Annotated in this window: 34 protein-coding genes (1 of these 34 running past the window's edge); 18 read left to right on the forward strand and 16 right to left on the reverse strand. The window is 74.1% G+C overall.

Annotation, left to right across the window (positions count from 1 at the left end; translation table 11 throughout):
• Nucleotides 1-284: 284 nt before the first annotated feature.
• The 6 genes from gcl to AB0J86_RS33715 form a co-directional block, all read right to left on the reverse strand.
• Nucleotides 285-1,997 (reverse strand): glyoxylate carboligase, encoded by a 1,713-nt coding sequence (gene gcl / locus AB0J86_RS33690; protein WP_363861729.1) that lies wholly within the window; start codon nt 1,995-1,997, stop codon nt 285-287.
• A gap of 42 nt (nt 1,998-2,039) precedes the next feature.
• Entirely contained in the window at nt 2,040-2,924 is an 885-nt protein-coding gene (locus tag AB0J86_RS33695; protein ID WP_363861730.1) for a 2-hydroxy-3-oxopropionate reductase, read from the reverse strand.
• A gap of 20 nt (nt 2,925-2,944) precedes the next feature.
• Complete coding sequence (locus AB0J86_RS33700) at nt 2,945-3,781, reverse strand: TIM barrel protein (protein WP_363861731.1); 837 nt, start codon at nt 3,779-3,781, stop codon at nt 2,945-2,947.
• A 161-nt stretch (nt 3,782-3,942) separates the two neighbouring features.
• A complete protein-coding gene (locus tag AB0J86_RS33705) occupies nt 3,943-5,484 on the reverse strand; it encodes an aldehyde dehydrogenase family protein (RefSeq protein ID WP_363861732.1) in 1,542 nt (513 codons plus the stop codon).
• Nucleotides 5,485-5,733: 249 nt separating this feature from the next.
• A complete protein-coding gene (locus tag AB0J86_RS33710) occupies nt 5,734-6,759 on the reverse strand; it encodes a 2-dehydropantoate 2-reductase (protein WP_363861733.1) in 1,026 nt (341 codons plus the stop codon).
• 490 nt (nt 6,760-7,249) lie between these two features.
• Entirely contained in the window at nt 7,250-7,774 is a 525-nt protein-coding gene (locus tag AB0J86_RS33715; RefSeq protein WP_363861734.1) for a hypothetical protein, read from the reverse strand.
• Nucleotides 7,775-8,066: 292 nt separating this feature from the next.
• Between AB0J86_RS33715 and AB0J86_RS33720 the strand changes: the two genes are divergently transcribed.
• Together AB0J86_RS33720 and AB0J86_RS33725 are read left to right on the forward strand one after the other, a co-directional pair.
• Nucleotides 8,067-9,152: an exo-alpha-sialidase gene (locus tag AB0J86_RS33720; RefSeq protein ID WP_363861735.1), complete on the forward strand. Its 1,086-nt coding sequence runs from the start codon at nt 8,067-8,069 to the stop codon at nt 9,150-9,152.
• 3 nt (nt 9,153-9,155) lie between these two features.
• The gene (locus AB0J86_RS33725; protein ID WP_363861736.1) at nt 9,156-9,431 is read left to right on the forward strand and encodes a MoaD/ThiS family protein; all 276 of its coding nucleotides are present in this window, start codon (nt 9,156-9,158) and stop codon (nt 9,429-9,431) included.
• Between the two features lie 200 nt (nt 9,432-9,631).
• On the opposite strand, the gene AB0J86_RS33730 is transcribed toward AB0J86_RS33725, so the two are convergent.
• The 5 genes from AB0J86_RS33730 to AB0J86_RS33750 form a co-directional block, all read right to left on the reverse strand.
• Nucleotides 9,632-11,812 (reverse strand): AMP-binding protein, encoded by a 2,181-nt coding sequence (locus AB0J86_RS33730; RefSeq protein WP_363861737.1) that lies wholly within the window; start codon nt 11,810-11,812, stop codon nt 9,632-9,634.
• On the reverse strand, nt 11,806-13,053 hold the full coding sequence (locus AB0J86_RS33735; protein ID WP_363861738.1) for a beta-ketoacyl synthase N-terminal-like domain-containing protein: 1,248 nt from the start codon (nt 13,051-13,053) through the stop codon (nt 11,806-11,808). Before AB0J86_RS33735 ends, AB0J86_RS33730 begins: the two co-directional genes overlap by 7 nt.
• Nucleotides 13,043-14,335 carry a beta-ketoacyl synthase N-terminal-like domain-containing protein gene (locus tag AB0J86_RS33740; protein WP_363861739.1) on the reverse strand — a complete coding sequence of 431 codons (1,293 nt, stop codon included), beginning with the start codon at nt 14,333-14,335 and terminating at the stop codon, nt 13,043-13,045. Before AB0J86_RS33740 ends, AB0J86_RS33735 begins: the two co-directional genes overlap by 11 nt.
• Nucleotides 14,325-14,585, reverse strand: coding sequence for an acyl carrier protein (locus AB0J86_RS33745; RefSeq protein ID WP_363861740.1), 261 nt, complete (start codon nt 14,583-14,585; stop codon nt 14,325-14,327). The genes AB0J86_RS33740 and AB0J86_RS33745 overlap by 11 nt, the downstream gene beginning before the upstream one ends.
• 194 nt (nt 14,586-14,779) lie before the next feature.
• Entirely contained in the window at nt 14,780-15,613 is an 834-nt protein-coding gene (locus tag AB0J86_RS33750) for an alpha/beta fold hydrolase (protein ID WP_363861741.1), read from the reverse strand.
• 298 nt (nt 15,614-15,911) lie between these two features.
• Between AB0J86_RS33750 and AB0J86_RS33755 the strand changes: the two genes are divergently transcribed.
• Both AB0J86_RS33755 and AB0J86_RS33760 read left to right on the forward strand, forming a co-directional pair.
• Nucleotides 15,912-16,898, forward strand: a complete 987-nt coding sequence (locus tag AB0J86_RS33755) for a penicillin-insensitive murein endopeptidase (RefSeq protein ID WP_363861742.1) — start codon at nt 15,912-15,914, stop codon at nt 16,896-16,898.
• 63 nt (nt 16,899-16,961) lie between these two features.
• Complete coding sequence (locus tag AB0J86_RS33760) at nt 16,962-20,234, forward strand: hypothetical protein (RefSeq protein WP_363861743.1); 3,273 nt, start codon at nt 16,962-16,964, stop codon at nt 20,232-20,234.
• Between the two features lie 116 nt (nt 20,235-20,350).
• Here AB0J86_RS33760 and AB0J86_RS33765 read toward each other — a convergent pair whose 3' ends face one another.
• Both AB0J86_RS33765 and AB0J86_RS33770 read right to left on the reverse strand, forming a co-directional pair.
• Nucleotides 20,351-21,520: a hypothetical protein gene (locus AB0J86_RS33765; protein ID WP_363861744.1), complete on the reverse strand. Its 1,170-nt coding sequence runs from the start codon at nt 21,518-21,520 to the stop codon at nt 20,351-20,353.
• A 14-nt stretch (nt 21,521-21,534) separates the two neighbouring features.
• Nucleotides 21,535-22,353 carry a hypothetical protein gene (locus AB0J86_RS33770; RefSeq protein ID WP_363861745.1) on the reverse strand — a complete coding sequence of 273 codons (819 nt, stop codon included), beginning with the start codon at nt 22,351-22,353 and terminating at the stop codon, nt 21,535-21,537.
• A 246-nt stretch (nt 22,354-22,599) separates the two neighbouring features.
• Here AB0J86_RS33770 and AB0J86_RS33775 point away from each other — a divergent pair, with 246 nt between their 5' ends.
• From AB0J86_RS33775 to AB0J86_RS33835, 13 genes are all read left to right on the forward strand, one after another.
• Entirely contained in the window at nt 22,600-25,713 is a 3,114-nt protein-coding gene (locus AB0J86_RS33775) for a BTAD domain-containing putative transcriptional regulator (RefSeq protein ID WP_363861746.1), read from the forward strand.
• 99 nt (nt 25,714-25,812) lie between these two features.
• Nucleotides 25,813-27,102: a helix-turn-helix domain-containing protein gene (locus AB0J86_RS33780; protein WP_363861747.1), complete on the forward strand. Its 1,290-nt coding sequence runs from the start codon at nt 25,813-25,815 to the stop codon at nt 27,100-27,102.
• Nucleotides 27,103-27,320: 218 nt separating this feature from the next.
• Nucleotides 27,321-28,700 carry a cytochrome P450 gene (locus tag AB0J86_RS33785; RefSeq protein ID WP_363861748.1) on the forward strand — a complete coding sequence of 460 codons (1,380 nt, stop codon included), beginning with the start codon at nt 27,321-27,323 and terminating at the stop codon, nt 28,698-28,700.
• Nucleotides 28,701-28,712: 12 nt separating this feature from the next.
• Entirely contained in the window at nt 28,713-29,606 is an 894-nt protein-coding gene (locus tag AB0J86_RS33790; RefSeq protein WP_363861749.1) for a terpene synthase family protein, read from the forward strand.
• Nucleotides 29,603-31,234: a prenyltransferase/squalene oxidase repeat-containing protein gene (locus AB0J86_RS33795; protein ID WP_363861750.1), complete on the forward strand. Its 1,632-nt coding sequence runs from the start codon at nt 29,603-29,605 to the stop codon at nt 31,232-31,234. The genes AB0J86_RS33790 and AB0J86_RS33795 overlap by 4 nt, the downstream gene beginning before the upstream one ends.
• A gap of 177 nt (nt 31,235-31,411) precedes the next feature.
• The gene (locus AB0J86_RS33800; protein ID WP_363861751.1) at nt 31,412-33,874 is read left to right on the forward strand and encodes a nitrate- and nitrite sensing domain-containing protein; all 2,463 of its coding nucleotides are present in this window, start codon (nt 31,412-31,414) and stop codon (nt 33,872-33,874) included.
• A gap of 49 nt (nt 33,875-33,923) precedes the next feature.
• Nucleotides 33,924-34,349 (forward strand): roadblock/LC7 domain-containing protein, encoded by a 426-nt coding sequence (locus AB0J86_RS33805; RefSeq protein WP_363861752.1) that lies wholly within the window; start codon nt 33,924-33,926, stop codon nt 34,347-34,349.
• An 8-nt stretch (nt 34,350-34,357) separates the two neighbouring features.
• The gene (locus AB0J86_RS33810) at nt 34,358-34,750 is read left to right on the forward strand and encodes a DUF742 domain-containing protein (RefSeq protein ID WP_363861753.1); all 393 of its coding nucleotides are present in this window, start codon (nt 34,358-34,360) and stop codon (nt 34,748-34,750) included.
• Complete coding sequence (locus AB0J86_RS33815) at nt 34,731-35,345, forward strand: ATP/GTP-binding protein (RefSeq protein WP_363861754.1); 615 nt, start codon at nt 34,731-34,733, stop codon at nt 35,343-35,345. Before AB0J86_RS33810 ends, AB0J86_RS33815 begins: the two co-directional genes overlap by 20 nt.
• A gap of 348 nt (nt 35,346-35,693) precedes the next feature.
• The gene (locus AB0J86_RS33820) at nt 35,694-36,494 is read left to right on the forward strand and encodes an alpha/beta hydrolase (protein ID WP_363861755.1); all 801 of its coding nucleotides are present in this window, start codon (nt 35,694-35,696) and stop codon (nt 36,492-36,494) included.
• 97 nt (nt 36,495-36,591) lie between these two features.
• The gene (locus tag AB0J86_RS33825; protein ID WP_363861756.1) at nt 36,592-43,248 is read left to right on the forward strand and encodes a LamG domain-containing protein; all 6,657 of its coding nucleotides are present in this window, start codon (nt 36,592-36,594) and stop codon (nt 43,246-43,248) included.
• 73 nt (nt 43,249-43,321) lie between these two features.
• Nucleotides 43,322-48,952, forward strand: coding sequence for an RHS repeat-associated core domain-containing protein (locus AB0J86_RS33830; RefSeq protein ID WP_363861771.1), 5,631 nt, complete (start codon nt 43,322-43,324; stop codon nt 48,950-48,952).
• Between the two features lie 197 nt (nt 48,953-49,149).
• Complete coding sequence (locus AB0J86_RS33835; RefSeq protein WP_363861757.1) at nt 49,150-52,266, forward strand: BTAD domain-containing putative transcriptional regulator; 3,117 nt, start codon at nt 49,150-49,152, stop codon at nt 52,264-52,266.
• A 109-nt stretch (nt 52,267-52,375) separates the two neighbouring features.
• Here AB0J86_RS33835 and AB0J86_RS33840 read toward each other — a convergent pair whose 3' ends face one another.
• The 3 genes from AB0J86_RS33840 to AB0J86_RS33850 all read right to left on the reverse strand — a co-directional run bounded on the left by AB0J86_RS33840 (nt 52,376) and on the right by AB0J86_RS33850 (nt 56,791).
• Nucleotides 52,376-53,617, reverse strand: coding sequence for a serine hydrolase domain-containing protein (locus AB0J86_RS33840; RefSeq protein WP_363861758.1), 1,242 nt, complete (start codon nt 53,615-53,617; stop codon nt 52,376-52,378).
• 139 nt (nt 53,618-53,756) lie between these two features.
• Nucleotides 53,757-54,239, reverse strand: a complete 483-nt coding sequence (locus tag AB0J86_RS33845) for a hypothetical protein (protein ID WP_363861759.1) — start codon at nt 54,237-54,239, stop codon at nt 53,757-53,759.
• Nucleotides 54,240-54,508: 269 nt separating this feature from the next.
• Complete coding sequence (locus tag AB0J86_RS33850) at nt 54,509-56,791, reverse strand: tetratricopeptide repeat protein (protein ID WP_363861760.1); 2,283 nt, start codon at nt 56,789-56,791, stop codon at nt 54,509-54,511.
• A gap of 317 nt (nt 56,792-57,108) precedes the next feature.
• On the opposite strand from AB0J86_RS33850, the gene AB0J86_RS33855 reads away from it, so the two are divergent.
• Nucleotides 57,109-57,671: the 5' end (the start) of a family 16 glycoside hydrolase gene (locus tag AB0J86_RS33855; RefSeq protein WP_363861761.1), read on the forward strand. Its footprint extends 2,443 nt past the window's final position; only the first 563 of its 3,006 coding nucleotides appear in the window; it begins with the start codon at nt 57,109-57,111; its stop codon lies off the right edge, out of view.

A 57,671-nucleotide genomic window follows, 5' to 3' on the forward strand; every position in this document is an offset into this window, starting at 1 on the left:
GTGGGGCCCGCCGTGCCCGGCGAAGACATCAAGCGTGACGGGATTCGCCGGGTACGGCGGGCCCCACCTCCACCGCCACCCTCCACGAGCGCCGCGCGAAACCCCCACCGCCACTCTCCACGAGCGCCGCGCGAAACCCCCACCGCCACTCTCCACGAGCGCCGCGCGAAACCCCCACGGCCCCGCGACGCGCGAGCCCCGCACGGAACCCCACCAGCCGGCGCGACCGCGGGCCCGACGAACCGCGGCCCGACGAACCGCGGCCCGACGAGCGCGGCCCGAGGTCAGGACCCCGCGGTCAGCTCCGGTACCGGCTCGAACTCCTTGACCGCGTTGATCGAGACGCCGTGCGCGGTGTTCGCCTCACGCTCGATCATCACCTCGACCAGGACCGGGCGGCTCGTCCGCCGGGCCTCCTTGCTGGCCCAGGCGAGCGCGTCGGCGATCTCGCCCGGCTCGGTGACCCGGCGGCCGGAGCAGCCGTACGCCTCCATGATCTTCACGTTGTCGGTGCCGTACTCGTCGTAGTGGATGTCGACCTCGTAGTTCATGCCGTAGCCGAGCTCGGCCTGGCGGATCAGACCGAGGTACTCGTTGTTCAGCATGACGAGCACGAACGGCACGTCGTACTGGGCGGCCACGGCGAGCTCCTCGACCAGGAACTGGAAGGAGTAGTCGCCGACCACGCCGACCACCTCGGCCTCCGGCCTGGCGCACTTGACGCCGATCGCCGCCGGGATCTCCCAGCCGAGCGGGCCGGCCTGCCCGCAGACCTGGTAGTGCCGGGGCTTGAAGACGTTCTGGAACTGCCCGGACCAGATCTGGTAGAGCCCGATCGCGGTGACGAAGTACGTCTCCGGGCCGAAGTACTCGTTGATCTCCTTGAAGACCCGCGGCGGCTTGATCGGTACGGCGTCGAAGTCGTCGCGGCGGCGCAGGGTCTCGCGCAGCTTGCGTACCCGGGAGACCCACTCGCTGCGGTCCGGGCGGGCCTGGCGGCGGGCGGCGGCGTCGCGCAGCGCCGCCAGGAAGAGCTTCGTGTCCGACACGATGCCCAGGTCCGGGCCGAAGACCTTGCCGATCTGGGTGGGTTCGATGTCGACGTGGATGAACTTGCGCTCGCCCCGGTAGGTGGCCAGGTCACCGGTGTGCCGGTCGCCGAACCGGGCGCCGAGCGCGAGCACCAGGTCCGACTCCAGGAACGAGGCGTTGCCCCACCGCTGGGTGGTCTGGATGCCGGTCATACCGGCGAAGAGATCGTGGTCCTCCGGCAGCGCCCCCTTGCCCATCAGGGTCACCTGCACCGGTACGTTCAGCTCCTCGGCGACCTCGCGCAGCAGCTCCGCGGCCTCCCCCAGGATCACGCCGCCGCCGGCCAGGATCAGCGGGCGCTCGGCCTCGAAGAGCAGGTCGAGGGCGCGCTCCACCCGGGGCAGGTGCGGCTCGACGGCGGCCACCGGCAGCGGCGCGTCGATCGAGGCGTCCCACTCGATCTCCTGCTGCTGCACGTCGAGCGGCAGGTCGATCAGTACCGGCCCGGGACGGCCGGAGCGCGCGACGCGGAACGCCTCCCGGAAGATCCAGGGTGCCTGCGCGGCCTCCTTCACCTGCACCGCCCACTTGGTCACCGGCTTGGCGATCTCGACGATGTCGACGGCCTGGAACGCCTCCTGGTGCAGCTTGGCCCGGGGCGCCTGGCCGGTGATGCAGATCATCGGGATCGAGTCCGCGTGCGCGGTGTAGAGCCCGGTGACCATGTTCGTACCGGCCGGGCCGGAGGTGCCGATGGCCACCCCCACCCGGCCGTTGGTGCGCGCCCAGCCGTCCGCCATGTGCGTGGCGCCCTCCTCGTGCCGGACGATGAGGTGCTTGATGTCGCTGCGGCGCAGCGCGGCGTAGAGCGGCAGGATGGCCGCGCCGGGACAGCCGAACGCGACGTCCACGCCCTCGGAGGCGAGCACGGCGACCACCGCGTCCATACAGGGGATCCTGGCCATGTTCTGTACCTTCCAGCAGAGGGTTCGACGGGGTGTGGGCGCTCAGCGGGACGCGCGTCCGGAGAGCTGTTCGACGAGCTTGAGCAGGGCCGTGTGGTCCAGCCCGCCGTCGCCCTGGGCCTTGAGCGCGGCCATCAGCTGGGAGACCACCGCGCCGAGCGGGATGACGACGCCAACCTCCCGCGCCGCGGCCTGGAGGTTGCCGAGGTCCTTGTGGTGCAGCTCGACCCGGAATCCGGGCTGGAACTCGCGGGCGAGCATGCCGGCGGCCTTGCGGTCCAGGATCCGGTTGCCGGCGAGGCCGCCGGCGAGGACCTTGACCGCCGCGGCGGTGTCCACGCCGTACGCCTCGAGGAAGACGATCGCCTCGGCGACGAGTTCGATGGTGCCGGCCACGATGAGCTGGTTGGCGACCTTCACGGTCTGGCCCGCGCCGTGCGGCCCGACGTGCACCACGGTCGAGCCGACCACCTCGAGGATCTCCCGCGCCGCGGCGAAGTCCGCCTCCTCGCCGCCGACCATGATGGAGAGGTTGCCGTCGATGGCGCCCTGCTCTCCCCCGCTGACCGGCGCGTCGAGCACCCGTACGCCGTACTCCCGGGCGGCGGTGGCCACGTTCTGGGCGGTCTTCGGGGAGATGCTGCTGGTGTCGATGTAGAGCTGTCCCGACTTGGCGTTGGCCAGGATGCCGTCCGGGCCGAACGCCACGTCCTCCACATCGGGCGAGTCCGGCACCATCGTGATGACGACGTCGACGACGCGGACGAGTTCCGGCACCCCGGTGCTGGTCCGGCCGCCCTGCTGGCGCAGCTGCTCCAGCCGCGGCTGGCTGCGGTCGTAGCCGATCACCTCGTACCCGGCCTTGATGAGGTTGGCCGCCATGGGCGCGCCCATGATGCCGAGCCCGATGAAGCCGATGCTGGTCATGTCGCTTCTCCTTGCCGATCTCAGTTGCGGGTGGACGCGCGGCGCTGGCGGGGAAGCCAGCCGAACGAGTCGGCGCTCGGGCCGAGGGGCTTGTACTCGCAGCCGACGTAGCCGGCGTAGCCGGCCCGTTCGAGCTGGGCGAGGAGGCCGTCGACGTCGAGCGAGCCGGTGCCGGGCTGGTTGCGGCCCGGTACGTCGGCGACCTGGACGTGGCCGACCCGCCCGGCGTGCGCGGCGATGACCCCGGCCAGGTCCTCGCCGTTGCGGGCGAGGTGGTAGAGGTCGAGCAGCAGGCGCAGGTTGTCCTGGTCGCCCTGCGCCCGCGCCCGGTCGATCACCTCGAACACGTCGGCGGCGGTACGGAGCGGATAGGCGGGGTTCTCCGCCGAGTTCAGCGGCTCCACGAGCACCACCGCCCCGATCCCGCCCGCGGCCTTGGCGGCGAGGGCGAGGTTCTCGGCGGCCAGCTCGTCCTGGGCCCGCGGGTCGACCCCGTCCAGCCGGTTGCCGTAGAGCGCGTTGAGCGCCCGGCAGCCAGTGGACTCCGCGATCCCGACCGCGACGTCGATGTTGTCCCGGAACCGGGCGGAGTGCGGCGGCTGGGAGAGCAGGCCCCGGTCGCCCGCTGGCATGTCGCCGGCGTCGAAGTTGAGCCCCACCAGCCGTACGCCGGCGTCGTCGAGCGCGCGCAGGAACGCGGTGACCTCCCCGTCGGGCGGGGTCGGCGTGGCGAACGGCCACCAGAACTCGACCGCGTCGAAGCCGGCCTCGGCCGCCGCGGCCGGGCGCCGCAGCAGCGGCAGCTCGGTGAAGAGGATGGAGAGGTTCACGTCGTAGCGCAGGCCGTGTTCCGTCATGTCCGGGGTTTCCTTCCACGCCTGGTGGGGAGCGTCATCGACTGTTCGTGTCCGGGTGCGGTCGACCCGCCGCCCGACGCGTCGATCTAGGGCAAATCCTCGTGGCTGGATCTCCAATCACCACGATTTGCCCTAGATCGACGGGGGCCTGTGGGGACGGGTCAGGCCGCGGCCGGGTAGAGCGCCCGGGAGGGGAAGTTGCCGTAGAGCGGGTCGTCGGCCGGCCCCTGGGTGACCGCCTGCACCAGCAGCGCGCCGCCGACGAACGCGCCGCGCCAGGAGGCGCCCTTGCCGCCGAAGACCTCCTGCCGGTCCCCTCGGGAGCGGGGCTTGTTGATCCCGACCTTGAACGCCTGCAGCTCCGCGCCGAGTCGCCGCGCGGCCACCTCGTCGTCGCAGGCGATCGAGGCGACCAGGGCCCCGTTGCTGGCGTTCATCGCGGCCAGCAGCTCCGCCTCGGTGTCGACCAGCACGATCGTGTCGACCGGGCCGAACGGCTCGGCGTGGAACAGCGGCGAGGAGGGCGGCGGCCCGAGGATCGCCACGGGCGGCAGGTACGCCGAGGTGTCCTGGCCCGGCAGGAAGAGCCCGTCGTCGAGCGAGCCCCGGTAGAGCGGTACGCCCCCGCGGGCGATGGCGTCGTCGACCACGTCGTTCAGCTCGGTCGCCTTCGCGTCCTTGATCAGCGGCCCGAAGTCGAGCTCCGGGAAGTCCTCCTGCCCCGACGCGACCGCGAGCGGGTGACCGAAGCGGACGCCTCCCACCGCCGGCAGGTACGCGGCGAGGAAGTCGTTGAAGAGCGACCGCTGGACGACGTAGCGCGGGTACGCGGTGCAGCGCTGCTTGCCGTACTCGAAGGACTTGCGTACGTGCTTGCCGAGCAGGTCCCAGTCGCTGAAGTTCCAGACGCCCCAGCAGTTGAGCCCCTCCTGTTCGAGGATGTGCCGCTTGCCGGTGTCGACCAGGCCGGCGACCCGGCCGCCGACGTCGCGCCCGCCGACGAAGGAGACGCACCCGATCTCGGGCGCCCCGACCAGCACCGGGGAGAGCTTCGCCCCGCTGCCGCTGATCAGCGTCACCGGCAACCCGTGCCGGGCGACGAGCGCGCTGGCCAGCGTCAGGCAGGCCACCCCGCCGTCGGTCGGCGTCTTCGCGATCACGGCGTTGCCGGCCAGCAGCTGCACCAGCATCGCGTGCATGATCACGCTCATCGGGTAGTTCCAGCTGGCGATGTTGCTCACCGGCCCGGGCAGCGGACGCCGGTCGACCAGCATCTCGTCGATCTCGTCGAGGTACCAGCGAACCCCGTCGATGCAGCGGTCCACGTCGGCGGTCGCCAGCCGCCACGGTTTGCCGATCTCCCACACCAGCAGCAGGGCGAGCAGGTCGCGGTGCTCGCGCAGCGACGCCAGCGCGTCGCGGACGCACGCCTTGCGGGTGGCCAGGGGGATCCGGGACCACCGCCGGTGGTCGTCCGCGGCGGCCCGCACGGCCGACGCCGCGGTCGCCGCGTCGACGAGCGGGGGCCCGGCGATGGGGGTGCCGTCCACGGCCGAGGTGGCCGCGGCCGGTACGCCGTCGCGGCGCCACTGCCGGCCCCAGTAGTTCAGAACGCGGTCGTCGTGGAACGCCTCGGGCGCGACCCGCAGGCATCGGGCGTACACGTCGGCCCAGGCGGTGCCGGGCTTGAGGATCAGGGGCACGGGAGCCTCCAGCGGCTTCGGGTGTCCTGGGGTGCACCGGCGGGGCCGGGCGGGTGACGAGAATGGGTCCGGGTCTGGACCGGGCAGCAGGCGGGTGGCCTGGCCGAGGAACGGATCGCGGCGCCGGATCGGGCCGTTCGATAGTTTGCATACAGTATGCGAAAGCACCGGCCGGGGCAAGGGTGTCGCGGTGCCGGGTTCGACCGCGGCCCGGGCGCCGGCGGTGCCGGTGGCTCGGTCCCGGCCCGGTCAGGGCGGGGCCGAGGTGGAGGTCAGCGCGGCCTGGCGTACGCCCCGGGCCAGCAGCGAGGTCATCGCGTAGACGCAGCGCAACGTGGGGGCGGGCGCGCCGGTGATGTCGGCGATCTCCACCACCGCCCCGATGATCGCGTCGAGTTCGAGTTCCTTGCCGGCCTCGAGGTCCTGCAACATCGACGTCTTGTGGTCGCCGACCCGGCGGGCCCCGTCGATCCGTTTGGCGATGGAGATCTCCGGCCGGCTGCCGACCCGACCGGCGATGTCGAGCGTCTCCTCCATCATCCGCGCCACCACCCGGGCGGTACCGGCGTCGCCGCAGATCTCGCCCATCGTCGCCCGGGTCAGGGCGCTGATCGGGTTGAGCGAGACGTTGCCCATCAGTTTGATCCAGATGTCGTCGCGCAGCCTCGGCTCGACGGGGCACTTCAGGCCCCCCGCGATCATCGCCTCGCTGTACCGCGCGCAGCGCTCCGAGACGGAACCGTCCGGCTCGCCGATGCTGAACCGGGTCCCCTCGATGTGGCGGATCACGCCCGGCGACTCGATGACGGTCGCGGGATAGACCACGCAGCCGATCGCGCGCTCCGGTGGCATCACGGCCGAGGTGGCGCCGTTCGGGTCGACCGCCTCGATGCGGTAGTTCTCGTAGGGCCCGGCGAGCTTGTGGAAGTACCACCACGGGATGCCGTTCTGCCCGGCGATCAGCGCGGTGTGCGGCGCGAGCAGCGGCTCCAGCAGCGGCCCGGCCGAGGCGTAGGAGTGGGCCTTGAGCCCGAGGAAGACGTAGTCCACCGGTCCGATCTCGCGCGGATCGTCCGTGGCGTGTGGATGGGCCGAGAAGTCGCCGCGCGGGCTGAGCACCCGTACGCCGTTGGCGCGGAGGGCGGCGAGATGCGCGCCCCGGGCTACCAGATGGACCTCGACTCCGGCCCGACACAACGAAGCACCGACATAGGCCCCGATCGCCCCCGCTCCGAGAACAGCAACTCGCACAGGCTTCTCCCTTCCCGCCGCCACGTCAGGGATCTTGACTACTGTATGCGTTATGCGGAGGACAGTATGCGATACGGTTTTCGAAACTGACAAGGCTTAGGGACGTTCGCACTGGTCAACGACGTGGAACCGGTACGCCTCGGAGTGGATCGATCCACTCGGACGCGGCCAGGAAAGCGCGTACCCGATCCGAAGGCCACGACGTGGGCGGACAGCCACGGCCAACCGCGGCGGCCACCGTCGGCGCCGGGGCCACCACCGTCGGTCGGGGCGGCCAGGGCGGGCCAGGGCGGGTCGGGGCGACTGTCGGCGCGCGGGGGCCGCCCGCCGCCACCTCACCGGGCGTCAGCGGACGGGGTACGACAACAACACCCGGTCGACGCCGGGCGGGTGTGGCGTCGACGCGCCGGCGGGCGGCGCGACCGGAGTGCTCCCCCGTTCGCGCCGCCCGCTCCGGCTCAGCGGCCGCGCCGACCCGCCCGGGGCGGGTCGGTGCGGCCGGCGGTCGGAGCGGTCAGACCTCGGCCGGCGACGGGAAACCGTAGCGCAGCGCGTGGTCGGGGTCGCTCGGGTCGATCTGCCGCAGCCCCTCGTCGGCGAGCCGCTTGTTGACCTCGTCCAGGTTCTCCCGGACCAGCCGCGCCTCCTCCTCCGTGATCTTGCCCCGGTGCGGCTTGCCGGCGTGTTCGAGCGTGCCGTAGTCGAGCCGGTCCGCCGCACCCCGCCGGGTGCTCTTCGCCGGACGTACCCGCTCGGCCGTCTTCAGCAACTGCGCCATCGGTACGTCGGTCGCGAGGGAGTCGAACTCACTGGCGGTGAGCACCACCCGGCGCGGCTCGCCGTCGCCGTCGTGGACCTCCACGATCGCCACGTCGAGCGCCGCGTCGTCGATGCTCTCGGCCTCGAGCGCCGTGGCCTCGAGCTGCACAGGTCCCGCCACCAGGTCCGGGTGCTCCAGGACGACCACGCGCACCACCTCGTCGTCCGAGTCGAGGACCTTGCCACTGAAATCGGAGACATGAACCGTCTTCTTGCCCATTGCGGGAGCTACTCCTGTCGCTGTCCTGTGCCAAACAGGAGACGAAGCTACCCGACAAGTGTGCGAACGGCCGGGCAGGGCGGGACGACGGCGATCGTGTCGCGCGATCGGCGCGTACGACCCGCTCCGGAGACGCCGCGTGACGCGCCGGGCCGCCACGGTACGTACCCGCTGCGGCGCGTTTCGTGACCGGAACGGTTTCCACCAGCCACGACGATGTCGTTTTGTCAGTGGTGCAGCTCATACTGTCCCGCGGGCACGCTACCGAGCGTGCCGGGACGGAGAAGCGAACATGGCAACGCTACTCGCGATCGGCACCGGCAAGGGTCTCTTCCTCGCGACCAGTCACGACGACCGGGGCAGCTGGGAGCTCAGCGGCCCGCACTTCGCCATGACCGGCATCTACGCGGTCGCGATCGACACGCGGCGCGCCACGCCGCGGCTGCACGCGTCCACGAGCAGCTCCCACTTCGGCCCCAGCCTGGCCGTCAGCGACGACCTCGGCGCGACCTGGCAGGAGCCGGACCAGCCACCCCTGAGCTTCCCGGCCGACACCGGCGCGAGCCTCGGCCGGGTCTGGCAGATCACCCCGGGCCCGGCGAGCGAGCCGGACCTCGTCTACGCCGGCACCGAACCCGCCGCGCTGTTCCGCTCGGTCGACGGGGGCCGCAGCTACGAGCTGATCCGGCCGCTCTGGGAGCATCCGCACCGGCCCGAGTGGGGCGCCGGCTTCGGCGGGCAGGCGATCCACACCGTACTGCCGCACCCCGACGATCCCGAGCGGGTGCTGGTGGCGCTCTCCTCGGGCGGCGTCTACCGTACCGACGACGGCGGGGCGAGCTGGACGGCCGGCAACACCGGCATCAAGGCGTACTTCCTGCCCGACCCGTGGCCCGAGTTCGGGCAGTGCGTACACAAGGTCGCCCGGGACCCGGTCGACCCCGAGCGGCTCTACGCGCAAAACCACCACGGCGTCTACCGCTCCGACGACGGCGGCGCCACCTGGCAGTCCATCGCCGCGGGACTGCCCAGCGACTTCGGCTTCCCGATGGTGGCCCACCCCCGGCGCGGCGGCGTGATCTACAACTTTCCGCTGGTCGCCGACGGGGAACGCTTCCCGGTCGACCGCCGGTGCCAGGTGTACCGCTCGGCCGACGCGGGCACCACCTGGGAACCGCTCGCCAAGGGCCTGCCGACCGCGCCGTTCTACCCGGCGGTGCTGCGCGACGCCATGTGCGCCGACGACGCCGACCCGGCCGGCGTCTACTTCGGCACCCGCTCCGGAGAGGTCTACGCCAGCCGGGACGAGGGCGAATCGTGGTCCCTGGTCGCCGCCCACCTGCCCGACGTGCTCTCCGTACGGGCCGCGGAGGTCTGAGCCATGGTGACGGTGTTCGTGCCCGGGGTGCTGCGTGGCGAGTCGGCCGGCGCGGACCGGCTCGACGTGACGGCGGACGGCAACCTCGGCGCCGTACTGGACGAGATCGCCGAGCGCTGGCCCCGCCTGGCCCGACGCATCCGGGACGAGCAGGGGCAGCTGCGCCGCTACGTCAACGTCTACGTCGACGGGGAGGAGTGCCGCCGCTGCGGCGGGCTCGACGCCCCGGTCCGGCGCGGCTCCGAGGTGCAGCTGCTGCCGTCGATCGCCGGCGGCTGACGCGCCGGACGGCGACCCGTCGGACGGTCGCGCGCCGCGCGGCTGCCGAACGGCTGACGCGCCGGAGGCAGATCCGGCGCCCGGCGGGGCGGCTTGCCGCGCCGCCCCGCCGGGCGCCGGGCCGCCGCGCGCCCCGTCCGGACGCCAGGTCGCTCGGCTCCGGCGCGGCGCCTCGCCGGCCGCACGCGGCGTTGCGCCGCCTAGTGGAAGAGCTCCATCAGCACCTCGGCGGTACCGGCGGCGTTCGTGGCGACGAAGTAGTGGTCGCCGGGGACCGAGTGGATGCTGGCGATGAGGTTGCCGGGCAGCCGGGCGGTGAGCGCGTCCCGGGTGCAGAGCCCGTCGTCGGTACCGACCAGGACGTGCACCGGCGCGGCCGGGGTTATCTCGAAGCCGTTCGGCGCGAGCGCGATGTCCCGGCGGAACCGGGGCAGCAGCAGCCGGCTGATCTCCTCCGGGCTCAGCGAGGTGCCGGGCAGCAGCCCCGCCCGGCGCAGCCCGTCGAGCAGCGTCTCGTCGTCCGCGCCCGGCACGGGTCCGGCCGGACCGCCGGGTGACGGTACCGGCGGCGCCGAGAGGACCACCTGCGCCCCGCCCAGTTCGGCACCGGCCGCGTTCGCCACCGCCGCCGCCAGCACCGCCCCGAGGGAGTGCCCGAACAGCACGGAGTCGTCCGAGAGGTACGGGGCGACCGCCCGCCACCAGGCGGTGGCGGCCTCGCCGATGGTGACGCCGTCGGGGTAGCTCGCCTCGCCCGCCACCACCCGCCAGGAGCGGGGCAGGTGGCGGGCCAGCCGGGTGAAGGCGCCCGAGGAGCCGCCGGCGTACGGGATGCAGACGAGCGTACGGCCGGGCCCGTCCCGCAGCACGCGCATCCGCACCTGGGCGCCCGGCGCCGCCGTACCGGCCCGCAGGCGGAACCGGGCCAGCTTCCCGGTCGACGTGACCGGCAACTGCTCGACGATCTCCACCGAGGACGGGCGCTTGAAGGCGGGCAGCCGCTCCCGGAACGCCCGCACGACCACGCGCCGCAGGGCCTCGCCGTCGGTACCCGGCGCCGGCACCACGTACGCGACCGCCTGCTCCAGGCCCGCGCCGTCGCGCGTACCGGCGACCGCGCACTGCGCCACCCCGGCCAGGTCCCGTACCGCGGCCTCGATGTCGAACGGCGAGACCTTGTGCCCGCCCAGGTTCAGCAGGTCGTCGTGCCGGCAGACGTACCGGATCTCGCCGTCCGGCTCGCGGCGCACCACGTCGCCGGTGTACGCCCCGCCGTCGGCGAAGGTGCGCGACGTGGCCTCCGGCCGGTCGAGGTAGCCGGCGGCCACGCAGTCCCCCGCCACGTGCAGCCGGCCCTCGGTGCCGTCCGGCACGACGGAACCCCACTCGTCCCGGACGCTGATCCGGACGCCCGGCACCGCCCGTCCGGTCGAGCCCGGGCTGGCGCCCCGGGTCGCGACGACGATGTGCAGCACCTCGGTCGCGCCCAGCCCGTTGACCAGCGGCGTGCCGAAGGTACGGACGAACCCCGCGCAGATCGGCGCGGGCAGGTGCTCCCCCGCCGACACGGCGAGGCGTACCGCGCCGAGGCTGGGCTCGGCGTCGCCGCCGGCCTGTTGCAGCAGCGCCGCGTAGACGCGCGGTACGGCGCAGAGCACGGTGGGCCGGTGCCGGGCCACGGCCGCCCGCAGCCGGTAGACGTCCGGCGGTCCCGAGCTGAGCACCGCCCGAGCCCCGGCCGCCAGCGGGAAGAGCAGGGAGTTGCCGAAGCCGTACCCGAAGGAGAGCTTGGCCGTGGAGAGGACGGTGTCCTCCGGCCGCAGGTCGAGGATCCGGCCGAAGCCGTCGAGGACGGCGTCGATGCCGGCCCGGGTGTGCAGCACTCCCTTCGGGGTGCCGGTGCTGCCCGACGTGTACTGCACGAGCACCACGTCGGAGCCCTGCTGCACGGCGGGCGGCGGGGCGGGCTCGGAGCCCGGCACCGCCCACTCGTCGGTGCCGCGCGGCACGCCCGGCCCGCCGTCGGGGGCCACGAGCTGGTCGGAACGGGCGTCGACGTGCAGGAAACCGGCCCCGCAGTCGCCCGCGATGAACTCGATCTCGGCCCGGGTCAGCATGGTGCTGACCGGCACCGCCACCGCGCCGCGCCACCAGAGCGCGAGGACCGCCACCACGGTGGGGATCGAGTCGTCCGCCACGATCAGGCCGCGCGCGCCGGGCTCGATCCCGGCCGCGGCCAGCCGCGCCGCGTACGAGCGCACGGCGCGGTGCAGTCCGGCGTACGTGATCTGCCCGGCCGCGTCCACGTACGCGATCTCGTCGCCCCGGCCGAGCGCGAGCTGCCGTCCCACCAGACGCTCGACGATGTTGGTGCTCAGCATGGACCGACCTCCACGAGTGCGGCGTACCCGGACGGCTCGACGGCGAGGGCGAGAACGTCGGCACCGGTGGTGCTCACCAGTGCGGCGGCGCCGGCGACGGCGAGCAGCCCGCCGGCCGCGCCGAAGTCGCCGAGCGTCCGCTCGACGTGCCACGCCGGTCCCGGACCGGACGCCCGCAGGGCCGCCGCGAGCGCCGCGTCGGGCGTCGAGACGACGATCGCGGCGGGGCGGGTGAACTCCGCGACGAGCCGGCGGACCTCCTCGACCGGCCGGGCGGGGTCGAGCCCGACCCGCCGGAACCGTCCGAGGTGGATGCCGGCGACGTCGCCGGGCACCGGGCCGGCGCCGGTGCGACGGCCGGCGTCGGGAGCGTCGCCCGTGGCGCGGTCGTCCGCGCCGGGAGCGCCGTCCCCGGCACGGTCGTCCCGGGTACGGAGCCCGAGCGCGAGGCAGACCGCCCCCTCCGCCGGCAGCTCGGCTCCGGTTCCCGCGACCACACTCCAGCGGCTCACGGTCGCCGAGCCGCCGAGCAGCACCTCACTCGCCTCGCCGGTGGCCAGGATCCGCACGGCCTCGACGAAGGCACCGATTCCGGCCGCGGCACCGCCGGTGAGCGTCTCGTTCGGGCCCCGGAGACCGAGTCGGATCGAGACCGTCGCCGCCGGCGCGTTGAACGCCGCGGCGGGCCCCATCATCGGGCTGCTCAGCCCCGGCTCCAGCACGGCCGCCTCCACGCAGATCCCCGCGTACTCGGTCAGACCGGCGGTGGAGCTGACCCAGACCACCGCCCCGGGTGGCTCCTCACCGCCGTCCGGCACGTCGACGTCCCGCTCGGACCCGCCGCCGGCCAGCGGACCGGTCGCGGCCACCGGGCCGATCCCCGCCACCGGGCCGACCCCCGGCTGCGGGCCCGTCGCGGTCGCGGCGGCCTCCGCGGCGGCGGCGAGCGAGAGCAGCGACTCCCGTGGCAGGTTCCGCAGCCCGCGCGGGGGCACGCCGTCCGGCATCCGGACCTCGACCGGCCCGTGTACGCAGCGCTCGACCGGTTCGAGGTCGGAATGTTCGGCGGTGAGCAGCCGGGGGACCCGGGGCGCCACCACCCGCCCGGTGAGCTGCGCCGCCAGGTCGGCCGGTCCCCGCACGCCGGCCAGGCGCAGCCCCAGCCCGCACAGGCGTACGCCGCCCGTGGGGTACCCGGGGCCGGCCGGGTACCCGGGGATGCTGTCGCGGTCAGCCGGCATCCGGACCGACCCTTCCGACCCTTCCGGCCACGCCGGTGGCGGCGGTCGCGGCGTCGGATCGGCCGTCGGTGGCTCGTCCGAACAGGACGGTGGAGACGCCGCCGCCGAAGCCGAACGCGGGGCTGGCCACCACCCGAAGGGGCCCGCGCCGGCCGGCCGGCTCGACCAGGTCCACGCCGGCGCAGGCCGGGTCGGGCTCGCGCAGTGTCACGTTGCCGGGCATGAAGTCCTCTCCCAGGGCACGCACGGAGATCACCGCCTCGAGCGCGGCGCCGGCGCCCTCGGCGTGGCCGAGCTGTCCCTTCACGGACGAGACGGCGGGCGGGCGCCGACCAGTCAGGGACCGGGCCAGCGCGCGCGCCTCCGTACCGTCGCTGGCGGGCGTGCCGGTGCCGTGCGCGCAGACCCAGTCCACGTCCTCGGGGTCCAGGCCGGCCTGGCGCAGGCAGGAATGGAGGGTGGAGATCAGCGCGACGCCGTCCGGATGGGGCCGGGTCGGGTTGTGCGCGTCCGCGGCGCGGGCGGTTCCGAGCACCCGGGCCAGGGGGCGGGCGCCCCGCGCCGCCGCCCGTTCGGCCCGTTCGAGGACCAGGACGCCCGCCCCCTCGCCCGGCATGGTCCCCCGGCGCTGCCGGTCGAACGGGCGGACCACGTCGGACGCGAGCGCGCGCAGGGAGGTGAACATGGCGAATATCTCCAGCGACAGCTCCGAGGCCCCGGCGCAGATCGCGACGTCGACCTCGCCGGTCGCGACGGCGGCGTGGCCGGCGGCGATCGCGCTGTTGCCGGCCGCGCAGCCGGGCGCCAGCAGCACCACGGGTCCGTTCACGGCAACCGCGCGACGCAGCGCCGCCAGCAGGTCGTCCGGCCTGGCCCAGCCGTCGCCCGGTACGCCGAGCCGGCCGGGGCCGATCCCGCGGTCGAGCAGCGGCCGGGTCGCCATCACCGTGCCGACGAAGAGGCCGAGGCGTTCCCGCCGGGGCGCGGGAGGAAGTCCGGCGTCCCGCAACGCCTCCAGCGCCGCCGCCGCGAGGTAGCGGCCCGCGAGCGACCGGTGCGGCGGTACCAGCGCGTCGAGCGCCGAGATGGCGTCGTCCGGCACCTGCCCACCCCGGTCCGCCGGATAGCCGGCGAGGTCGAAGCGGGTCACCGGGCGGGTCAGCACCCGGCCCCCGGTGACCGCCGCCCAGAGGGCGTCCACGCCGAGCCCGGCGACGGAGACCGCGCCGAGCCCGGAGACCGTCACGGCGACGCGCCCGGCGCCGTCCCGGTCACGGCCCAACGGAGAGCCCCCGACTTTCGAGCGCCGCGAGCGCGTCGCCCAGGTCGTGCAGCTCGGCCGCCTCCTGGTCGGTCAGCCGTACGCCGAAGTGGCGTTCGAGCCGTACCACGAACTCGACCTTCTGGAGCGAGTCCACGCCGAGGTCCTCGTAGAAGGCGGCCTCGGGCGTGACCTCCTCCGGGCTGACGTCGAAGACCTCTGCCGCCAGCTCGCGCAGGCGGGCAGCGGACACGTTGTCCGGCTGCGTCATGTCCGGCTCCTCCCTGCCCCGGCAACCACGGTTCCGTGGAAGTTCCAGGCGGGCTCCACGGTGAAGTTTTCCAGGTAGCCAACGAGCCCGGAATCGATGCGGACCTGACTAAAGAGTTCGATCGCTTCGACCGAAAAGACGAAACTCCTCGTCTGATCAGATTCAGGTCGGTCGCTGGAACCGCTTCCGTCCGGTCACAGCCACCGGTCGAGGAAGTCCCGCACCGCCACGGCCAGCGCGATCCGGTGGTCCGAGAGCGCGTGGTCGGTCGGCAGCTCCCGTTCCTCAAGCCGGTGCAAACCGGCCGCCCGGTACGCCTCGACCAGCGGCCGGTGGTGCACCTCGGCCGGGGTCACGGGGTCCCGGCCGGCACCGACCAGCAGTACCGGCCGGTCGACCAGCCGCGACGCGAGGCCGGCCAGCCGCCAGGCGTCCCCGGCGGCCTCCATCTCGGTCACGAGCGCCTCCCCGCTGGTGTCGCGCAACGGCAGCAGTTCCTCGTCGAACGCCGCCACGTACGCCGCCCGTACGGCCGGGTCGGCGCGGCTGAGGCCGGCGGCGGTACCGAAGTCGAAGGCGGTCACCGAGGCGACCGCGCGGACCGCCGGGTCCACGGCCGCGGTCATCAGCGCGGCGAAGCCCCCGGTGCTGTGCCCGACCACGCCCAGCCGCCCGGGATCCAGACGATGGGCCTGCGCGAAGTCCGGCTCCCGCACGGCGGCCACGACGGTGCGTGCGTCGGCGAGCACGTTCCCCCAGGACCAGGAACCGGCGACGCCCCACGAGCCCCGGTAGTGGAAGACGAGGGAGGCGTACCCGGCCCGGCGCAGCGCCTGCGCCAGGTCGAAGTTGCGCTCGTTGCCGGGGAAGCCGTGCAGCAGCACGACGACGGGGTGCGGGCCCGGCCCGGCCGGGACGTGCAGCACGCCGAGCAGGGTCGCCCCGGCGCTGGTGAACGTCACCGCGGGGGTGCTCGCCGGCGGCACCGCCTCGGTCGGCGGGTCGGTTGCCAGGAAGTCGATCGTCACGGGTACCTCACGAAGTCGCGTGGCTAGATCGAACCGATCGGTTCGATTAGAACGTACCAGCGCTGCCGGGGCGGCCGACACCCTCCCTCCGCCTCGCGCGGCCCCGCGCCCGTCGACGCGAGGTCCCCTGCCCGTCGGCCCGAGCACCCAGGCCGCCCGCCGGGCGGGCGGTGTCCGCAAGTGACCTTTCCGCGACCGCGACCGCCGATCACGCTGGTCGATGCCGGGCGCCGCTGGAGACCGGGGCCGCCCCGCGATCCGCGTGCCAACGGGGCACCTGTCGAGGAGGAAACCGGGTATGCAGACCGATCGGCGCGGAACGCGCCTCGTGGCGAGGATCCTGCTGGTCCTGACCGTGGCGTTGGCCGGGCTCGGCCCGGCGACCGGCGCGTACGCGTTCGGCGGCGCCTTCTACCCGACCCAGCGGATCGGCAACCGGGGCGTGGACGTGTTGGCGATCCAGTACCTACTGCAAGAGCACGGACACGACACCCCGGCCGACGGGATCTTCGCGGCCCCGCTCGACATCGCGGTACGCGCCTTCCAGTCCGCGCACAATCTCGCCGCCGACGGCATCGTCGGGCCCAAGACCTGGGGCGCGCTCGTGGTGACGCTCACCAGCGGCGCCAGCGGGCCGGCGGTACGGGCGCTACAGGTGCAGCTCAACAAGAAGCGGGACGCGCGGCTGAGCGTCAACGGCAGCTTCGACGCCGCCACCCGCGCGGCCGTGGTCTCCTTCCAGTCCCACGCCGGGATCGGCCCCGACGGCATCGTCGGCCCGACCACCTGGACCAACCTCGCCTGGCACTACGCCTACCCGGACCTGTCGAGCGGGCTGTGCGACCAGGACCCGGACGGCAACGGCCTGGCCAACTGGGCCACCGGCGCCGCGATCGGCCAGTTGGAGGCGGCCGCCACGGCCTTCGCCGCCACCGGACGCGGCCCGGTACCGCTGGGCGACGCGGGCTTCGAGCACGGCGGCGGCATCCCCGGCCATTCCAGCCACGACGTCGGGCTCGACATCGACGTCTGGCCGATCCGTACCGACGCGGCGCAGTGCACCGCCGGCCGGATCACCTGGCAGTCCGCGACGTACGACCGCGCCGCCACCCGGCAGCTGGTCAACGCGATCCGGGCCGCGGCGCCGGGGCACGTCTCGTTCATCCTCTTCAACGATCCGACGCTGATCGCCGAGGGGCTCACCTCCCAGTACGCCAACCACGACAACCACCTGCACGTCCGGTACTGCGAGCGGGTCCACCCGAGCAGCCTCTACACCTGCTGACCGTGCGGCTGCGCCGCCCCCGCCTCCTGGGCGGCAGCTCGTTCCGGCGCACTCGCCCGCACAATGAACGCCGTGCTCGCCGCTACCCGCACCCTGCTGACCTCGCTCGAACCGCTGCCGTACCGCGAGCGGACGAACCGCCTCGCGGAATGGGCCCGTACCGCGCCCGACCGGGACCGGGTCTGCGCCGACCTGCGCGAACAGGGCCCCTACGAGCGGCGTCTCGCCCTGGTCGCGGCGGTGGTGACCCGGGACGCCGAGGGCATCGCCGCCGCGACCCGCGACCCCCAGCCCTCGATCAGGGGCGCCGCGATCACCGCGGCGGTGCGCGCCGGCATCCCGGTCGGGGACGTCACCGACCGGCCGGCGACGGAGCGGCGCCGGGTGTATCGCGCCCTGCGCCGCGGGTCCGCGCCGGCGCTCGCCGACTCGCTCGTCACGGAGATCCGTGACCAGTTCGGCGACGAGGAGGCGGCCGCGCTGCTGCCCGCCTGCGGCACCGACACGGTACGGGCCTTGCTGCCCGAACTGGAGCACGCGCTCACCCTCGAACGGCTGGTCCGGCGGCACCCCGGCCCGCTGCTGGACCGGGTCCGCGAGCGGCTGGCCGCGACGCCGCCCGAGCTGCGCGGCAGGATCTGGGGCGGTGCCGCCGGTGCCGTGCTGCGGTGTGACCCGGCGCAGGCGCTCGACCTGCTCGAACGGTACGCACCCGAGGCCTCGCTACCCGGCCCGCTCGTCGCCTACGGGATGCTCGCGGCACACCACGCGGGTCGCGTCGCCCGCCTGCTCGCCGCGCCCGGCCGCGCGGCCTGGCTGAAGCGGACCCCGCTGCCGCCGGCCCTGCTGCGCCGCCTCGCACCGCTGCCCACCGACGAACTGGCGCCGCTGGCGAACCGGTTCCGGGAACACAGCCGGGCGCTGGCGGCGCTGCTCGGCGCCGTGGCGCCGGCCCGGCGCGGTGAGCTGTACCGCCGGGCCCTGGCCGGGGCCGACACGGCGGTGCTGATCCCGGCCGCCGAGGTCATGGAGGTGCTGCCCGCCGCGGTCCGGATCCGCGAGGCGACCCGGGTGCTCGGTCTGGCGAGGACCCGCGAGCGGGAGTCCGAGGTGCACGGCTGGAGCGCGTACCTCGCCTGGCCGGACGCGTCCGCGGCACTGGAGGTCGCGCTGCGCTCGGGCGACGCCGACGAGCGGGCACACGGGTACACGCTGTTGGTGGCAGCCGCCCGCCGCTCCCGCGACCCCCGGGCGGTGGCCGAGGTGGTAGTCCGGCTCGGCCGGCTGCGCAACGAGCAGGATCCGGTGCGCTCGGCCGCGCTCACCGCGCTGGTGAAGGTGGCACCGCTGCTCACCGCGGAGACCGCGGCCGGGCTCACCCAGCTGACCACCGACGCGGTCGACGCCCGCGACGCCTCCCCCGCCACCACGACCGCGCTGGGCGCGCTCGCCGCCGACATCCTGCGGCACCACGTCGCCGTGCCGGGGCTACGCGAGTGGGCGCTGCTCACGATCGACCTGGTGAGCACCGGCGCGAGCGCGCCGGTACTGGGCCGCTTCGACACGGTGCTGCGCCGCGGGCAGGAGGCGATGGTCTTCGAACGGCTGCGCGGCTGGATCGAGGCCGGCCTGGCCCGCCGCCGGTACGGTCCGCTCTTCGCGCTCACCCACGCACTCGGCCGGCGGGCCTGGCGGCTGCCGCGGTTGCAGGAGCTGCTGCGTCGGGCGATCGGCCCGCGCACGCTGCCCTCGGTGGCCCGCACGGCGATCGGGCTCTGGCTCGACGACCCGCGTACCCGCGCGGACCGGGTCGCCGAGGTGCTCGACACCGACCCGACGGCGGTGACGATCGACGCGGTGTGGTCGACGATCTGCGCGTCCCGCACCGACCTGCTCGACCGGGCGCTGAACCAGCGGCCGCGCGGGCGGTTCCTGGAACCGGGGACGCGATGGGTGCCCGCCCGGGCGTCGCACGCCGAGCGCTGGCTACCCCGCCAGCGGGCCCGCTTCGTGGCCGCGCAGGAGTTGGTCGTCTCCGATCCCGGACTGGGGGTTTGGGAGCGCGCGGCGGCGGTCCGGGCCGCCGCCGGCGTCCCCGGCGCGGGCCGCGAGCTGGTGCTGCGCCACCTCGACGCCCCCGAGGTGGCGATCGCCGAGGCCGCGCTGGGCGCGCTGGTCTGGACCGACCGGCCGGACGAGGCGCTGCCGGTGCTGCTCCGGTACGCCGACGGCGACCGGGCGCGGGTCGCGCTGTACGCGGCCGGACGGGCTGCCCGCTACGTCCCGCCGTCCCGGCTGGCCGATCCGCTCCGCGCGGTGGTGACCGGTCCGGCGAAGATCACGAGCCGGAAGGAGGCGGCCCGGCTGCTGGCACGCTACGGGCCGCCGGGGGCGATGGCGACGCTGCGCGAGGCGTACGCGGACCCGGACGCGCACCGCGACGTGCGCGCGGCGATCGTCTCCGCCGCCCGGCAGCGGCTGCGGACCGAGGCGAGCTGGACCATCCTGCGGAGCGCGGTCGACGGCAGCCGGGAGGAGCGGCGCGCGGTCCTGAGCGCGTACCCGTACACGATCCCGGAACGCCACCGCCCGCGCTACGGCGCGCTCGTCGTCGAGGCCTGCCGCGCGGCCGACCGGGAGATCCGGCGCGCCGCGTTCGCCCAGCTCGGGGAATGGTCGCCCTGGCTGACCGGGATCACCGAACTGGTCGTGGACCGGCTCACCGACCTCGGCGAGACGATGGTGCACATCGAGGTCGCCAACCTGTTGAAGGCCGGCGGCGACGAGGTACTCGGCACCGCGCTGGCCCGGCTCGTGGATCGCGACGCGGGCGACGACCATCCTGGCGACCCGGCCGCGGACCGCCCGGCCCGACGGCGCATCGAACTCCTCGCACGCGGCGCGGCCGTGCGGTCCGGGGTCCGTCCGGCCGGTGCCGACCGGTCCGCTCTGGTCGAATCGACGCGGTGGCTCGCCGGTCACCCCGCCTTCGCCGGCACGGCCATGGGACTGCTGGTCGACCTCGGCCGGCTGGACAATCTGGACGAGATCGCCGGACTCTGCGCGGGTCGGCCCGTGCTCGCGCTCCGTACCGCCGAACGCGTCGGCGCCCGGCTGCGAAGCCTCCCCGAATGGCCCGACCCGGCGATCCTCGCCGGGACGGCCGCGCGGCTGGCGGGGCGGGGCGACCTCGCCGGCGGGCTGTTCGCGGTGGCGCTGGTCCGGCACGGGGCCGGCTTCGGTTGGCCGGCGCCGTGGCGGGATCTGCTGATCGGGCTGCGCCGGCACCCCGACGCCGACGTGCGCGAGGAGGCGTACGCCGTCGACATGAGCTGACCGGCCGGGTTCGGTCCGGCGGGCTCGGCTGGACGTCGGCACCGCACCCCGTTCCCGCCTGCCGGTCACCCGGGCGGGTCGGCCCGCCGCCGCGTCGACGACGGCAGGCCGCGGGCCTACGGCACCAGCCCGCGCCGGTACGCCTCGACGCCGATGGCGAACCGGCTCGTGGTGCCGAACTCGACGGCGACGGCGGCGATCCGGCGGCGCACGGTACGCACGCTGGTGGCGGTGACCCGGGCGATGTCGGCGTCCCGATGTCCCTGCGCCAGCAGCCGCAGCACCCGCCGGTCGAACGGGCTCAGCGCGCCACCGCCCGCACCGGCACGCTCCACGCCGCCGGCACCGGCACCCGCACCGGTAGGGGCCACGCCACCGTCGGCGTCCGTGCCGCGCCACCCACCGGGCGCACCACCGCCGCCGCCGGCGCGCGGATCGCCCTCGACACGCCGGCCGCCGGTGGGCTCGTCGGAGCGTGCCCAGAGCTGCCGGAAGCAGCTTCGCAGCAGCCCGACGACCGGCTCGGAACGCAGCACCACCGCCGGACCGGACGCCACCGGGCCGGCCAGCGCCAGCACCGCCGTGTGCCGGTCGACGACGCGCAGGTCCAGCGGGGCGGGCCCGCTGTACCGGACCTCGGGCCGGCGGCCCGACGGCCCGCCCGCCTCGCCGCCGTGCTCCGGCGGGCACGAGCCGGCGTAGAGCAGCCGGGTCGCGGCCTCCGGTGCGCCGGCCCGCTCCGGCCAACCCAGCGGCGGTGCGCCGCCCGGTCCGGCGGCGACCACCGCGAGGTACTCGGTGCGCGCGGCGAGGCGCAGCTCCCGCAGCTCCCGGGCGAGCGCCGCACGACCGGAGAGCACCCGCACCGCGGGCTCGGACACCGGTACCCCGGCGGGTGCCGCCGACGCCGGTTCGTCGGCGGGCGCGGACGGGCCCGGTACCGGCGCCGCGCCGATCTCCCGGCCCGGCACCGGGTCCGGCACCGGGCCCGGGTCCAGCAGCCGCAGCAGCCCGTCCAGTTCGGCCGGGCCGGCCGGCCCGGTGGCCGCCCGGCCGTCCAGTCCGGCCAGCAGCCGGGTGAACGCCTCCGACGGATCGACCGCCGCCAGGCCGCCGGGCAGCTCGGCGGTGCCCCGGACCAGCCCGAGCCGGTACAGCTCGGCGAAGGCGGGACGGTTTGCTCCCTCCCCCGGCAGCGGTCCGGAGCCGAGCGGCAGCTCGCCGCCGCCGAGCAGCAGGCACAGGTACAGCCCGGCCGCCTCACGCGAGAGGATCCTGTCTGGCATGGTGGCCCTTTCCGTCACAGCCAGCCCCGTCGGGCCGCCTCTACCCCGGCGGCGAACCGGGTCGGTACGTCCAACACCCGCAGGACCGCGGTCAGGTGCGACCGGACCGTCTTCACCGTGACGCCGGCCGCGGCGGCCAGCTCGGTGTCGTTGCGGACGGTGGTCATCAGCCGCAGGATCCGCCACTGCGCCGCCGTCAGTTCCGGCGGGCGGCGGGCGGCGGGCGGCTCGGTGGCACCCGACCAGAGCAGTTGGAAGAGTTCCCGGGCGGCCGTGGCGACACCGGGCGCACGGAGATAGGCCGCGTCGGGTACGGGCGCCCCGGCGCCCGGCGCGCCGCCGCCCAGCGGCCAGACCAGCACGTGCTCCCGGTCGACCACGAGCAGGGACGCGGTCAGCCCGGCGGCGACGCGTACGGCGGCGTGCTCGCACAGCGCCCGCACGGCCGGCTCGACGCGGGGGTCCCGCGCCACCGACCGGTCCAGCAGCACCCGGTGCGCCGGCCCGGCGTCCCGGGAATCGGACGGCACCGGCCCGTCGTCCCGGGGATCGGACGGCGACCGGCTGGCCCGGGGATCGGCGGCCGGCGGCTCGGCGGCCCGGACATCGGCGGCCCGGAGGTCGGGGGCCCAGGGTGGAGCGGACGGCGACTCGCCCGCGCCGCCGCGCACGTCCAGCAGTTCCCGGCGCGCCCCGCGCCGCAACGACCCGGCCAGTTCCCGCGCCTCGTCCGTGGTGAGCAGTCGGGCGGCCGCACCGCCCGCGCCGACCGTACCGGGACCGGCCACCGTCCACACCCGACGTTGCCGCCCCGGTACCGCTGATGTTCCCACCCGTGCTCCCATCGCCCCGTACGCCCCGCGCAAGGGGCCGAACACGTGGATACCGGCCGGTCGCAGCGGCGAGGTAGCGCGCCGGTAGCGCCGCCGGCCGGCTCGCCGCTCGGCCGCGCTTGACACGGCATTTATTCCGATCAAGGGTGTTCTCGGCAGGTAGAGGTTCGCGGGTCCGTCGTGTCTCGGGACAGGCGTACGGATCCCGCCCGCCGCGGCATCGCGAACCCAGCGAGCGGAGGCGTGATGCGGTACCGGATCCTCGGTCGGTTGACCGTCTGGAACGGCCGGGAGTGGACCCAGATCAGCGCCTCCCGATGGCGCTCGCTCCTGGCGTACCTGCTGGTCAACGCCAACCGGTTCGTCCCCGCCGAGCGCCTCGTCGCCGAGCTCTGGGGCGACCGGCCGCCCGATTCGGCGGCCAAGTCCCTACAGGTGTACGTGTACCGGCTGCGGCGCGCGCTGGGCGACCCGCCGGCGCGGCTGCTCACCCGACCCAGCGGGTACGAGTTGAGCGTCGCCCCGGGCGAGGTCGACGCCGACCGCTTCACCGAGCTGATCGGCCGGGGCCGGCAGGCGCTGGCCCAGGGAAGCACCGACGAGGCGCTGCGTACGCTCGTCGAGGCGCTGGCGCTGTGGCGCGGTGACCCGCTGGCGGACGTACCGTCGACCGCGACCGTGGCCGCGGAGGCCGAACGGCTCGCCGAGCACCGCCTCGCCGCCTGGGAGAGCCTGGCCGACGCGAAGCTCGCCGCCGGCCGGCACGCCGAACTGGTCGCCGAGCTGCGGGCGCTGGTCGCCGAGGAACCGCTGCGCGAGCCGCTGTGGGCGAAGCTGATGACGGCGCTGCACCGGTCCGGCCGGCGCTCCGACGCGCTGGCCGCGTACGCGTCGGCCCACCGGGTGCTCGTGGACGAGTTGGGTGTGCCGCCCGGCGTCGAGTTGCAGCAGACGTACCAGGGCATCCTCACCGACGACGGGCCCGGGCCGGTACCGGAGGGCCCGCCGGCCGAGCCGTGGGCCCCGGCGTACCAGCTGCCGGCCCGGCTGCCGGACTTCGTCGGCCGCACCGCCGAGGTCGAGCGGGTGCGCCGGCTGCTCGCCGGACCGCCCGACGCGGACGGTACGCCGGCGGCCCGCACCGTGGTCGTCGCCGGCACGCCGGGCGTCGGCAAGACGGCGTTCGCCGTGTACGCGGGGCATCTGCTGCGCGACGCGTTCCCCGACGGCCAGCTCTTCGCCGAGCTGCGCGGCGCCGACAACCGGCCGGCCGAGCCGGAGGAGGTGCTCGCGTCGCTGCTCAAGTCGCTCGGGATCACCGGCGCGGAGCTGCCGGAGGGGTTGGCGGAGCGGTCCCGGCGGTACCGGGCGGAGCTGGCCGGGCGCCGAACCCTGGTGGTGCTCGACAACGCCAGCCACGAGCGTCAGGTACGCCCGCTGCTGCCCGGCAGCGGTACGAGCGCGGTCCTGGTGACCAGCCGCAACGCCCTGGCCGGGCTGGAGGCGGCGGCCCGCGTGGACCTCGACGTGCTGCCGGACGCGGAGGCGTTGGCCCTGCTCGCGGCGGCGGTCGGCGACGACCGGGCGCGGCGCGAGCCGGAGGCCGTCGGTCGCCTGATCCGGCTCTGCGGCAACCTGCCGCTGGCGCTGCGGATCGCCGGCGCCCGGCTGTCGACCCGGCGCTACCTGTCGGCCACCCGGCTGGCCGAGACGCTCGACGACGAGCGGCGCCGCCTCGACGAGCTGCGCGCCGGCGACCTGGAGGTACGGTCCAGCGTCGCGCTCAGCTACGACGCGCTGGACCCACCGGCCCGGCGGGCGCTGCGGCTGCTCGGGATGCTCAACACGCTGGTGGTGCCGGAGTGGGTGGTCGGCGCGCTGCTCGGCTGCGGACACCAGGAGGCGGAGCGGATCACCGACGCGCTGGTCGACGACAACCTGCTGGAGTTCGACTCGACCGGGGCGGCCGGCGAGCCGCGCTACCGGCTGCACGACCTGGTCCGCCTCTTCGCGCGGGAACGCGACACGGCCGAGGAGACGGCGGCGTCGCGTACCGCCGCGCTGACCCGGGTCTGCGAGGCGTACGCGGCGATGGCCCGGCGCGCGGACGCCGGCCTCGCCGACGGCTTCCTCGGTTCCATTCCGGCGGCGGAGCCGGCCTGGCTGCCGCGCGCGGCCGACGTCGAGCGGCTGCTGGCCACGCCGCTGCGGTGGCTGGAGAGCGAACGCTCCACCCTCTGCGCCCTGGTCCGCCAGGCCGCCTCGGCCGGGCTGGCCGGCGTGGCCTGGCGGTTGGCGGCCTCGCTGGCCACCTACTTCGAGATCGCCGCCCACTTCGACGACTGGCGGGACACGCACGAGGTGGCGCTCGCCGCGGCGCACGGGGCCGGCGACCGGCTCGGCGTCGCCGTGATGTACCGCAACCTGGGCGAGCTGGACACCGTCGTGGACCGCTACGACCAGGCCGGTACCGAGTTCGAGGCGGCGCTGCGGGCGTACCGCGAGGCCGGGCAGCCCGGCGAGAGCGCGGCCTCCGGCCTCGGCGTGCTGCGCCGGTTGCAGGGCCGGCACGAGGAGGCGAGCGACTGGCTGGAGCGTTCGATCGGCGGGGCGCGCGCCAGCGGCAACATCCGCGCCGAGGCGTACGCCCAGCGCGCGCTGGTCAGCGTGTACCTGGAGCGCGGCGAGATCGAGCTGGCCGAGTGGTCGGCCGGGCACGCGCTGGCGTTGACGGACCGGATCGGGTACCGCAACGGTGAGGCGGCCACCCTGCGCTCGCTCGGCCTGGTGCGGCTGGCCGCGGGCCGGCTCGCCGAGGCGCGCGAGGAGTTGGAGCGGGCCGGTGCGCTGGCCGCCGAGGTCGGCGACCAGGCCGGCGAGGTGCACGGACGGCAGTGGCTCGCCCACGTCGTCGACCTCGGCGGCGACCCGGAACTCGCCGAGGCGCTGCTCGACGAGTGCCTGTCGGCGTACCGCCGCCTGGGCGAGCCGTTCGGCGAGGCGTTGACGCTGCGTACCCTGGCCGACCTGTACCTGCACTCGGGACGGACCGCGGCGGCGACGGCGGCCGTTGACCGGTCGCTGTCGACCTGGCGCCGGGTGCACAGCCCGTACTGGACCTCGCGCTCGCTCGACCTGGCCGCGACCGTGGCCGAGGCGGACGGCCGTCCCGAGGTGGCCCGGCAGGCCAGGGGCGAGGCGGCGGCGCTGCGCCAGGCGATGGGCCTTCCCGCGGACCTGCGGCCGGGCCTGCTCAACGGTAGGGAGATCGGCGGGCATCTGCACCGGCCGGCGGAGCGGCGCGCCCCGGCGGCCGAGACGGTGGGCGGCCGGACCGCGCTGCCGGCCGGCGCGGGCTGACGCCGCGCCCGTGGGGGGTGGGGCGGCGCATCCGCCCCGGCACCTAAAGTAAAGCCGGGCAACGGTTTCCTGTGCGGTAGGAGATGCGGTGGGCGGTCGATGAGCAATTTGATCTATGGTGTCGATCCCCACGCGGTGGACACCGTGGCGGAGTTCGTGGCCCAGTTGCGCCTGGTACGGGAGCGTTCCGGGCTGAGCTACCGGCAGATCGCCCGCCGCGCCGAGCAGGCCGGCCACGTCCTGCCCGCGAGCACGCTGGCCACGATGCTGTCCCGGACCACGCTGCCGCGCGAGGACCTGGTGGTCGCGCTGCTCACGGCCTGCGGCGGCGAGCCCGAGGTGGTGGCGCAGTGGCTCGTGGTACGCCGCCGGCTCGCGTGGACCGAGCCACAGTGGACGCCTACGGCTCCCCCGCCGGGCGAGCCCCCGCCGGCCGCTCCCCCGGGCCCGTCCGGCGGCTCGCCACCGGAAACCGGGGACGGCTCGCGAGTGGAGGCCCCGAACAGCGCTCGGCCCGAGGCCCCGACACGGCCGGACACCCCGAACGGCTCGCGTCCGGAGACGCCGGTCGCGGACGGCGGCGCGGCGGCGGGCACGGTCGAGAACGGACAGACCGGGCCCGCGCCCGTCGGGACCGGACACGCCCCCGGCACGGAACCGGCGGAACCGGCTGGACCAGCGCAGACAGCAGGACCGGCGCAGACAGCGGGACCGGCGCGGACAGCGGGACCGGCGCAGACAGCGGGACCGGCGGGACCGGCGGCGCCGGCCGGGCCGGAGCCACGCCGAGCGCGCCCGCGCCGTACCACCGTCGCGCTGGTCGCCGCCGGTCTGGTCGCGGTCCTGGCCGTCGCGGCCGCGGCCGTGACCTGGCTGGGTGACGACCGGTCGGCGGAGCCCGGACCGGGCGGGGTGACCCCGACGACGGGCGGAGCACCGCCGCCCGGGCCGTACCGGATCCGGCTGGCGCACTCGGACCTCTGCCTCTCCGAGCGCTCCGACAGCGACGACGGGCACCTCTACCAGGCGAGCTGCGCGACCGCGATCCCGGAGATGACGCTGACCGTGCTGAGCGGGGGCGTCTACCAGATCCACACCTTCCATCCCGTGTTCAAGGAGGGGTGCACCGGGGTGGAGTCCGCCGCCACCGAGGTGAACGCGCCGCTGGCCGACGACTACTGCGGCGAGGCGGACGCGCACGACTTCCGGCTGGAGCCGGTCGCCGAGTCCGCCGGCGGGTTCCGCATCCTCGCCGTCCACAGCGGACTCTGTCTGGGCGTACCGTCGGCGGCCACGGCCCAGTGGCAGCCGGTGCTGCAGCTGACCTGCTCCCCCACCAACGCCGGCCAGGTCTTCCACTTCGACCCGCGCGCCGAGGTCAGCAGATGACGCCTACCCGCCGGTAGCAGCACCCGCCCCGTCCCCAGAGCACACCCCGGGAAAACGTGACATTTCCATGACTCGGTGATCTAGCTTTCGCTGGCACAGAGTGAAAAGATCGTCACGATCACCGAGCGAACCGGCCCTGCTACTCGTCGGGGACACCTCGTCCGACGGGGCGTGGAGTTCGGGGCGGGTTGGGGAAGGAGACGTGGCAGAGGTGTGCGATGTCTGAAACGTTGTCCGCCGAGTCCGGCAAGGTCATGTCAGTTCCCGCCCGTCGGGCGCTCCCCCAGCTGATCCGCGATCCATACCAGACCTTCGTCGACCTCGCGAACCGGTCCGGCGGCGACCTCGTCCGCATCGACCTCGGCTTTTTCCGCACCTATCTGGTGACCCAGCCGGCGCACGTGCAGCACGTGTTACGGGACAACGCCGGCAACTACACCCGGGACGGCGGCAGCATGCTCTGGCGGTCGGTGCGCCGGGCCACCGGCGACGGCATCCTGGGCGAGGGGCCGGTATGGTCGACCAGCCGGCAGATCCTGCAACCGCTCTTCACCCCGAAGCGCATCGAGGCCCTGGTCGAGGGGATGGCCACGGCGATCGACGAGGCCGTCGCCGAACTGGACGAGCCGGCCCGGGCCGGCCGCGCCGTGGACATCGCCGCCGAGCTCTCCCGGATCGTGTGCCACGCGGTCACCCGGGTCTTCTTCGCCGACAAGATCTCCGTGCCCGACGCGGTACGAGTGGTCCGCTTCCAGGACACCCTGGTCACGTCGCTGCGTACCCGGCTGCTGCTGCCGTTCGTACCCGACGCGGTTCCGGTGCCCGGCGACCGCGCGTTCCGCGAGGCGCTGGCGGCCATCGACGACATCCTGATGCCGGTGGTCCGGTCGGCCCACCGCCAGCCGGGCGACGGCGACGACGTCATCTCCACCCTCGGTCGGGCGCGGACGCCGGACGGGCGGCCCCTCGACGAACGGCGGATACGGGACGACCTGGTGGCCATGTTCGCCGTCGCCACCGAGACCACGTACGCCGTGCTCACCTGGCTCTGGCCCATCCTCGAGGCGCACCCGGAGGTGTCGCGCCGGCTGTACGAGGAGATCGACCGGGTCGTCGGGAACGGTCCGGTCGGCGCGCCGCAGCTCGCCGAACTCACCTACACCCGGATGGTCCTCGACGAGCTGCTCCGGCTCTACCCGCCGGGCTGGTTGCTGCCCCGACGGGTGATGGCGGACGACGTGCTGGGCGGGGTACCGGTCAAGGCGGGCGCCACGGTCATCCTCAGCCCGTACGCCACCCAGCGGCTCGCCACCCTCTGGGACCGTCCGGAGACCTTCGACCCCGAGCGGTTCGCCGCCGACCGGGCACGGCGGACCCACCGCTATGCCTACTACCCGTTCGGCGGCGGCCCGCACCAGTGCCTCGGTCAGCACCTCTTCTTCCTGGAGGCCCGGCTCATCCTGGCCACCCTGCTGAGCCGGTTCCGGTTCCGGCTGCGCGACTCCCGGATGCCCGCGCCCAAGGTCGCCGCCTCGCTGCGGCCGCTTGAGCGGGTCGAGCTGACACTCCTGCCCGTCCAGCGGGCCGTTCCGTCCTGAGCGAGGAGCAGCGTGCACCCCACTACCAGCCTCGACCCGATGCTGTCCGCCGCGGCGCACGGTCGGATCTGTGCGACGGCGGCCACCACCCAGCGCGGCCTGAGCGCTCTCGCCGGTCGGTACCCCGAGCTCTTCCCGGCGCCTCCCTTCGACCCGACGCTGCTCCACAGCCTCGCGCTCGCCACCGCGTTCCTGTCCCCGGACATGTCCACCGACCGGCTCGGCGTCGCGAGCCGCTCCGGTCTGCTGGTATTCGCGCTGGACTGGCAGTTCGACCACGTCGCGAAGACCGCGGCCGAGGTCGAGGAGCTGGCCGCCGCCTGCCTGCTGGTGGCGCAGGGCGGCGAGCCGCAGCCGGGCGACCCGGTCGCACCGTTCCTCGCCTCGCTCCGCGACGAACTCGCCGCGGCGCCCGCCTTCGCGTCGACCCGACACCTCTGGCTGACGGAGCTGCGGCTGATGCTCGCCGCGATGACACAGGAGTGGTACTGGCGGCCGGCGAACAGCGGAGAGGCCGCGCCCCCGAGCCTCGACACGTACCTCGACAACGCGGCCAGTGCCGGTTCCTCCCTCATCAACGTCGCCCACTGGATCGTCGGCGCCGAGCCGGGCGAGTTCGACGAACCCGCCGACCTGGTCGACGCCAGCCGCTCGGTCCAGCGCGCGCTGCGCCTGCTCAACGACCTGGCCACCTACGAACGTGATCTGCGGTCCGGCGACGTCAACGCGCTGCGCGTGGCCGGACGCGACGAGGTGATGGCACGGCTCGACGAGGTGACCGAGGAGTCCCGTGACCGGTTACGTCGGCTCACGGACCGGTTCCCCGAGCAGGCCGATTACCTGAACCGTCAGCTGGGATTCACGGGCGGCTTCTACCGGGTCGGCGATTTCTGGGACAGCAAGTGACCGTCAAAGGTGAGATCGGTGGCGCGTCGATCGGCGCGACGGGTGCCGACGAGTTCGGCATCGCGGTCCGCGACCTGCTCAACGAGCTGGTGCTCGAGCCCTGGGGACAGAGTTCGCCATCCGTCTACGAGACCGGACGACTCGTCACCATCGCCCCCTGGCTGACCGGGCACGCGGAGCGGATCGAGTATCTGTTGGCGACGCAGCGCCGGGACGGCGGCTGGGGCGCTCCTGGGGGATACGCCCTCGTTCCGACGCTGAGCGCGACCGAGGCCCTGCTCGCCTGCCTGCGCCGCGGCAGGCCCGGCGAGGCCGGCATGGGCACCTTCCGGCTCGTGGCGGCGGCCGAACGCGGCCTACAACTGCTGTTCGACCTGCTCGCGGACCGTACCCTGGCCATACCCGACATGCCGGCGATCGATCTCACGGTGCCGGGCCTGGTGGCGGCCGTGAACGAGCATCTCGACGCGGTCGGCGCGCATGCGGGGCCGGTCCTGGTAGCCGGCCGGCAGAGCCGACGACTGACCCTACCGCCCGCCGTGGACGGTCGGCGGCTCACCGCCATCCGTGGTGCCCTCGCAACGGGCGTCCGGGTTCCGGAGAAGCTGTGGCACGCGTTGGAAGTCGTGGGTGACCTGGCCCGGGAGGCGCGCGGCGTCACCCTCGTGCCGCCCGGCACCATCGGTGGCTCGCCGGCCGCCACCGCCGCCTGGCTCGGCGGCCCCCGGCCGGACAGCCACGGCCAGCCCGCGCTCACCTATCTGCGGGAGGCCGTGCGGCGGCACTCGGGTCCGGTGCCCTGCGCCACGCCACTCACCGTCTTCGAGCGTGCCTGGGTGCTCGGCGCGCTGGCCCGGGCCGGGATCGATCTCACCGTTCCGCCGGAACTGGTCCAGTCCCTGCGGGCGGCCGGGACCGCCGGCGGGACCGCGGCCGGGCCGGGGCTGCCGGCGGACGCGGACACCACCTCGGTCGCGCTGTACGCGATGGGACGGCTCGGCATGTCGGTCGAACCGGCGAGCCTGTGGCCCTTCGATACGGGGACCCACTTCAGCACCTGGCCGGGCGAGGACGGCTACTCCATCACCACGAACGCCCACGTGCTGGACGCCCTCGGCCAGTACGCGAGCCGGGAGCCCGGCGCCGCGCCGCGATACCGGGCCGCGGCAGCGCGGCTCTCCGCCTGGCTGTCGGAGCATCAGGACGCCGACGGCGCGTGGTGGGACCGCTGGCACGCGTCGCCGTACTACGCCACGTCCTGCTGCGTGCTCGCACTGCACGACTACGGGGACGGGCCCGCGGCGGACCGGGCGGTCGGCCGGGCGGTCGACTGGGTGGTCGCCACCCAGCGGAGCGACGGCTCGTGGGGGCGTTGGGGCGGCACGACCGAGGAGACCGCGTACGCGCTCCAGGTGCTCCTCACCGCGGACCCGCCGACCCGTCCCGGAGCCGTCCACGCCGCGGTCGCCGGTCTCGCGTATTTGGAGGCCAGCGCCGGGAAGCAGCTCGACCCGCCGCTCTGGCACGACAAGGATCTCTACCGGCCGACGGCGATAGTCCGTTCCGCCGTGCTGAGCGTACTCGCGCGGGCGAGACGTCAACTCGGCGTGGTTCCGCCCACCAAATAACTCATAAGCGATAAGCCGCGGGATAGCGGTTGATCAGGCAAACTTGAGGGACTCTTCGGACACTGCTAGCGTGCCCCGATGTCTGCCCGCTCGGGTCGCCTAACGGCGCGTCGATCGACGACACCCGAGGGACAAAGTTGTTGACAGTCGTTTGCAGGTCCGGCGTGGGACGGTGTGATGGGTTCTCGCAGTACAAATCTGCGTACCAAAGTGGTTGCGCTGCTGGCCTCGCTGGCCGCGCTCTGGGCCTTCGCAGCATGGGTGACCCTCAGGGAGGGTATCAATCTACTCTGGGTCCAGACCTACAACAGCAACATCAATCAGCCGAGTCAGCCGCTCCTGCTGGAGCTGCAGGTCGAACGCCGATTGTCCCTCTCCTATCTCGGTAAGCCCAATCCCCAGCACCACCAGGGTCTGGTCGCCCAGCGGCAGAAGACCGACGAGCTCACCGCCGAGTTCCGGAAGAAGGCCCAGGGTTCACTGAGTAAAATGGCGGCCAGCGCGGACCTCGAAGGGCGCATCGGCGATCTCCTCGCCAATCTGGACAGCCTCGGCACCACCCGGGCGGCGATCGACGCGCAGACCATCGACCGCGCGCAGGCGGCCCGCGCCTACAACACGGCCACCGAGTCGATGTTCCGGATGTACGACGCCATCGGCGAACTCGACGACGAGAAGATTTCGGCCGACGCCGCCACGCTGATCCTGCTCTATCAGGCCCGGGAAATCGTCTCGCAGGAGGACGCGCTGCTCGCCGGGGTGCTGGCGGCCGGCCGGATCACCCCCGCCGAGCAGTCCCAGTTCGCCCAGCTCGTCGGCACGCAGCGCTTCCTGTCCGGTAAGGCCGCCGGCCTGCTGGCGAAGCAGGAGCGGGCGCAGTACGACGCGCTCGTCGGCGGCGACGCGTTCGTCCACCTCCGGCAGCTGGAGGAGCGCCAGATCGAGAACGGGCGTCCCGGCACCAAGCTCTCGATCGACGCCGCGGACTGGGACCGTACGACCACCGCCGCCCTCAGCGGCATGCAGGACCTGGTCCGCAACGGCGGTGATCTGCTGCTGGAACGCGCCACGCCGGTCGGCATCCTGATCATCGTCCGGCTGGTGCTCGCCGCCGGTCTCGGTCTCCTCGCCGTCGTCGCCTCGATCGTCGTCTCGATCACCACGGCCCGTGCCCTGGTGGCACAGCTGGAGCGGTTGCGTGAGGCGGCCCGCCGGCTGGCCAACGAGCAGCTGCCGGGCGTGGTCGAGCGGCTCGGTCGCGGTGACGACGTGGACGTGACCAAGGAGGCGCCACCCCTGGACTTCGGCGACGACGAGATCGGCCAGGTGGGTCAGGCGTTCAACGTCGTGCAGGAGACCGCGATCCGTACCGCGGTCGAGCAGGCCGAGCTGCGGCGCAACGTACGCGACGTCTTCCTCAGCCTGGCCCGGCGCACCCAGGCCCTCGTGCACCGTCAGCTCACGCTGCTGGACACGATGGAGCGGCGCGAGAACGACGCCGAGGAGCTGGAGGACCTGTTCCGGGTCGACCACCTCGCCACCCGGATGCGGCGCAACGCGGAGAACCTCATCGTGCTCTCCGGCGCGACGCCGGGTCGGGCCTGGCGGCGCAACGTGCCGATGATCGACGTGATCCGGGGCGCGGTCGCCGAGGTCGAGGACTACGCCCGGGTGACCGTGCAGCCGACCGGTCCGGTCGCGCTGGCCGGACGCGCCGTCGGTGACGTGATCCACCTGCTCGCCGAGCTGGTCGAGAACGCGCTGTCGTTCTCCCCGCCGCACACCAGCGTCGACGTGCGGGGCCAGATGGTGGCCAACGGTTTCGTGATCGAGATCGAGGACCGCGGCCTGGGCATGAGCGAGGAGGACCGCGCCGCGGCGAACGAGCAGATCGCCAGCCAGCACGAGTTCAACCTGGCCAACGCCACCCGCCTGGGTCTCTACGTGGTCAGCCGGCTCACCGAGCGGCACGGCGTGAAGGCGCACCTCAAGGAGTCGCCGTACGGCGGTACGACGGCCGTGGTGCTCATCCCGCCGAACCTGGTGACCGAGACCGGGGCCGACGACGAGGTGCCGACGGGCGTACGCTCCGGCCTCTCGCTCGCCGGGGCGCCGGCCGAGCAGAACGGTCGGTCCGTCGAGGCCCCGCGCGGTCCGGTCGCGGTGGCGAACCCGCCCGCCGTGCCGGCGCCGCGCGAGCCGCTCTCGTCGCGCGAGCCGCTGCCGCCGCTGGAGGCCCGGTCGGCGACCCCGACGGCCACGCCGCGCCGCCCCCTCGCGCCGGCGCCCCCGGTACCCGAGAGCAGCTCCGAGGGCACCGCGGCGGGGAACGCCGGTGGTCCCGGGCAGCCGCCGGCGGGCGGCGGAACCACCCCCTCCGGACTGCCGTTCCGGGTCCGTCAGGCCAGCCTCGCGCCGGCGCTGAAGACGGACCAGGCCGGTACCGGCCCGACGGAGCCGGCGGCGGACGACGAGGAGGCACCCCGGCCGCCGGAGAAGGTTCGCCGGATGATGAGTTCGTACCAGACCGGGACCCGGCGCGGTCGCAGCGACGCGGCCCGCCTGATGGACGAGGACACCGTACCGCTGGCGCAGTCGGGCGACGACTCGTCCGACGCCGGGGACCAGCCGCTCACGTGACCGGGCCCGAGATCGACTCTGGGCGTCGGCAGCAGAAAGAGGACAACGAGTGGTGCAGAAGACAGCTTCGAGCGCGGCGGATCTGGCCTGGTTGCTGGACGATCTGGTAGGGCGGGTCAAGCAGGCCGAGCACGCCATCGTCCTGTCGGTGGACGGCCTGCTGGTCGCCTCCTCCAGGGGGTTCAGCCGGGACGACGGTGAGCACCTGGCGGCGATGGCGGCCGGCATCCAGAGCCTGGCCCGGGGCGCCGGCAAGCGCTTCGGCGGCGGCCCGGTACAGCAGACCATCATCGAGATGCGCTCATCGTTCCTGTTCGTCACGGCGGCCGGGCACGGCGCGTGCCTGGCGGTACTGGCCGCCGAGGACGCGGACGTCGGGCTGATCGCGTACGAGATGGCGATGCTGGTGACCCGGGCCGGCAAGTACCTGGCCTCCCCGGCCAGGTCGAACGATCAGTTACCCGGCGAGAAGTAAGCCCGGTCATGAGCGTCCCCCCAGACGATTTCTCCACATCGGATCAGTGGGTCGACGATCATGCCGGGCCGGTCGTCCGGCCGTACGCGATGACGCGCGGCCGGACGAAGCCGATCCGCGGCAAGTTCGACCTGATCTCCCTGGTGATGGCCACCCGATCGACATCCGCGGGCGAGGTCGGCCTGGGCCCGGAACACCTCGCCATCCTCGGGCTCTGCCAGCGCGCGCTCTCGGTCGCCGAGGTGGCGGCGCACCTGAACCTACCCGTAGGGACCGTCCGCGTCCTGCTCGGCGACCTGCTCGACCGAGAGCTTGTCCAGGTGCGGAACCCCCAGGCGACGACCGCCCCTTACGACGACAGCGTATTCGAGGCAGTGATCAATGGACTACGAGCACTCTGACGAGCAGGCCGGCGAGCAGGCCCTGCCAACCGCGATCAAGATTCTGATCGCGGGCGGCTTCGGCGTCGGCAAGACGACCATGGTCGGCGCGGTCAGCGAGACGCGGCCCCTGCGTACCGAGGAGGTCCTCTCCGAGCAGGGCGTCGGCATCGACGACATCTCCGGGGTGGAGCAGAAGAACACCACGACGGTGGCCATGGACTTCGGCCGGATCACGATCAGCGACGAGCTGGTGCTCTACCTCTTCGGTACCCCCGGCCAGGACCGGTTCTGGTTCGTCTGGGACGAGCTGGCGCTGGGGGCGCTCGGCGCGGTCGTCCTCGCCGACACCCGCCGACTCGCCGACTGTTTCCCCTCGGTCGACTACTTCGAGCGCCACGGCACCCCGTTCATCGTGGCGGTGAACTGCTTCGAGGGTGCCCGGCAGTACAGCCTGGACGAGGTCCAGCTGGCGCTGAACCTGGACCCGGACGTACCGGTCATGCTCTGCGACGCGCGGCGCCGGCAGTCCGGCAAGGAGGTGCTGATCGCGCTGCTCAAGCACGCCAAGAAGGCCCGCGACCGGGCCCTGAACCAGCCGGCCACCGCCCGCTAGCATCCCGCGCGACGGTCACCGCCCGGACCCGCGCGACGGAACCGCCCGGCCCCGCACGACGGGGACCGGGCGGTTCGGCGTCCGGCGGGTCGACAGCGGACGCTCGACGGCGGGCGGTCGACGGCGCTCGGCGGCGGGCGCTCGGCGGCGGGCGGCGGCGGGCGGAAATTGCCGGGCGGGACCGGCTTCGGGCTGGTAACGTGCCGTAGGCCGTGACACCGCCCGAGGAGGTGAGACCCATGAACGCTGTACGCACGTGGGTGCTCCCCCTCGTCGTCACGGTCGGGCGATCGACGTAGGGGTCGCCGGGAGCGCCGCAATCCACGGCACTCCCGAAAGGCGCCACCCATGCATTCTCTGTGTTTCACCTCCGAGACATCGTCGAACGGTGTCGTCGAACGCGACTTCGTCGTGGGCGACGTTCCCGGCGTGCTCTGGTCGTCCGTGGCCGGTTCCGCGCACGCACCCGTCGTGCTGATGGGTCACGGCGGCGGCCTGCACAAGAAGACTCCGGCGCTGCTGGCCCGCGCCCGCCACGCCGTGACCACCTGGGGTTTCACCGTGGTCGCCATCGACGCGCCCGGACACGGCGAGCGCCCACGCACGGCCGAGGACGAACTGGCCCGCGCCGAACTCCGGCAGGCCCTGGCGGCAGGGGACACCGGACGCTTCGAGTCGACCAGCGTCCGCTACGTCAGCTCGCTGACGGAGCGCGCCGTACCGGAATGGCGGGCGACCCTGGACGCCCTGCAGGAACTGCCCGAGATCGGCGCCGAGGCGCCGATCGGTTACGGCGGCGGCATCTCGATGGGCACGGCGATCGGGGTGCCGCTGACGGCGGTCGAGCCCCGGATCACCGCCGCCGTCTTCGGTGGCGGGTTCTTCGTGTACGACGCGCTGATCGAGGCGGCGCGGCGGATCACCGTTCCCGTCCAGTTCCTGCTCCCGTGGGACGACGAGCACGTCGACCGCCGGTCCGCGCTCGCGTTGTTCGACGCCTTCGCCTCCACCGAGAAGACGCTGCACGCCAACCCGGGCGACCATCGCACCATCCGCTGGGTGGGGCTCGACGACGAGTTCCTGGCCCGGCATCTCGGCCGGGCCGCGGGCTCCGACCCCGGGCGCCGGGCCGGGGTAAGCGCCGGGTAAGCGGCGGGTAAGCGCCGCTCGACACCCTGACTGCTGCGCCGCGATCGACCACGGCGCGCCAGTCGAGGGGGATGCAGTGGCTCGGTTGCGTGTCAAGATGCGTTGGGGATTGCCGCTCGTCGTCGCGGTGGCCGCCGCGGCGCTGTTGGTGGTGCCGGCCGCCCGGTCGCTCCAGCGGGCCGGCGAGCCGCCGCCGCGGATCACCGAGGCGGTCGACGCTTCGGCGGCCTTCCTGGCCGCGCGGCGGCAGCGGGAGCCGGTCGCGGTCACGTCGCTGACGACGCCGACGCGGGCCGTCTCCGCCCGCCCGGACGGTTCGCTGACGGCGGAGCTGACCACCCGGCCCGTCCGGCTGCTGCGGGCCGGGAAGTGGGTACCGGTGGACCCGGCGCTGGCCGCCCGCCCGGACGGGACGGTGGGGCCCCGGGCCGTCGAGGCCGAGCTGGCCTTCTCGTCCGGCGGGAAGGGCAGGCCGCTCGTCCGGTTCGGCGCGCCGGGTCGGTCGTTCGCGCTGACCTGGCCGGGGGCGTTGCCGGCACCGGTGCTGGCCGGCAGCTCGGCGACGTACCCGGAGGTGTTGCCCGGGGTCGACCTGGTGCTGCGGGCCGAGGCGGACGGCTTCACCCAGCACCTGGTCGTCAAGAGCGCCACGGCCGCGCGCAATCCGGCGCTGGTCAAGGTCCGCCTCGGCCTGACCACCGACGGCCTGCGGGTCCGGAGCACCGGGCCGGGAGCGCTGGAGGCACGTGACGCCGCCGACCAGGTCGTGTTCTCGGCGCCGCCGTCGACGATGTGGGACGCGACCGGGTACCGCCAGGCGCCCGTCGGCATCGAGCTGGGGGCGGGCGCGCTGACCCTGCTACCGGACCGGAAGCTGCTCGCCGACCCGGCGACCCGCTATCCGGTGACGGTGGACCCGGCCTGGGCCACGCCCGGCCGGACCGGCTGGGCCAAGGTCTTCTCCGGCAAGCCCGACACCACGGCCTGGAACGGCGGGGTGGACGGCGCCGAGGGCAAGTCCGGGCTGTGCTACCCGTCGTCGGCCTGCAACGGCATCGGCGCGGTACGGACGTACTTCCAGTACGACACCGGCTTCCTCGCCGGCAAACGAATCATGAGCGCGGTGCTGAACACCACGATCACCCACAGCCCCTCGTGCGCGGGCAGCGACCACGAGCTGTACCTGGCCAACGGGACGATCGGCGCCGGCACCACCTGGCGCAACGCGCCGGCCGGCGCCTGGCTGGACACGAAGGTCGCCGGAACCGTCTACACCGGGTGCGGCGGCTACAAGCCGTTCGGGCTCGACGCCAAGGGCAACATCCGCGCCGGCGGCGTCAGCACCTACTTCGTCAAGGCCCGGGACGAGGGCGACGGGCTGGCCTGGCGCAAGCTGGACCCGTACCAGACGAACCTGGCGGTCAACTACAACACCCGGCCCAACCCGCCCGACGCGATGAACACCGACCCGCGGCTGGCCGACCCGTGCCGCTGGTGCGCCGGCCGGAGGTACGTCGGCAGCGACTTCATCCGCCTGCAGGGCCGGCTGTCGGACCCCGACAACGACCAGCTCACGGCCATCTGGGACATCTACGGCGGCCCGACCGTCGAGCACCGCGAGGGTCCCACGCTCGGCTCGGGCAACACCTTCAGCACGGACGTGGACCTGCGCGGACGCGACGGCCAGTACGTCAGCTGGACGCTGTGGGGCCGGGACGGGCCCGACGGCGGGGACTGGAAGAACGGTCCCGGGCCGTTCATGGTGGACCGGGTCGGCATCGACCGGGCGCCGGGCGTGACCGGCGTGCTCTACCAGGAGGACAACCGCTGGCACGGCGGGCCGGGCGTACCCGGATCGTTCACCTTCGACGCGAGCGGCGTCGCCGACGTCGACCACTACCTGTACGGCTGGAGCGACCCGCCCTCGACCCAGGTCGACGCGGACGCGCTGGGCGGCGGCGCGACCGTCAGCATCGCCCCGCCCGGGGACGGCCCCCGCGACCTGTACGTGCAGAGCGTCGACCGGGCCGGGCACCGCAGCCCGACCAGGAAGCTGCACCTGTACGTCCGCGCCGGCAACGGCCCCCTGGCCCAGTGGTCGCTGGAGGGCAACGCGCAGGACACCGCGTTCCTCGGCGACCGGCACGGCACGGTGACCGGTACCGCCAGCTACGTGCCGGCGGCCGTCGGCTCGGGGCTCGCGCTCGACGGCGTGTCGGGGCAGGTCACGGCGCCGAACACGGTCCGCACCGACGCGAGCTTCTCGGTGTCGGCCTGGGCCCGGATCGACCGGCTGGACGACCAGATCCAGATGGTGGTCAGCCAGGACGGCGCCCGCACCTGCGGCTTCTGCCTCGACTATGACGGCGAGAAGCGGCGCTGGGTGTTCATGATGCCGCAGGCGGACACGGACAACCCGCCCGGCTGGGACTTCGTCACCTCGTCCGCGGCGCCGGTGGCCGGGCAGTGGACCCACCTGACCGGCGTCTACGACGCGGCCGAGAAGAAGCTGCGGCTGTACGTCAACGGCGTCCTGGCCGGCACCCAGACTCACGCCGCCTCGTGGCACGCCCCGGGCCTGCTGCGCATCGGCAGCGTCCGCAGCCAGACGATCGTCGGGGGGTATTTCCCGGGGACGATCGACGAGGTGAACCTCTACGACCGGGCGCTCTCCGACGTCGAGGTGCGCGCGGCGGTCAGCCGGGACAACGTACGGGTCGGCGCGTGGAAGTTCGACGAGCCCGACGGCACCACGGCCGCGAACGCCGTACCGGGCGGCGCCTCGGCGGTGCTCAACGGCGGGGCGGCGTTCGTGCCGAACGGGGCGGCCGGCGGGGCGGTGAAGCTGTCGAAGCCGGCGGACTTCGTCTCGACCGGCGCGCCGGTGCTGCGCACCGACCAGAGCTTCTCGGTGGCGACCTGGGCGTGGTTGGACCAGGCACCGGGGGCCACGGACGCGGCCACCGCGGTCGCCCAGGACGGCGCGGTCAACAGCGCCTTCTTCCTGGAGTACCGCAACGACCCGGCCGGCGCGCGGTGGGAGTTCCTCCTGCCCTCGGCCGACGCCGTGCCGCGGCCGGGCGACTCGGCCGTCCGCAGCGCCGCGGGCACGGCCCGGACGGGCGAGTGGACCCACCTGACCGGCGTGTACGACGCGCCGGCCCAGCAGATCCGGATCTACGTCAACGGCAAGCTCGCCGGTACGGCCCCGCGTACCGCCGGGTTCCACGCCAGCGGCCCGCTGCTGCTCGGACGGGCCAAGTGGGAGGGGGTGACCACGAACCCGTGGGTGGGCTCGGTGGACGAGCTGCGCGCGTACAACCGGGTGGTCTCCGAGGAGGAGATCCGGGGCCTGGTCAGCGGGGACAACGTCACGGTCGGGCGGTGGCGGCTCGACGGCGACGCCCAGGACTCCTCCCCCCGCGCGCTGCACGGCACGGCGATCAACGCGCCGGACTTCACCGGCGGCCAGTCGAGCCTGCCGGACCCCTCGGACCTGGCGCTGCGGCTCGACGGCGCCACCACGGCGGTCAGCATCCCGCACGCGGTGGACGTCGACCGGAGCTTCTCGGTGGCGGCCTGGGCCCGGTTGGACCGGCTCGGTGGACTGCCGGCCGTGGTGTCGGAGGACGGTGCCCGGGTCAGCTCGTTCAAGCTGCGGGTCAAGCCCGACGGGCGCTGGGGGTTCGTCATGTTCCACGCGGACGCCGAGGACGACGGCACGGGCCGGGACGAGGTCACCGGCGCGGCCGTGCAGCTCGGGCAGTGGACCCACCTGGTCGGGGTCTACGACGCCGGCGCCGGGCAGCTCCAGCTCTACGTCAACGGCGTGCTGGCCGGCTCCGTGGCGCACCGGCAGACCTGGAACTCCACCGGCGCGTTCCAGATCGGGCGGGCCAAGTGGGGCGGAGCCCCGGTCGAGTACTTCCCCGGCTCGATCGACGACGTGGCCGTCTACTCCCGGGCGCTGTTCGCGGCTGAGATCCAGGCGATGGCGGGCCGGGACCTGACCCTGGTGCACAACTATCCGCTGGACGAGTCGAGCGGGCGCAACGCCGCCGACGCGGTGGGTTCCCGGAGCGCGACCCTGACCGGCGGCGCGAGCTTCGGGCCCGGCCGGGTCGGCAACGCGGTCGCCCTCGACGGCGTCGACGACACGGCGACCACCTCGGGCGTGGACCTGCGCAGCGACCAGGCGTTCACCGTCTCGGCATGGGTACGGCTGCCCGCCAAGGGCTGCGCCCCGGCCACCGTCACGGCGTGCCGGCGGGACGCGGTGACCATCGACGGGGTACGGACCAGCAAGTTCCGCCTCGGGTACGCCACGGACCCCGACTCGGACAACCTGCAGCACGGGGTGTGGACGTTCGAGATGCCCGAGTCCGACACGGACGACGCGCCCGTGACCAAGGCGGCCGTCTCCACCCTGCCCTCGGAGATCAACAGCTGGGTGCACCTCGTCGGCGTGTACGACCCGGCGACGAAGCGAATCTGGCTGTACGTCAACGGCACCCGGGTCGGCGACGGCACCCTCAACACCCCGTGGCAGCCCACCGGTGCGGGTGGCCTGGCCATCGGGCGCGGCAGGCTCGCCGGCGCGCCCGCGGAGTACTGGCGGGGCGACGTTGACGACGTGCGGCTCTACACCGGGCAGCTCGACCCGGATCGGATCTTCGCGCTGTACCACTCCTATCCCGCCGAGTCGGCCCCGGCCGCGCTGCCCGTGGCCGACGCGGGGCTGTGGCGCTTCGACGAGAACACCGGCACGGCCGCGGCCGACGCCAGCGGGCGCGGCCTGACCGCGACGCTCAAGGGCGGCGCGGGCTGGATCGGTGGCCGCGACGCGTACGCCGTCGAACTCGACGGGACCTCCGGCTACGCCGAGACCGCCGGCCCGGTCCTCGACACCGGTCGCAGCTTCTCGGCCGCCGCCTGGGTGTACCTGAACGGCGCCGGTACGGCCAACCGGGCGGTGCTGGGCCAGGACGGCAACCGGTTGAGCACGTTCCTGCTGCAGTACAACGCCGCGGTCAAGAAGTGGGCGGTGGTCGTGCCCACGGTGGACCGGGACGACCCGGGCAGCGCGGTGACGATCCTCAACTCGGCCGAACCGGCGGCCGACGGCCAGTGGACCCACCTGGCCATGTCGTACGACGCGAACCTGCACCAGATCCGGCTCTACGTCAACGGCCTGCTCTCCGGCGCCCGGGTCGGCGTGACGGTGCTGCCCTCGACCGGCCGGTTCTCCATCGGCCGGGCCCGGTGGAACGGGGGGAACTCCGCCTTCTTCCCCCGGGTCGTCGACGACGTCCGGGTCTACTCCCGGGCGATCAGCGACGGGGAGGTCCGCAAGATCCACGACGACGTCGACAACGACGTCTACGGCTTCTACCGCTTCGACGACGGCAGTGCCCGGGACTCCACCTGGCGCCACCTCGACGCCACCGTCTCCGGCGGCGCGAGCTTCGGTCCGGGGGTCAGCGGGCAGGCGCTGCAGCTCGACGGCGCGACCGGGACGGCCGCCGTGCCCTGGGTCGTACCCATGTTGGACAGCTTCACCGTCTCGGCCTGGGCACGACTGAGCCGTACCGACCAGGTCGCGACGATCGCCAGCCAGGACGGCGACCGGATGAGCGGCTACTTCCTGCAGTACCGCCCGGAGCTGCGGCGCTGGGCGTTCGGCGCGGCCGAATCCGACAGCGACGCGGCACCGCTGGTCTACGTGGCCTCCCTCGTCCCGCCGAAGGCGGACGAGTGGACCCAGGTCACCGGCGTCTACGACTACGCCGGCCGGCAACTGCGCCTCTACGTCGACGGCGAACTCGTGGGCACCCGGAACAACGTCGTCCTGTGGCGCGCCACCGGCGGCGTCGTGCTCGGCCGAGGCAAGACCAACGGGCAGGCCTCGGGCTTCTTCCCCGGCGCGCTCGACGAGGTCCGGGTCACCGGGGGCGTGGTCGACGACGCGACCATCGCCGACCGGGGTCGCTGGGGCGACCCGCAGCCGGGCCAGCTCGGCCGGTTCCTCAACGCCGCCGGGGACCACTACACCGGCCCGACCGACCGGGTGCGCGACGGGTACCACTTCGAGGGGACGCTCGGCCTGCCCGCGGCGGTCGGCCCCAACACCCGGATGCTGTACGCGTGCGCGCGCGGCGCGGACGCGTTCACCTCGCTCGACGCCGGCTGCGAGGGCGCGACGAAGCTCGACGACGTGGGGCTCGTCTACACCACGCCACCGACCAACCTGGCGACGATCCCGGTGTACCGCTGCGCCTCCGCCACCGACCGCTTCGAGTCCCGCCTGGCCACCTGCGAGGGGGCGACCAGCGAGGGTCTGCTCGGCTACACGGTGGCCTACGGCGTGCTCGCCCGGTACAACCTGGCCGAGGGGCCGGACCACGACAGCACCACCGACGGGCCACTCCCCTCGTACCGGGCCGAGGGTCCCCAGGGACTGCTCGCGCTGACCCCGGAGGCGGGCACCCGGCCGCTGTTCCGCTGCGCCGCCGGGACCGAGCGGTTCGTCTCCACCGATCCGGCCTGCGCGGGCAGGACGGTGCTGGCCTCGCTCGGCCGCCTCTGGCCGGAGGTTCCGGTCGGCCGGGACAGCCGGCCGATCTACCAGTGCCGGTTCCGGGACAGCGACAGCTTCGTCTCGCTCGACGCCGGCTGCGAGGGTCAGCCCGGTGACCGACAGCTCCTTGGCTACGTGCTCACCGCCGCGCCCGACGTCGTCCCGACGTTCGGCTGACGGCACCACCTCGATGACGGGAACGTGGATGGGGGAAGAACCTGTGCGAGGAACAAGACGAAGCGTGGCGCTGATGCTACCGGTGGTGCTGGCCGTCTCGATGGTCAACGTGGTGGCGCGGCCGGGGGCGGCCCTCGCGGCCGGCGGTCCGTCGGTACCGTTGCCGCCCGTCGGATCGACGCCGGTGGAACGGCAGACCATGTCGTCGCGGGCGCCCGACCAGGCCAGCCAGAACGCGTTGAGCGGCAACCAGCCCGACGCCGGCGCCGGCCCGGACGGCGGCGGGACCAGTACGGCCACCTCGCTGGCGCCGTCGGCGAGCTGGCAGGTCTCTCCGCAGACCGGGGACTTCACCTGGTCGTACCCGCTGCGGGTGCCGCCGGCGCCGGGCGGGCTGGAGCCGGACCTGGGGCTGACGTACACGTCGTCGACGGTCGACGGGCGGACCAGCGCGACCAACAACCAGGCGTCCTGGGTCGGCGAGGGGTGGGACCTGTCCCCGGGCTTCGTCGAGCGCACCTACCTGCCGTGCGCCGCCGACACCATGGGCGGGACCGTGCCGCCCAAGGTCGACGGCCAGTCGGTCGGTGACCTCTGCTGGCGCAGCGACAACGCGACCGCGTCGTACGGCGGCGGTGGCGGGTCGCTGATCCGCGACGACGCGAGCGGCGACTGGCGTACCCAGAGCGACGACGGCTCCCGGGTCGAGCGGCTCACCGGCGCGGGGAACGGCGACGACAACGGCGAGTACTGGAAGATCACGAAGGTGGACGGGACGCAGTACTTCTTCGGGTCCCGTCCGGAGGCCAGGTCCACCTGGACCGTGCCGGTCTTCGGCGACGACGTCGGCGAGCCCTGCCACGCCGGCACGTTCGAGACCTCCCGATGCGGGCAGGCGTGGCGGTGGAACCTGGACAAGGTGGTCGACCGGCACGGCAACGCGATGGTCTACACCTACGAGGCCGAGACGAACGCGTACGGCTCGATGCTCCGGGACGCCGCGGTCCCGTACGTCCGGGGCGGCACCCTGAAGAGCATCGAGTACGGGCTCCGCGAGGGTTCGGCCGTACCGGCGAGCGGGCGGGTCGACTTCACCACCGCCGACCGGTGCGTACCGGGCAGCGACTGCACCTCGAAGAAGGAGAACTGGTCGAACTGGCCGGACACCCCGTGGGACGCCAACTGCGACACGGCCACCTGCAAGGACCGGTACTCGCCGACGTTCTGGTCGAGCAGGCGGCTGGCGAAGATCACCACGCGGGTGCTGCGCGGCTCGCAGTTCACCGACGTCGACTCCTGGGCCCTCGACCAGCAGTTCCCGGCCCCGGGTGACGGGGAGAAGGCGGCCCTGTGGTTGAGGGGCATCACCCACACCGGCCTGGTGGGCGGCTCGACCGCGCTGCCCGCGGTGACCTTCGAGGGCACCGCGCTGGCCAACCGGGTCGTCAAGGTGGACGGCGTCGCGCCGCTGGCCCGCTACCGCCTCACCGGGATCGTCTCGGAGTCCGGCGGGGTCATCTCGATCGGCTACGCCCCGCCCGACTGCGTCGACGGCCGGTCGATGCCGGCCAACCCGGAGTCGAACACCCTGCGGTGTTTCCCGGTCCGGTGGAACAAGCGGGACTTCACCGAGCGCACCGACTACTTCCACAAGTACGTGGTCGCCCAGGTCACCCAGTCCGACCGGATCAGCGCCAACACCGAACAGGTGACCGGCTACGAGTACCTCGACGGCGCGGCCTGGCACTACGACACCTCCGAGTTCACCAGGGACGACCGGCGGACCTGGAACGAGTTCCGGGGCTTCGGCCGGGTCCGGATCCGCACCGGCAAGGCCGGCGACCCCAGTGGTCCGGTCGGCCGCACCGAGCAGCGGTTCTACCGCGGCATGCAGGGCGACCGGCTGCCCAACAACGGCACCCGGTCGGTGTCGGTCAGCGCGACCGAGGGCGCCGCACGGGTGGACGAGGACTGGCTGCGCGGCTTCCCGCTCGAAACGATCACCTATCTCGGCGACACCGACCAGGTGGTCGACAAGGTGATCAACGACCCGGTCTGGCAGGGCCCGACCGCGACCCGCGGCTCCCTGAAGGCGTACCTCCTGCGCACCGGCGCCTCGGCGCGCTACACGGCGCTGGCGGCCGGCGGCTGGCGGCGTACCCGGGTCGAGTCCGGCTACGACGACCGGGGCCTGCTCACCCGCACCAACGACCTGGGAGACCTCGCGACGGCCGCCGACGACCGGTGCACCCGGGTGACCCTCGCCCGCAACACCGACCGCTGGCTGCTGGACTTCCCATCCCGCTCGGAGACCGTCGCGGTGAACTGCGCGGCCACCGCGACCTTCCCGCGCGACGCGATCAGCGACGTGCGCACGGCCTACGACGGCCAGGCGTTCGGAGCCGCGCCGACGACCGGCGACGCCACCCGCACCGAGGAGCTCACCGAGCGCCCGGCGTCCGGCCCGGTCTACGCGATGACCGCCACCAGGAGGTACGACGCGCACGGCCGCGTGGTGGAGTCCGGCGACGCGCTCGGCAACCTGAGCAGGATCGACTACACGCCGGAGCTGGGCGGGCCGAACACCCGGGTCGTGTCGACGAACCCGCTCGGACACGTGAGCACGTCGACGATCGAGCCCGCCTGGGGCCTGCCGACGCTGGTCGAGGACGCGAACAAGCGCAAGACCGAGACCGCGTACGACCCGCTGGGCCGTCGGGTCGAGGTCTGGCTGCCCAACCGGCTCCGGGCGACCCACGAGGACCAGCCCAGCTCCCGCTTCGCGTACCTGGTCCGCAGGGACGCGCCGTCGGTGGTCACCACCAGCACGGTCAACCCGAGGGGCAACTACACCACGAGCAAGGAGCTGTACGACGGGCTGCTGCGGCTGCGGCAGGCCCAGCGGCCGGCGGCGGGCGGCGGGCGGCTGCTCACCGACACCCGCTACGACTCGCAGGGCCGGGTCTACCAGAGCACCCGGCCGTACTTCAACGACGCCGCCCTCGACGACGACCTCTGGGTGGCCGCCGACGTGGACGTACCCGCCCTGACGTTCACCGAGTTCGACGGCGCGGGCCGCCGGACCGCCGAGATCTTCAAGGTCGGCGGGGCGGAACGGTGGCGTACCACCACCGGCTACGGCGGTGACCGGGTGCACGTGACCCCGCCGCCGGGCGGCACCGCCACCACCACGATCAGCGACGCCCGCGACCAGACCACGGAGCTGCGCCAGTACCGCGGTGGCACGCCGAGCGGCGACTACGACGCGACCGGCTACACCTACACCACAGCCGGCAAGCCGGCCACCATCACGGACCCGGCCGGCAACACCTGGCGCTTCGAGTACGACCTGCGCGGCAACAGGACCAGGACGGTGGACGTCGACAAGGGCACCTCGACCATGACCTACGACGCGGCCGGGCGGCTGAGGACGAGCACCGACGCGCGCGACGTCACCCTGACGTACGACTACGACAAGCTCGGCCGCAAGACCGCCGTCCGGTCCGGGACCACGACGTTGTCGGCGTGGACCTACGACACGGCCACCGGCGGCAAGGGCCAGCTCGCCGCGTCCACCCGGTACGTCGACGGCGCGGCCTACACCCGCGCGGTCGACACCTACAGCACCCTGTACAAGCCGACCGAGACGACGGTCACCATCCCCGCCACCCCGCGGACGCAGACGCTGGCCGGCAGCTACACCACGTACACCTCGGTCAACCCGGACGGCAGCACGTCCGGCAAGGCGTTCCCCCGGATCGGCGACCTGCCCCGCGAGACGGTCACCTGGCTCTACGACGACCTCGCCAACCCGATCGGCCTCTCCGGCGGACCCGAGGGCGGCCCGACCGTCAAATACGTCACCGACACCCAGTACACCCGCTACGGCGAGCTGGCCCGGCTGCAGCTCGGCGACACCGGGAAGCGGACCTGGCAGTCGTACTACTACGAGGACGGCACCCGCCGGCTGAACCGCACCATCGTCGACGCCGAGGTCTCCACGCCGATGCAGGCCGACCTGCACTACACCTACGACCCGGTCGGAAACGTCACGGCCATCGCCGACACCCCGCTGGACCGGCCGGCGGACAACCAGTGCCTGCGGTACGACCATCTCCGCCGGCTCACCGAGGCGTGGACGCCGGCCGGCACCTGCGCCGCCGCCCCGAGCACCGACGCGCTGGCCGGTCCGGCGCCGTACTGGCAGTCCTTCACCTACGACGCCGTCGGCAACCGGCGCAGCGACACCCAGCACGCCGCCGCCGGCGACACCGTGCGCACCTACACGTACCCGGCACCGGGAGCCCCCCAGGCGCACGCGGTGACCTCGGTCGCCGCCACCGGCCCGTCCGGAACCCGGCAGGACACGTACGGCTACGACCCGACGGGCAACGTGACCGCCCGGCCCGGCCAGCAACTGGACTGGGATCTCGGCGGCCAACTGACCAAGGTCACCGGTACGGGCGGCGACACCGAGTTCGGCTACGACGCCGACGGCGGCCGGCTGATCCAGCGCGATTCGACCGGCAGCACCCTCTACCTCGACGGTCAGGAACTCCGGTTGACCGCCGCGACCGGCAGCCTCACGGGCACCCGGTACTACGGCCTCGGCGGCGACACCGTCGCCGTGCGTACCGGGTCCGGGCTGACCTGGCTGGCCAGCGACGACCAGGGCACCGCGCAGGTCGCCGTCGACAGCGGCACCCAGCGGGTGACCCGCCGCCGGCAGACGCCGTTCGGGGTGCCGCGCGGTACCGCCGTCGCCTTCCCGGGCGGGAAGGGATTCGTGGGCGGCACCGTCGACGCCGCGATCGGGACCACGCATCTCGGCGCCCGCGAGTACGACCCCGTCCTCGGCCGGTTCATCTCGGTCGACCCGTTGGTCGCGCCCGGGGATCCGCAGCAGCTCAACGCGTACACCTACGCGGTGAACAACCCGGCCACCTACAGCGACCCGACCGGGCTGCGCCCGGAGGACAAGCCGGGCTACTGCGTGGTCTGGCGGGGCGACTGCGGTTTCCACCCGGTGGAGGACGCGCACGTGCCGAGCGGGTCCTACACGCCGGAGCAGGTGCAGCGGGTGAAGGGCCAGGGGCGGGCGCCACAGTCGTCGTGCAACCGGCACGGCGACTGCCAGGCCGGCAAGCGGGGACAGAGCCAGGCCCAGCGCAACGTGCAGGCGGCCAAGCGCAAGCCGCCGGCGCCCAAGCCCATCCCCCAACTGGCCCCGCCGCCGAAGCGTGGCTCGTGGTCGGCCGGGTTCTGCCTCGGCGCCGACTTCCAGTTCCTCTACGGTCACGGCGGCGAGTCGTGCCTGGTCGTCGACGGCCTGGGCATCGGCTGGGCGACCGGCCAGAAGGACTACTACGGGCCGGGGATCGGGTTCGCCACGACCGTCGGACTCAAGGGGGCCAACACCGACATCACCGGGCTCGCCGGCGGGGAGACCGCGTTCGGCGGGGACGTGCGCCTGGGCCCGGCCGAGTTCGGCGCCGAGGGCGCGGTCAGCGACGACGGCAGCATCTCCGGCGGCGTGTCGGCCGGACCGGGCGCCGGCATCGGCTACAGCGGGTACGCCGCGCGGGGCGAGTCGCAGTCCGGGTACTACCTCCGGTGGGACCAGCCCCCGGCGCCGAACCCGTTCGGCGGCTCGGGCGAGACCAGTTACGGCACCGGCGACAACTGCTGCGTACCCGGCCTCTGACGGCGACCGGGCTGCGGGCCGCTCCGGCGGCCACGGAGGCGGGAGCCGCACCGCGGTGAGGGGCGGGGCGGCTCCCGGGGGGAGACGGAGAGCGGCGGGGCGGCGCCCCGCCGCTCTCCCTACGCCCGGACGGCCCGCGGGCGGGCGCCCGGCGCCGGAGCCCGGATTCGTCGGTGGCGTGTGCCATCGTGTCCGGTGTGGAGTTCGGTCTGCTCGGCCCGTTGCGGGTGTCCCGGGGCGACCGGGAGCTGTGGATCCGCCCGGGTGGCCAGCGCACCCTGCTCGCCGTGCTGCTGCTGCGGGCGAACGGGATCGTCCCGGTCGACGAGCTCGTGGAGCGGCTCTGGGACACCGTGCCGCCGCCGAAGCCGAAGGCCGCGCTGCACGCGCAGGTCGCCCGGCTGCGGCGGGCGCTCGGTACACCCGATCCGATCGAGACGGTGCCCGCCGGCTATCGCATCTCGCTCGAACCCGGCCAGCTGGACCTGGAGCGGTTCGACGCCCTGGTCCGCCACGCCGCCGCCACCGGGGCGCCGGACGAGCAGTCCCGGCTGCTCTCCGAGGCGCTGGGCCTGTGGCGCGGTCCGGCGCTGATCGACGTGGCCTGCGAGGCGCTGCACCGGGACGTGGTGCCCGCGCTGGCCGAGCGCCGGGCGCAGGCCCTCGAACGGCGCATCGACGCGGACCTGCGCCTGGGCCGGCACGCCGAGCTGCTGCCGGAGCTGCGCGCGCTGACCGCGGAGTACCCCCTGCGGGAGCGGTTCTGGGGCCTGCTGATGGTCGCGCTGTACCGGTCCGGACGGCAGGCCGAGGCGCTGGAGGCGTACCGGACGGTCCGCCGGCTCCTGGTCGACGTGCTCGGGGTCGAGCCCGGCCCGGAGCTGCGCCGGCTGGAACGCGGCGTGCTCGCCAACGACCCGGAGCTGCAGCAGCCCGCCCCCGCCGCGCCGCCGGTGGTGCCGGAGAGCTGGGCACCGCAGTACCAACTCCCCCGCGAGGCGACCGGGGTCGTCGGCCGGGACCACCTCGTCGACGAGCTGGTCGACCGGCTCACCGGTCCCGAGCCGGTGCCAATGGTCGCGATCCACGGCGGCGCCGGGGTCGGCAAGTCGACCCTGGCGGTCCGGGTCGCCCACCGGGTGGCCGCGTCCTTCCCGGACGGCCAGTGGTTCGTCCGCCTCGACGGCGCGGAGCGCGGCGGTCGGGACCCGGCCGACGTCCTCGGCGAGCTGCTGCTGGCCGCCGGGGTGCCGCCGGCCATGATGCCGCGCGGCGGGTCGGCCCGGGCGTCCGCGCTGCGGGCCCGACTCGCCGGCCGCCGGGTCCTGCTGCTGCTCGACGACGCCGCCGACGCCGCCCACGCCGAGCACCTGCTGCCGGGCACGGCGGGCAGCGCCGTCCTGGTCACCAGCCGCCGTGACCTGCGCGGCCTGGCCGTGCGGCACGGCTCGTACGGGCTGGCCCTGCCGGTGCTCTCGGCCGAGGCGGGCGGGTCGCTGCTGACGACGGCGCTGGGGACCGACCGTACCGCGGCCGAGCCCGAGGCCGTCGCGGAACTGGTCGAGCTCTGCGCCCGGCTGCCGCTGGCGCTGCGGATCGCGGCGGCCAACCTCGACCTGGACCGGGGGCGCTCGATCGCGGGCTACGTGACCCGGCTGCGCGAGGGTGACCGGCTCAGCCGCCTCCAGGTCGCCGGCGACTCGGGCGCGGCCGTACGGGCCGCCTTCGACCTGTCGTACCGGGGCCTCGACCCGGCCGTCGCCCGGACGTTCCGGCTACTCGGCCTGATCCCCGGCCCCGATTTCACCGCCGAGGCGGCGGCGGTACTGCTGGGCTGCGCCGAGCCCGAGGCCGAACGGCTGCTGGAGACGCTGGCCGCGACCAGCCTGATCCAGCGGCAGGGCCCCGACCGGTACCAGTTCCACGACCTGCTCCGGCTCTACGCCGCCGAGCGGGCGCGGGCCATTGAGGGCCCCGCCGAGAGCGGCGAGGCGCTGCGCCGGCTGCTGGCGTACCAGCTCGCCCGGGTCGACCGCGCGGTGGCCGTGCTCTACCCGTCGATGGGCCGGATCCCCCGCCCCGAGGTCCCCGGCCCGGAGTTCGGCGGCCACCGGGAGGCGCTGGCGTGGCTGGACGCCGAGCGGGTCAACCTGGTGGCGTCCGCCCGGCACGTCGCCAGCCACGGCCCGGCGGAGCTGACCTGGCACCTGGCCGACGCGCTGCGGGGCTACCTCGCGGCCCGGCGCCTCGACGACGACTGGGAGCACGTGGCCACGGCGGGGCTGGCGGCGGCGGAGGCGGCCGGAGAGCTGTACGCGCAGTCGGCGATGCACCACAGCCTGGGGCTGCTGCACGGCTACCGCGCGGAATATCCCCCGGCCCACGACCACTACCAGCGGGCCATCGCGCTGCGCCAGGCGGCCGGCCGGGCCGACGCCACCGGACCGCTCTACAACAACCTCGGCATGCTCTACACCTCTCGGGGCATGAACGACGAGGCGATGGAGTGCTTCCGGCAGGGCATCGCCGTCGAGCGGTCCCGGCAGGCCCCGATCGGCATGGCGACCAAGCTCGCCAACCTGGCCACCGTCGAGTTCGCCGGCGGTGACCTGCACGCCGCCGTCGCGCACCTGCGGGAGGCCGCCGCGCTCCAGGTGGCGGCGGGAAAGCCACGGAGCCCGCACGTGCGGTTCACCCTCGGCCAGTGCCTGCACCGGCTGGGCGACACCGACGCCGCCGCGGTCGAGCTGGCCGAGGCGCTCGCCCTCAGCCGGGAGACGGGGCAGGGCCTGCCGGCCGCCTACTCGCTGTACGGGCTCGGCGAGCTGCACTGCGACCTCGACGACCTCGACGGCGCGGCCGAGTACGCCGCCGCCGCGCTGGCCCTGGCCCGGGAGATCCGCAGCCCCGCCGCGGAGATCGACGCGCTGACCGTGTCGGGTGTCGTACAGCGCCGCCGAGGAGACCACCTGCAGGCGATCGCGCTGCACACCCGGGCGCTCGACCTCGCCCGGACGACCGACGAGCGGCGGGCCGGCGCCATCACCCAGGTGGGGCTCGCCGCCGCGCTGGCCGAGTCGGGCCAGCCGGGGCCGGCGCTGGAACACGCGCGGGCGGCCCTGGCGGCAACCCGCCGCTACGGCTACCGGGTGTCGCAGGCCCGCGCGCTGGCGGTGCTCGTCCGGCTGTACGGGGCCACGGGGGCCACGGCCGAGGCGGCCGAGGCGGCCCGGCAGGCGGTGGCCCTGCACGAGGCCACCGGCTACCGTCCGCCCCGCTTCGAGGCCGAGATCCTCCGCGCCGCGCTGGGATGAGCGCGACGGGCGACGGACCGACGGCCCCGAGGCGTCGCGGCGGCCTTCGAACGGGCGTGGCCCGGGTCGGGGAGCCCACCGTGGGATCTCACCCACGGTGGGCTCGGCGTCAGTCGTCGATCGCCTGGTAGAGCGTGGTCCAGAAGTCGAGGAACGCCTGCGTCGCGTCCGGGGTGGTCGCCCCGACCTGGGTGCAGAGGATGCCGATCAGTCCCTTCTCCGGATCGGCGTAGGTCGAGGTGCCGCTGCCGCCGTCCCAGCCGAACTGGCCGACCGACGCGTAGTCGCCGCGGTAGGTGCGCACCGCCATCCCGAAGCCCCAGCCGCCGTGCTGTCCCTGGCCGAACGACACGTGGACGTTGTCGCGGGCCAGGGCGGTGCGGGCGGCCGTCTGTTCGGGCGTGAGCCGGTTGGTGGTCATCAGCTCGACGGCGGGCCGGGACAGGATCCGCCCACCCTCGTGCACGCCGTGGTCGAGCAACATCCGGAAGTACGCGTGGTAGTCGTCGACGGTGGACACCAGTCCGCCGCCACCGCCCTCGAACGCCGGAGGCGCGCTCCACCGCCCGCCGACGGCCTCGTCCCAGACGAGGAACTCCCCGGTCCGCGGGTCGGGGGCGTAGAGGGTCGGCAGTCGGTCGATCTTGTCGGCGGGTACGTGGAAACCGGTGTCCTTCATGCCGAGCGGCCCGAAGACGCGTTCCCGCAGGAACGTCTCGAACGACTGGCCGGTGACCCGGGCGACCAGCACGCCGAGCAGATCGCTGCTGATCTGGTACTGCCACCGCTCCCCGGGCTGGTACATCAGCGGAAGCGTGCCGAGGCGCCGCATCCACTCGTCCGGCCCGGGCATCGGCTCCGGCAGGTTCGGCGTGAGGCCCTGCGCGAAGACCTCGTTCATGATCGGGGTGCCGATCACCGTCATGTCCATGCCGAGCCCGAACGTGGAGGTCAGCACGTCCCGTACGGTGATCGGCCGGCGCGCCGGCACCGTGTCGTCCAGCGGCGCGTCGATCCGGGTCAGTACCCGCCGGTCCGCCAGCTCGGGCAGCCACGGCAGCACCGGATCGTCCAGCCGCAGCCGGCACTCGTCGAGCAGGACCATCGCCGCGGCGATCGAGACCGGCTTGGACGTCGAGGCCATCCGGAAGATGGTGTCCCGGCGCATCGGCGCGCCACCGTCGTGACGCATCGTCCCGATCGTCTCGACGTGCGTCTCGTCGCCCCGGCTGACCAGGGCGACCAACCCGGGGATCTTCCCGGAATCGACATGCCGTGCCAGTACGTCGCGCAGCCTGCGCAGTCCCGCTCCGGAGAGGCCGCCGTGCTGGTCGGTGCGGTTGAGGGACATGGTGGTGTGCTCCTTCGATCGAACAGAGTGATGGTGGAGCGCGATCCTTTTCGCGCCCGGGTGTCCTGGGTCGTGGGGTCGGGTCGCCCGGAGGGGATCTCTCGCCCGGGCGACCCGGCCGTGGTGCGAGAGCGGACGGTCAGCAGCCGAGCCGGTCGGCGATCACGTCCAGCACCTGCCGCAGGTCGCGCGACATGCGAGCGCGCAGGCCGATCTCGGCGATCCCGGCCGTGAAGCCCGGATGGCCGGGGAGGACCCGGTGGACGCGATGGGTCACCCGGGTGCCCGAGGGGCAGGCGTCGACCTCGTGCACCCCGGCGTACCAGCTCTGCACCGCCAGCCTGGACCGGGCCGGATCCACCTGGATCTCCACCGGCTCGACCGACCCGGCGAACTCGGCCCGGTACCCGCCGGTGCCGGACCCGGCCACCACGGTCATCGCCCCGTGTCGTGCCGCCGAGGCCCTGGCCAGCACCAGCAGGTTGTCGTCGCCGACCCGTCCCTCGGCGACGGTGAACAGGAGCTCGGCGACCGCCGGGACGGGCGCGGCGAGCGTCCCGTGTACCTCCCAGCGGGCGGGCAGCGCGTCCAGTTCGGCGAGCAACGAAGGCGTCGTGTGCATGGCGAGGAGCCTCGCGGCGGCGGCCTGTCCCCCACAACCCGTACCGCGCCGTGCGGGACGCGCGAGGTCCCAGCGGTACCCGGCTGAGCTGCGCCGTCACCACGGCCGACGGCCGCCTCGCGGGTGTCCCGGGACGGGACGGGACACCCCGGGCCACCCCTCCGGGACGGCTCGGGAGATCCGGGCCACGTCCCGGGACGGCTCGGGAGATCCGGGCCACCTCCCGGGGACGGGCTCGGGACACCCCGGCCAGACCCCCGGGGACGGGATCAGGAGACGCGGGCCAGCCCGGTACGCGCCGCGGCCACCACGTAGTCGAGGCCGTGCCCGGTGCCGATTTCCAGCGCCGTCCGGAAGTGGCCCGCCGCGGCGTCCGGGTCCCCCGTCGCCAGGCACGCCTCCGCGTACGGCAAGAGGCCGCGCACCATCCGATGCGGCTCGCCGGCCCGTTCGAGAATCCGCATGGCCTCGGCGTGCCGGGCCTCCGCCTCCTCGGTGCGGCCGAGGTGGCGCAGGGCGACGGCGGTGTCCGTGAGGCTGGCCGCCTCGAGCACCGGATGGCGGGTCGCCCGGTTGAGCGCGACGGCCTGTTCGGCGAAGTCGAGGGCGGTCGGAGCGTCGCCCAGGCCGAGTGCCGCCCGGCCGAGCACGTCCAGGCACATGCGCTCCGTCTGCCGGTCCAGCCCGTGCGCGGTCTCGATCACCTCCGAGACGACCTGGCGGGCCTCGGCGTACCGTCCGAGCTGCACCAGCGCGTGGCCGAGACCGGTACGCACCCGCACCAGGACGGCGGCCTCGCGGGGTGACAGCAGCGCGGTCGCCTCACGCAGGAGTTCCACGGCGCCCTCGGCGTCGCCGGTGTACAGCCGGATGTCCGCCAGTTGCAGGAGCGTGAGGGCCTCGCTGACGACGTCACCCTCCGCGGCCATCAGCACGCGGACCGCCGCCAGCTCCGGCGCCGCCTCCGCCAGCCGGCCGACGCGCAACAGTACGGCGCCCAGCAGGTACCGGTGCGAGGCGAGCAGGCGACGGTCGCCGAGCCTTTCGGCGGCGGGCATGCTGGCCTCCAGTCCGCGCCACAGTTGACCCGTGCCACCGCGACGCGCCTCGGAGATCGTGGCGAGCTGGGCGAGCCCGACCGCCGGCGCGTCGATGCGCAGCTCCACGGCGAGCGAGAACGTCGCGGTGACGTTGGCCCACTCGGCGTTCATCCAGTCGACGACCCTGTCGTAATCGGAGAGGTCGGGCAGCGCGGGAGGCGGCTGCGACACGGTGATCGGCAGCGGGATGAGGATCTCGACCAGCTTCTTCACGGCCAGCATGCCGCTGAGGTAGTAGTCGGCCAGCCGGGCGATCGGCGGTACGGGGTCGGCGGCGGCCTCCTCGGCGCGGGCGGCCTGCCGCAACAGGTCGTGCATCCGGTAACGACCCGCCGCCGGCTCCTGGAGCAGATGGACGTCGACCAGGTCCTCCAGCAGGGAACGGGCGTTGGCCAGCGGGATTCCGGCCAGGGCGGCGGCGCCGAACGCGTCGACGTCCTCGCCCGGTACCAGCCCCAGCAGCCCGAACATCCGCCGCTGGGCGGGGTCGAGCTGCCGCAGCGACATCTCGAACACGTCCGACACTGTCAGCTCGCCCTCGCGCAGCCGTTCCACCAGGGTGTCGAGCGTCCAGGCGGGCCGGTGCCGCAGCCGCGCGGCGGCCACCCGGATGGCCAGCGGCAGATTGCCGCAGCGGCGCAGCACCTCGCCGACGTCACCGGGCCGGGCCCCGCCCGCGGATTCGACGAAGAGCTCCGCCGCCTCCCGGGTCGGTAGCACGTCCAGCGAGATCGGCTGGACGCCGTCCAGCTCCACCATCCGGCGGCGGCTGGTCACCACGACGAAGCTCTGGCCGGCACCGGGCAGCAGGTCGCGTACGTGGTCGGCGTCGGCCGCGTTGTCCAGCAGGACGATCGCGCGTCGGGTCGACAGCTCCGACCGCCACAGCGCCGCCCGCTCGGCGACCCCGTCGGGAATTCCGCCGGGCGGCAGCCCCAGCGCGGCCAACAGCACCCGCAGCGCCTCCGCGGGTTCGACCCGCTCCCGGCCGGGGGTGAAGCCGTGCAGGTCCAGGTAGAGCTGGCCGCCGGGGAAGTCGGCGGTCAGCAGGTGCGCGGCGTGTACGGCCAGCGCCGACTTGCCCACCCCGCCCATGCCGTCGATCGCCACCACCGACGCGCTCCGCGCGGCGCCGAGGAGGGCGTCCAACTCCGCCCGGCGGCCGGTGAAGGCGGTGACGTCGTGTGGCAGATCGTTGCGCACCGTGGGCGTGGCGACCGGGCTCGGCTGGGGCCCGTCCTTGGCCCGCTCCCACACCTCGCGCAGCGGCCTGGGGTCACGACCGGCCGCCCGGCAGAGCGCGACCACCGTCGGCCAGGGTGGGACCGCCTGGCCGGAGAAGTAGCGCGACAGCGAGGAGCTGCTGACGTGGATGTCCCGGGCCAGCTCGCGCAGGCTCCGCCCGGTCAGGTCACGCAGCTGCCGCAGCCGCACCGCCAGCTCTTCGCGCACTCTTGCCAGCCCTTCTCCAGCTTCCGGCGCTGATCGTAGATGGCGCGGAGTGCGCCCGGGACCGGCACGGGGCCGGCCCGGTCTCCGCCGGTCCGCCGATCGTCGCGTCACTCTCCGGAGCGGCCCCGGAGCCGGGAGCACGGATACCGACGCCCGAGGGGGACTTTTATTCATTCATGTAAAAGTTCCGTTGTATCGATGGAAAGTGATAGTGTCGGCGATCGATCTTCCGTGTTGCGAGATCGTTCTGACCGGTTCACGGGAGGAAAGTCGCACGCCTGCCTCCCGGCCGGGATCCGCACTGCTCAGGAGGAACCGTGACCGCACCCATCCGCCGGCAGCCGCGCGGTCGAGCCGCGCTCGCCGCCGCGGCTGCCGCCCTGGCGGCCCTGCTCGCCGCGATCCCCGTCACCCCGGCCACGGCCGCGCCCGGCGCCGCCGACATCCCGCCCCAGGAACCCGGCGTCACCCTGCGCTCGTTCGACATGGGCACGCCGCTGTCGGCGCTCTGCACCCTCAAGCCGGCGCAGACGCCGAACGTCGACAAGCTCATGCCGCAGGTCAACTGGACCACCACGGACGAGTTCGGCCTCTCCGACCGGTTCATCAGCCACGTCCTCGCCAACCTCACCGTGCCCGCCGACGGCAGCTACACGTTCCGGCTCACCAGCGACGACGGGTCGCGGCTGACCATCGGCGACCAGCTCGTCGTCGACCACGACGGCCTGCACGGCGAGACCGCCAAGGAGGGGTCGGTCACCCTGACCGCCGGCCCGCACCCGCTGTTCGTCGAGTTCTTCGACAACGGCGGCGGCCAGGTACTGCGGCTCGAATGGCGTACCCCCGGCACCGACGAGTTCGTGCTCGTGCCGAACTCCGC

Source organism: Micromonospora sp. NPDC049559, from assembly GCF_040676675.1.
Taxonomy (GTDB): domain Bacteria; phylum Actinomycetota; class Actinomycetes; order Mycobacteriales; family Micromonosporaceae; genus JBFAPK01.

What these genes read in the sequence shown, in the direction of transcription:
- AB0J86_RS33725 (WP_363861736.1), top strand. Translation starts at nt 9,156, where the DNA reads ATGGTGACGGTGTTCGTGCCCGGGGTGCTGCGTGGCGAGTCGGCCGGC.
- AB0J86_RS33845 (WP_363861759.1), bottom strand. Translation starts at nt 54,239, where the DNA reads ATGCACACGACGCCTTCGTTGCTCGCCGAACTGGACGCGCTGCCCGCC.
- AB0J86_RS33820 (WP_363861755.1), top strand. Translation starts at nt 35,694, where the DNA reads ATGCATTCTCTGTGTTTCACCTCCGAGACATCGTCGAACGGTGTCGTC.
- AB0J86_RS33800 (WP_363861751.1), top strand. Translation starts at nt 31,412, where the DNA reads ATGGGTTCTCGCAGTACAAATCTGCGTACCAAAGTGGTTGCGCTGCTG.
- AB0J86_RS33840 (WP_363861758.1), bottom strand. Translation starts at nt 53,617, where the DNA reads ATGTCCCTCAACCGCACCGACCAGCACGGCGGCCTCTCCGGAGCGGGA.
- AB0J86_RS33780 (WP_363861747.1), top strand. Translation starts at nt 25,813, where the DNA reads ATGAGCAATTTGATCTATGGTGTCGATCCCCACGCGGTGGACACCGTG.
- gcl (WP_363861729.1), bottom strand. Translation starts at nt 1,997, where the DNA reads ATGGCCAGGATCCCCTGTATGGACGCGGTGGTCGCCGTGCTCGCCTCC.
- AB0J86_RS33785 (WP_363861748.1), top strand. Translation starts at nt 27,321, where the DNA reads ATGTCTGAAACGTTGTCCGCCGAGTCCGGCAAGGTCATGTCAGTTCCC.
- AB0J86_RS33700 (WP_363861731.1), bottom strand. Translation starts at nt 3,781, where the DNA reads ATGACGGAACACGGCCTGCGCTACGACGTGAACCTCTCCATCCTCTTC.
- AB0J86_RS33830 (WP_363861771.1), top strand. Translation starts at nt 43,322, where the DNA reads ATGCTACCGGTGGTGCTGGCCGTCTCGATGGTCAACGTGGTGGCGCGG.
- AB0J86_RS33810 (WP_363861753.1), top strand. Translation starts at nt 34,358, where the DNA reads ATGAGCGTCCCCCCAGACGATTTCTCCACATCGGATCAGTGGGTCGAC.
- AB0J86_RS33775 (WP_363861746.1), top strand. Translation starts at nt 22,600, where the DNA reads ATGCGGTACCGGATCCTCGGTCGGTTGACCGTCTGGAACGGCCGGGAG.
- AB0J86_RS33730 (WP_363861737.1), bottom strand. Translation starts at nt 11,812, where the DNA reads ATGCTGAGCACCAACATCGTCGAGCGTCTGGTGGGACGGCAGCTCGCG.
- AB0J86_RS33735 (WP_363861738.1), bottom strand. Translation starts at nt 13,053, where the DNA reads ATGCCGGCTGACCGCGACAGCATCCCCGGGTACCCGGCCGGCCCCGGG.
- AB0J86_RS33755 (WP_363861742.1), top strand. Translation starts at nt 15,912, where the DNA reads ATGCAGACCGATCGGCGCGGAACGCGCCTCGTGGCGAGGATCCTGCTG.
- AB0J86_RS33760 (WP_363861743.1), top strand. Translation starts at nt 16,962, where the DNA reads ATGAACGCCGTGCTCGCCGCTACCCGCACCCTGCTGACCTCGCTCGAA.
- AB0J86_RS33715 (WP_363861734.1), bottom strand. Translation starts at nt 7,774, where the DNA reads ATGGGCAAGAAGACGGTTCATGTCTCCGATTTCAGTGGCAAGGTCCTC.
- AB0J86_RS33825 (WP_363861756.1), top strand. Translation starts at nt 36,592, where the DNA reads ATGCGTTGGGGATTGCCGCTCGTCGTCGCGGTGGCCGCCGCGGCGCTG.
- AB0J86_RS33720 (WP_363861735.1), top strand. Translation starts at nt 8,067, where the DNA reads ATGGCAACGCTACTCGCGATCGGCACCGGCAAGGGTCTCTTCCTCGCG.
- AB0J86_RS33765 (WP_363861744.1), bottom strand. Translation starts at nt 21,520, where the DNA reads ATGCCAGACAGGATCCTCTCGCGTGAGGCGGCCGGGCTGTACCTGTGC.
- AB0J86_RS33745 (WP_363861740.1), bottom strand. Translation starts at nt 14,585, where the DNA reads ATGACGCAGCCGGACAACGTGTCCGCTGCCCGCCTGCGCGAGCTGGCG.
- AB0J86_RS33695 (WP_363861730.1), bottom strand. Translation starts at nt 2,924, where the DNA reads ATGACCAGCATCGGCTTCATCGGGCTCGGCATCATGGGCGCGCCCATG.
- AB0J86_RS33815 (WP_363861754.1), top strand. Translation starts at nt 34,731, where the DNA reads ATGGACTACGAGCACTCTGACGAGCAGGCCGGCGAGCAGGCCCTGCCA.